Below are 57,671 nucleotides of genomic sequence, written 5' to 3' on the forward strand. Positions count from 1 at the left end.
TGCCGTAGCTGACGCCAAGGCTGGCGGTCACCAACTGGCCGGGCAACACCGCCAGCGGTGAAGCATTCAGCGAGGCGTGAATCGCGCCCGCCACAATCACCGCATCAGATAAGCGATAGTGCGGCAGCAGCACGGTAAACTCTTCGCCACCAATGCGGCCAATGCTGGCTTCTGCCGGGCAGTGCGCCTGAATGCGCGACACCAGCGCGCAAATCACCTTATCGCCCATCGGATGACCGAACTCGTCGTTAATGCGTTTGAAGTGGTCGATATCCAGAATGATCAGCGCCGCTGCGCCGTTACTCAGCGTCTGGCTGATGCGCTGGATAATCGCCCCGCGATTCCACACCGCCGTTAGCGGATCGTGGCTGGCTTTGTACTCCAGCTCCTGCGCCAGCTGATGCAGCTGTTCGTTGACGCGATTGAGCTCACGCTCGGCGCGGTCGCTGCGCGAGATCATGCGATAGGTTTCACGCATCAGACGCTGATAATGGCGATTCACCATCAGCAGCGCATCGCGATAATCCTCAGCGCTGAGCGTGGTTTGAGCCGCCACATCCTGCGAGCGATTAAGCACATCGCTCTCTTCGCGGAACAGCTCGTTGAGGTCCATCACGATGCCATTTCCGCCTGCAGATTCACCTGCAGATCGGTAAAGTCCAGCGCCAGCTCCTGACCAAACTCTTCTGAGACATCATCTTCGGCGTCGAAGAACCAGTTGAGCGCCACGGTTTGCCCGCTCTGCGCACGCTGGTTAAATAGGTCAAACAGGCTGAACAGCATTTTAGTGCTGGAGCTGTTGAAGTAGCGCAGCGCGATATTCACTTCAACGTCGCCGCCCGGCTGCGGCTGCCAGTTCTCTAAGGCGTCCAGCAGCGGACGGTAAAACGCCGCCGCGTTCTCCGGCCAGGATTCACCGCGCAGGGCAAACTGGCCGGCGGCAAAATCAAAACTCACTTCGGGCGTGCTCTCTGTGGCAGCAATAACAAGGTTTTGCATCAATCGATCAATCCTGGTGAATGGTGGCTTTCAGCCAAAACGTGGCGTAACCGTTGGAGGCCAACGGACGCAGTTCATACTCCAGCGGTTCGCTGACGTCGCGCGCCAGCGTTAATAATCCAATGTTGGCCCCTTTGCTGGTGGCGGGGCTCTCGGCACGCAATCCCACGCGATACGCCTGTTTAATCTCTTCGTTGCTCATGGTGCGTAGCAGGTCGAGCCAGTAGCGCAGCTGCTCGCAGGCGACTTCATCCACCTGATTGCTGCTCTCCAGCACGTAGTTGTCGCCTTCAACGTGCAGCGTCACCGTGCCGAAGCGAAAATCCTGCTCGGCGTGGCTGGTGCTGCGGCTGTCTTGTGAATAGCGCAGGATGTTTTGCACGATCTCGACAAAGCTGGAGAACAAGCGACGCCGCACTTTGACCGGCGCCTGCTGATTCTCAAGAAACACTTTGATCACTTCGCCCATCGCAGTGATGTTCTGCGGCGAAAAGAGGCCGGTGTAGTGCAGCGCCACGCTTTCGGGTGGGACGCGGCTGAGGTTCGAAGCTGGTGTCATAACGTGACTCTAATAGCGGAAGCCAAACCAGGTGACGTCATCGCGTCGCGGCTGGTTGCCTTGCCAACGAAGAAATTCCTGCTCGAATGCCGTGGAAAGCGCCGACATCGGCAGCGTTTGATAATGATTCAGCAGCGTCTGAATGCGCTTTTTGCCAAACATAATGTGACGTTCACCGCCGGGCTGATCGGTGACGCCATCGGTCATCACCAGCAGCATGTCGCCGGGATTGAGCGTACGTTGCTGCTGCGGCCAGACGTAATCCTGCGGCGTATCGGTATAGCCAACGCCAACGCGGTCGGCCTTCAGCGATTCCGCCTCGCCGCCAGCGCTATGCAGCAGCGCGTGCATGCGCGCGCTCGACCATGAAAGCTGATGATTTTCGCTATCGAGGCGCAGCGCGATGGCATCGCAGCCGTCGTTCGACAGCGAGGTTTGCTGCGAAGCATTGAGCTGGCCAAGGGTTTGCTTGATATGGCGATTGAGCGATTGCAGCACGTCGGACGGCGCGCGCCGATTCTGCTGCAGCGCATTTTCCAGTGCCGATTGCAGGATCACCGTCATAAACGCGCCGGGAATGCCGTGGCCGGTGCAGTCGGCAATCAGCGCCAGCCAGCCGTGTTGATCCTGATGGAAGGCGTAATAGTCGCCGCCGACGCCATCGCGCGGCTGCCAGTGCAGGCACCAATCGCTGAGCTGCTGCGCCATCTGCTGCTTTGAGCGATCGAGCATTGCGTCCTGAATCACGCGCGCGTAATCGATGCTCTGCAAAATTTGCTGATGCTGTTGATGCTGCAAATCTGACACAGTACGAATCAGATCGATGCCCAGCCCGATGCCGATGTAGCGCCCTTGCTCGGTGAGGATAAAGCCGTCGGTCACCGATTTATCGCCGGTCGCCACCACTTGCTGCGCTACCTGATCGAGCTCGGTATCGGCATCGATCACCAGCGGCTCTTTATCCATAAAGGCGATGCAGCTTTTACGATCGTAGAGTTCGCGGAAAAACGGGCGCGACATTTGCGACAGGAAGATATGGCGGTTGATCATGCCAAACGGCGTACCGTTTTCGATCACTGGCAAACCAATCAGATCTTTGTGCTCGGTAAACAACGCCATCACCGCCGTGTTGTCCATCGCGGGACTGACAAACGGCACGGCAATGCACAGCGAACGCGCACGAGAACGACTCGACAAGGAGGCAAGGCCTGCGCGTAAATCAGGCAGCTGCATAGAGGAATCTGACGTTGATTAGGAATTATCTTAGATTACTGTGCGGCTGTGACACTTTTATGATCCGTAGGGTCGCCATTCATGGCGTAGTGCCGCTCAGTTAAGCACCGAGCGACTTTCGTTCGCCCTACGCTGAGGCAGTTGCAGTAACTTCGTGCGGCGACCGAGCAGAGGGCGTCTGGCCACGCCCTCTGCACTCCCGGGCCTTGCGCCAGCCCAACCCGCCGCTTCGCGGTACCTTCACTCAATCACGATTCCTGACGGACCGGTGTCGATTCGCTCCTGCTCAGCGCCACCTCTCGCCGCATCCTTGCGGCTCGCCCTGGAATCCCTCATTCGCTCAGCGGTTTGGGATGTCGCCTCAACACCGTCGCTGCAGCAGTCGTGCGTATTCTTAACTCAACATCGCTATAAATCCCGTAGGGTCGCCATTCATGGCGACCTGGCTAGAAATCACTCTTCCTTCAGCGCCGCCGTAACGTGCCCAATCGCGCGCACCACTTCGCTGGAACTGCCGCGAATATCCGCCATCATGCCGCCGGCTTCCTTCGCCAGCACCACGCCTTGATCGGCACGTTTCAGGTTGGATGCGATACCTTTCAGCGCCTTCTCCGCCAGCGTATGGTTCTGCTGCACCATGTTCTCAATCTCGGTGGTGGCGCGGTTAATGTTGGCCGCCAGCGTGCGCACTTCATTGGCGACCACGGCAAAACTACGCCCATGCTGACCGGCGCGCGCCGCTTCCACCGCCGCGTTAAGCGCCAGCAGGTTGGTTTGATCGGCAATCCGACGGATGCTCTCGACAATCGCGCCGATGCGGTCTGAAGATTCGCTCAGATCATTGATATCGCCGGAAATGCCATGCAGCTCGCCGGCCAAATCATTCATGGTCTGCACGCTATTCTCAATCACCGTGGCACCAAGACGCGTGCTTTCGCTGGTTTGCAGCGCGGTTTGATACGCCTGCTGCGCCGCTTCGCGTTCTTGCTGATTCTTCTCCACCTGCGCGGTGACATCGGTGGCGAACTTCACCACTTTGTACAGCTCGCCGGTTTCGTTAAACACCGGGTTGTAAGTGGCGCGCAGCCATACCGTTTGGCCGCGTTTATTCACGCGCTGGAACTGGCCAGAGATAAATTCGCCCTGATTCAGCTTGTGCCAGAAACGGCGATACTCGTCGCTATTGCGCATCTCCGGAGGACAAAACTGGCTGTGATGCACGCCGATTACTTCTGACGCGCTGTATCCCATGGTTTTCAGGAAGTTGTCGTTGGTCATCAACACTTCGCCCTTGAGATTGAAGGCAATCACCGCCATTGAACGCTCAATCGCGGTGGTCATGGCGCGCTGCTCTTGGGCGTCCATGATGCGCGCGGTGATATCGCTCGCCAGTTTGACGATTTTGATCACCCGACCGCTGCGATCCTGCACCGGCACGTAATTGGCTTCCAGCCAAATAGGGCGGCTGTTTTTCGCCACGCGCAGGAATTTGTCGCTGAAGCCTTCACCGCGATTCAGGCGTCGCCAGAAGTCGCGGTATTGTGGCGAGTTGAGCAAATCTGCGGTGCAGAACATGCTGTGATGCTGGCCGACGATCTCTTTGAGCGTATAACCCATGCGCTCAAGAAACAGCTCATTAGCGGTGAGGATTTTTCCTTCTGGAGTAAATTCAACCATAGCGATAGCGTCTTGCAGCGAACTGAGCGTTGCCATGCTATTACTGCGCTTTTGCCACGCAAGACGTGACAAGATTCCTGATGCAATTGTGCTGAACATGGAGCGAACCTTATTATTGGTATAGGATGTCAGCTCGGTTATCGGCACAAGCGATTAAAAATTCACCTATAACAGCGATAGGTGAATATTTTTTTACCTGTTGGTCTGGAGGTTGCTTTAAAAGGCATCAGTCAGCTGATTTTTGCCGAAAAGCGTTTGACGGTGCCGCGCGAGTAGGGTTTAATGCGCCCCGTTGCCCGGATAGCTCAGTCGGTAGAGCAGGGGATTGAAAATCCCCGTGTCCGTGGTTCGATTCCGCGTCCGGGCACCATACATCGAAGCACACTGGTTAGAAGTGAGATCTCTAACGGGTGTCTAAACGAAGATGGTGTTCAAAGCAACGATGGCTGCATGTGTAGATGCAACATCCAAGATTGAACATAAAAATCTTCAAGAAAGGGTATCAGTTAGCGCTGATGCCCTTTTCTCGTTGGCGTAAATAATTGCAATCATTATGACATCTGTCAACCAAACCTCAGGTTTTGTCAAACTTCGGTGATTGCTGTTTCGCTTCTGCTCGAATGAGCAATGAATACGTGTTTTTTTGCAATGGCCATTCAACTCCCTCTCCGTTCTCAATTAATTAAGCACCTGCTCACCTGCGTTTCTCTCAAGCCGATAGACATCAATCATGGAAAATATCACCAGGAGTGATACCCCGATAAAAGCCAACTTAACATCCGCTTGCAGTGGTGAGTGATGGTGATTCCACAGCATCGACATTCGCAGCGCCAGTGCTGAGATAGCTATGCCTGCGCTCATTGCGAACTGGAAGAAAATACTAAAAATTACGGATGCATCACTCATCTTTTCCTGAGGTATATCCGCGAAGCCAAGACTGTTATAACAACTGAACTGGAGGGAGCGCGTAAGTCCCCCGACAAATAATATTAAAGCAATAGTGAAATAGCCCATGCTTGGATCCAACATCGCGCAACTCAAAATAGCGAATAGGCTTATAACCCCATTCCCTAACAGTAAGCGTCTAAAGCCCCAACGTTTCATTAGCCAGGTAGTCGCAGGCTTCATGGCAAGATTCCCCGCAAAGACCCATAGCACCATTGAGCCTGCCTCTACCGCGCTCCAGCCAAAACTGATCTGAAACAACAAGGGTAACAAAAACGGAATGGCATTAATGGATGCCCGGAAGAATGAACCGCCTATTACTGCGCTTCTGAATGTGGTAATCGTCATGACATTAAAAGGCAATAGCGGATGTCTATGGTTCAGGCTGTGACGGAAAGTAAGTAGACCAAATAAGATGCCGCCAGCTATCAACATAAAGCCGCTTTCAACTTTGCTGTGACCAAGAAACTCCAATCCAACGATCAGCATCACGCACGCCGCTGCCGTGTAAATAAAGCCCTTCACGTCAAAGTGACGCTTGATAACATCTTTGGTTTGCGGCACGAGGAAAAATGTCGCGACGAGGGCGATAAGACCTAAAGGGATATTCAGCCAGAATATCCATGACCAATGGCTGTAAGTCACGATTAGGCCACCAAACGGCGGTCCCAGCACAGGAGCAATCAATCCAGGCCATGATATAAACGCGATGGTTTTCACCATGTCTTTTTTGGCCGTCATCCTGAGTACCACCATTCGACCAACCGGTACCATTAGCGCGCCACCAACACCTTGCAGCACCCGGCTTAAAGTGAACATCGCTAAATCGTTACTCAGACCACACATTATTGAAGCAAGCGTAAATAGCAGAATCGCACCAGCGAAAACGTATCGGGCACCAATGCGACCAGCCAGCCAACCACTGATGGGGATAAAGATGGCCACGGCGAGAAGATAGGCGCTAATGCCGATATTCAGTTCAACCGGGCTAACGCTAAAATCTTTGGCCATTTGGGGGATCGCGGTTGCAATAACCGTGGCGTCGAGATTCTCCATAAAAAATGTGACAGCCACCAATAACGCCAGCCAGACGCCATTACCAGAAGTTGGGTTGCCGCTATGGCAGCTGTGATTCATTACGGTGAGTTCCTTTCAGTCTCTCAAATTATTACGGATTGGCCTGAGCCTCTTGACGCGCTTTAGTCACCACGCTGGATGACACTGGCGGAGCGGCATTTCCCCAACTGTTGCGGACGAATGTCATTACTGCAGCCGCATCTTTGTCACTTAAACGCCAGGCAAATGCAGGCATTGCTGGGCCTGTAGGTGCCGCATCGGTTGAGACAGCTTTCGCGCCGCGTAAAATAACGCGCGTCAATGTGGCAGGATCATCGGCCAGAACAGAACCGCTGCCCTTTAGTGAAGGGAACATTTTTGCTACACCTTCACCATTTGCCATGTGACACGCTGAGCAGTTGACGGCGTATACCTGCTGGCCAAGCTTCATCGCTTCATCATCTGGACTCACCGGCTTAGGCGGTTTGATATCGGCTTTTTGACTGAGCAAATAGATGGCTATCGCACGTAAATCATCGCTTTGCATATGCTGCGTTGAATTAGTTATTACTTCGGCCATAGGACCTGACGCTGCTGCAAACTGGTTCCTGCCGGTTCTGAGATATTCGACGATGTCTTCAGCCTTCCAGTTGCCGAGGCCCTGATATTTATCGCCTGTGATGGTCGGCGCAACCCATCCCTGAAGGGTGTAACCTCGGAGATGTCCATCACTGGTATCTCCACCCAGGAAGTTCTTGCTGTTATGGCATGTCGAGCAGTGCGCCAGACCTTCAGCTAGGTACGCTCCACGATTCCATTCCGCACTCTGAGTTGGGTCCGGTTTAAACTCTCCTTTCTTGAAGAAAAGCAAGTTCCAGCCCATCAGGCTTTCCCGAATATTGAACGGGAATGGCAGCTGATTTGACTCAACCTTGTTGTGCACCGGTTCTAAAGTATTGAGATACGCTCTGATTGCCAGCAGGTCGGGCTTTGAAACTTTGGTGTAGGCCGTGTAAGGAAACGCACCGTAAAGATATTCACCGTTATGCCCAATCCCTTCCTGCATCGCACGCAGGAACTGGTCATCTGTCCAGGCGCCAATGCCGGTTTCACGATCTGGCGTTAGATTAGGTGCAATGAGATTGCCAAATGGAGTTTCAATCGCCTTTCCCCCTGACATCGGTTTAGCCCCTTCTGGCGTATGACACGCCGTACAATCGCCAACCGTGGCGAGATAGCGCCCCTTTTCAATGTCTGGGAAGAAGGTATTGGCCGCATAGCTGACGTTCATCCCACTCAAAACAGCAAGTAGAGTGGCAGTTATTATCGGTTTAACGGTTTTCATTATGCCTGCACCAATGGACCGGGTTGCTTGAGATACTGTTTGACGATGGCATCTGCGGCCCAATAGGCCAGTGCGCCAACGGTTGCGGTTGGGTTATATCCCGCGTTTTGCGGAAATGCTGACCCACCAATGACAAACAAATTGGGCACATCCCAGGATTGCAGGTATTTATTCACGACGCTGTCTTTGGGCGACTCTCCCATAATCGCTCCGCCCGTATTATGCGTACTTTGGAAAGGAACGATATTGTAAGGCCCTTGTGGCACGTGCATAACGGTCTGGCTGGCACCCATGGCTTTCGCGACATCCAGCGCCTTATTGGTAACGTAAGCAGACATCTTCAAGTCATTTTCTGGGAAGTCGAACGTCAGGCGCATCATGTTACGGCCATGACGGTCTTTATAAGTAGGATCGAGATCGAGGTAGTTTGACCGCGTGGGGTAAGAACTTCCCTGCGTCCTGACCACCGTAGTACTCAGGTAGTGTTGTTTGGTCGCTTTTTTCCATTCACGGCCCCATTTGGGCGTACCTGGCGGCGTCATACGATTGGTAATTGGCCATCCACTGGTGACATTCGACATGATGCAAGCGCCACCAAAAAAGCCCAATCCCTTATGGTCAAAGTTGTCACCGTTGTATTCATCGACACCCTGACCAACACCACCACCAGAAATAAACGGATTGAAGTTTTTATCTTCAAAAAATAGCTGAATACTGGAGTTGGTTTGGTAGGCGTAATTTTTACCAATCAGCCCTTTACCGGTTTTTGGATCGTAAGGTTCGCCAATCCCAGAGGCAAACAGCAAGCGTACATTTGGTATGGTAAACGCGGTCAGAATCACCAGGTCAGCTGGCTGCTCGTAGCGTTGCCCACTGGCATCAATATAAACCACGCCAGTGGCAACTTTTCCGCTTTCATCCATCACAACATGCAGAACTTCAGATTGAACCTGAGCCGTAAAGTTGGAGTAACGCATAAGCGCAGGGATGATATTGGTTTGCGGGGTTGATTTGGAGTAATTGGCACATCCGCAACGCGAGCAGTATCCACAGTAAGTGCAAGGTGCCATCGTTACACCATAGGTATTGGTGTAAACACCCGACGCATTCGCGCTTGGCGTCGGGAAAGGCTTCATACCTATTTTTCTGGCTGACTCAGCAAACAGCTTTGCCGCAAAGGTCATCTTCATTGGCGGTAAAGGAAAATCTTCTGAGCGATTACCTTCAAAAGGATTCCCACCTTCCTGAACCTGTCCGTTTATGACGCCGCCTTTACCACCAATGCCAGCCATGCGCTCAAATTTGGTGTAATAAGGTTCCAATTCGTCATAGGTAATACCCCAATCCTTAATCAAAAGGTCATCTGGAATCGCCTTTTCACCATAACGCCGGGTTAAATGAGATCGTAATTCAAAGTCAGTCGGGTTGTAGCGCCAGGTCAAACCGCTCCAGTGCGCTCCCGAGCCACCTAGACCTGTCCCCAGCAAGAAGGAGCCATATTCTCTTATGGGGAGCGCAGTCTGGTGAGACGCATTGCGGAAGGTATAAGTATCTTCTGCAGCGGTGATCATCAGCTCTTGCTGCACTACATAACGCAGTTCGTCCTGTACGTATCCAACGTTGAAGTCATCAGCGGTATCACGCCAGGGACCACGTTCAAACGCAATGACATCCAGTCCTGTTTTGGCAAGTTCGATTGCCATGATCGAACCCGCCCAGCCAAGACCTACAATGGCAATATCTTTTTTAGGGAGCTTTTTGATTTCAGTATTCATTTAGGACTCGGGCGTGTAACCGTAGATGCTAACGGGAGGATGTGGATAGGTTTCGTTATGGCGTTCAATCCAATCGAGGTAGTCGTATTTCGCGCCGGGATAACCAATCATTTTCCATCCCACCATATTGCGGTTGCCGCCATAGACGGGATCGGCAAAAAAGCCTTCCATGGTGCGTGCCAACAAGGTTTTGAAGAAATCTTTGCTGCTGACTTCGCCCAGCAGCACGATCTTTCCAGCCTCAAGCAAATGAAGAGCAGCCTCACGTGCATCTTCAGTTAGCTCGTTGAATGCTTTTTTATATTCTTTAATGCAAAAGTTATTGAATGCTGTCAGACCGCGGCGAAACTCCTCAGCGGGCGTTAGAGGCGATTGCCTGCCTTGAGATGCAAGAGGTGATGCACCATAAGGTCCATTCATATAAAGACGAGAACCCTGACCAAATCGCCCTGCCATTTGGCGGTCAATAAACAGCGTACATCCCGCCTCTTTACCGCTTGGACTCAGCTCATCGGCTGGGATCAGCGTTTCGACCAACGCATCTACAATTACCCTCTCTTTTGGCGTAAAAAACTCCCACTGTTGCGGGTCTATTTTAGGCGGCGGTGATGCCTCATCCGCTGTCCATGGTGTACCTGTACCACCGCTGATCGTTGCTGCTGTAGCTAGGGGGGAACTGAGTGCAATAAGCGATCCTGCGCCGAGGAAACGTCTTCTGCTCAGTCCTTTTTTTTGATCTGACATTGAATGAATCTCACATCTCAGTGATGAAGTAAAAATAAATGGCGAGGCTGGGATGTTTGCATTTTTGTTTACTCAAATGCAGATTAGTAGTTTTTTTATGTATGTAATTGTAAAAGTGGTTTAACAACGATTTAACGAATTTGAAGGGGTAGTAGGGAGCTTTAGCAGATGAAGGCGTGAAAATGAGAGGAATCATTTAATCATGCAGCTTTTGGCGGGTGGCCTTTAAGCCGCGTAGATTGATAAAATATAAAATGACCGAAAATCATCAATATAAACATGTGGTTAACCGAGCTTAAAACTGCATTTTATAATTGCATTTCATACAATTCAAATGCAATAATATTGTTAAATTTTGTACTTCTTCCTGCATTTTTTAGGGCTTTCTTCATGAAAATAAGCGCTCTTACGGAAAGGCTTTCGCAAAAAATAATCACGATGATCGACAGTGGCGGATTGTCGCCGGGTGCACACCTAAGTGTACCTAAGTTGGCAGAATCATTTGATGTTTCACGTTCCCCCGTGCGTGAGGCCCTGGTTTACCTTGAACACAAAGGCATTCTTCAGCAGCAGCATAACCGTGGTTTCTTTGTTAAGCAGGATTATGCGCCTCTGACTCAGAGCTCACATGAAAGTGAAGTGGATAACGATCTTCCTGAATACTATCAATTAGCGGAAGACTGGCTACAGGACAAAATCGAATCTGAAGTCAACGAACTTTATTTACTTAAGCGGTATAACCTTTCGAAGACTCAGCTCACGACCATTCTGGCGCGCGGTATCAGTGAGGGATGGGTTGAACGTAAACAGGGTTATGGCTGGCGTTTTCTGCCCGTTGCCAAGACCAAAGCCGCGCTTGAGCATATTTTCAGCTTCCGCATGGTTATTGAACCAATGGCAATTTTGGAATCCACCTTCAAAGCCCCACAGAGCAAAATTGATGAGATTAAGCGCGAGCTGGAGATGCTTCTAGAGAGTGGCATTCAGCGTTTATCGCCTACTCAGCTCCAGTTAGCGGGTTACCGCTTTCATGAGACTGTCATCAGTTTTTCAAACAACCCGTTTTTTGAGATATCACTGCGCAACGTCAACCGCATGCGCCGTTTGATGGATTACCGCATTATGGATGACCGCAGCCGCTACTACGCTGAAGTTAAAGATCATATGCACTTGCTGTCATTAATTGAGGCAGGGCAGCTGATCGAAGCATCATACATGATGAAGCAGCACCTCGCTGTCGCGCTAGATAACAAAAAACAACGTAGTATCGGAGTATAAAAAAATGGCCCAAATGGGCCATTTTTTCATCACCGCCTTTAACCGCCAGGCGAGTAGAGGGGATAAAGACCCAATAGCAAACCCGATGCCAGGAAGATCATGCAGAGCAGGAAAGCCCATTTGAATGTGTATTTCTGATGGTCGCTGAATTCAACTCCGGCTAATCCCACCAACAGATAGGTTGATGCCACTAACGGACTCAGTAAGTGGATTGGCTGCCCAACCAATGATGCACGACCAATTTCGACCGGATCAATGCCATACACTTTCGCTGCTTCTGCCAGAACCGGCAGTACACCATAATAGAAGGCATCATTCGACATAAAGAAGGTGCCAGGCAAGCTGATCAGTGCCGTAATCGGTGCCAGATAAGGGCCCCATGAATCGGGTAACACATCCAGCAGAGATGCCGACATTGCGGTGACCATTCCAGTACCCGAAAGGATACCGGCGAAAATACCCGCAGCCAGGAAGATAGATGTCTGGTTCAGCGCAGCAGGCGCATGCGCTGCAATACGCTGACGCTGGGCATCAATGTGCGGATAGTTGATCAGCAACGCCAGAGCAAATGCCACCATGAACAGCACCGACAGTGGCAGCAACTCCATCACCAGCGATCCCATCAGTAACAAGGTCAGACCCGCGTTAAGCCAGAACAGTTTTGGACGACGCAGCTCTTCATTGACTTCATTAATTGCCGGCAGATAGCTTTCTGCATCGTCTTCAGTGACTGATCCATAACCATTGGTATTGATACTTAGCTTGCCTAAACGACGGCGTTCACGAATACCGATATACCAAGACAGCACCAATACTCCGACAAAACCGCAAACCATAGTTGGAATCAGCGGAATAAACAGATCGCTGGATTCTACTTTCAAGGATGCCGCAACGCGAGCCAGTGGACCGCCCCATGGCAGTAAGTTAGTAATACTTCCGGAGAGGAAGACTACGCAAGTCAGCGCCAGTGGGTCCAGACGAATACGTTTAAACAATGGCAGCATTGCCGTTACGCAGATCATATAGGTCGTTGATCCATCACCATCAAGTGACACCATCGCCGCCAGAATCGCGCTGCACATAACTGCTTTAACCGGATCACCATTAATAATCCGTAAGAAGAAGCGAATAATCGGATCAAATAAACCGGTATCAAACATGGTGCTGAAGTAGAGAATGGCAAAAATAACCATGATGGCAGTCGGAGCGACTTTTTTAAGCCCCTCAATCATCATCTCGCCCATCTCTCCGCCGAATCCGGCAATCAGAGCAAATATTATTGGAATAATGATCAGTGCGACGAGTGCAGAAAGTTTTTTGGTCATGATTAGGATCATAAAGACCACAATCATGCCATATCCCAGAAGCGAGAGCATAAGAGCCTCCAACGCATATTATTGCTAATATGCGCGATAATTAATTTGACGGAAATTTTGAGCAGGACGTTCTGTTAATTTATTAGCCCATATGCAGGCCGCCGTTAACAGAGAAATCAGCACCCGTGGCAAATCCTGATTCGTCAGATGCCAGCCAGGAGCATATAGAGGCGATTTCCTGCGGAGAGCCCAGGCGACGCACTGGAATTTCCTGAACAATCTTATCAATAACCTGCACCGGCGTGACTGTTTTCAGTTTTGACGTAGCCAGATAGCCCGGCGATACCGTGTTAACTGTAACTCCGCGTGCCGAAACTTCACGTGCCAAGGCGCGAGTAAAACCCCGCACGGCAGATTTTGCCGTAGAGTAGTTAACCTGACCTGTTTGACCAATTTGCGCGTTGACTGAAGAAATATTGATAATACGTCCCCACCCACGCGACATCATGCCATCCACAACTTGTTTAGTGACGTTGAATAGTGAGTTCATATTGGTGTTAATAACGGCCTGCCACTCCTGTGGCTGCATATCACGAAATAATACATTCCGTGCCGTACCGGCATTATTAACCAGCACGTCTATCTCACCAATTTCAGCTTTTATTTTGGCAAACGCTTTAACCGTTGATTCCCAATCAGCCACGTTTCCTTCTGACGCGATAAAATCAAATCCCATCTTTTTATTGTCATCAAGCCAGGCGGTTTTACGTTGAGAATTGGGGCCGCATCCTGCAATCACTTTAAAACCATCCTTCGCCAGTCGACGGCAAATAGCGGTTCCGAGGCTTCCCATCCCGGATGTAACATACGCAATACGTTGGGTCATAACCCTTCTCCCAGATGCATTTATGTAACAGTTTTCACGACTTGTTAACAGTAAGCTATCTGCGGTTTTTTTTAGCAATCGCGAGCCGTTGAAATTGTGACCACGATCGTCAATTTTCTGCATTTAAACTCACTCAAATGCAATAGCATCAAATTGCAGTGCAGTTTTAAGTAGCCTAAAAACACCGGCGCAAAACGTAAAAACCCCTACGTAGTTAGTTTCAAAGATTGATAACCACAAAAGCGTGATATCAGTCACAAGTCAACATATGCACTTGTGTTTAAATAAATGCATATTGGTATGACGGGGTTGTAAATGAATAAGTTTGCCTATGTGGGTTGCCGTACGTCCGAGTGGCGTGGCGCACGTGGAAAAGGAATTGAAGTATTTCGCATTGATGAGTCAGGGAACTGGCATCACGTACAACGTGTTACCTCTGTTCAGGAAAATCCGTCCTGGCTCACACTGGATGAAAAAAGAAATCGGCTGTACGTGCTGCATGGGGATGGCAATCAGGTAGCTATTTTTGCGCGTGATCCTGTCTCTGGCATGCTGACTTTGTTATCTGAACAAACAACGGGCCCACAGAATCCACATCCCGATCTTGATCCACTGCGGCGCAATAACCCGGTGCATGCTGCTCTCTCACCTGATGGCCGCCATCTGCTGATTGCTAACCATGAAGGCGGCAACGTAGCAGCATTAGCGTTCGCTGATGATGACGCGCTACTGCCTCCTCACCACCTGGCCATGGTGGAAGGCCATGCTGATGAGGATGGCGCTGCGGCCAGCTTGTCACGTCCGCATGAAATTATTTTTGCACCAGATAGCGATTACTACGCTCTGCCCATCCAGGGCAGACAGGCCGGAAAAGGCATTGATATGGTGCGTATTTATCACTGGCGAGATGGACAATCACTACTCAATGATGAAGTGCTGTTGCCGTCTGGGAGCTGGCCGCGTCATGTTGATTTCCATCCACAGGGGAAGTGGCTTTATGGCCTGAGTGAGCTCGGGAATACGATTACCGTTTACGATTTTGAACAAGAGACGGGAAACATTGCGCTCAAGCAAACGCTGAGCAGCCTACCGGAAGGATTTGAAACACGTAACGACGCCAGTGAAATCGAAGTGCATCCGTCTGGGCGCTTCTTATATGCCGCCAATCGTGGTCATAACAGTATTGCGGTTATGCGCATAAATTCTGATGATGGCTGCTTAAAGCCGGTGGGATGGGTGTTTTGCGGTGGTAAGACGCCGCGTTTTACAACGCTCTCTGCAGATGGGCTCTATTTTTACAGCGCTAATGAGGACTCTGATTCTATTCGCATTTTCAGCGTTGATAAGGACTCGGGTATGCTTAAAGACACAGGTAAAGAGGTATTCACTGCCAGCCCTACCTGCATTGTATTTTCCGATTAACTCAGCGCTTGAGGTCAGCATTGATGAGACTGGCCTCAAGCGACGACCCCTCTTCGGCACCCGTTGCAAGTTTCAATGGCGTGACATTTTCGATAAACGCTTTCACCGAGGGTGAAGATAGGGCATATCCCTTCACGCCAACATACAACTCACGTTTCGCCCATGGCTCGACGAGGGGAATACAGCGCACAGCATCATGATTAGCCACCTGAGCGATTTCATTAACTGGCAAGATGGCTATTCCCAACTGTTGCGCAACCAGTTCGGCCATAGAGACGAAACTGCTGACCCGTAAGCCTATATTCAGCGTTGTACCCAGCTTTCTCGCTTCACGCTCCAGAATGTGGCTCACTGCGCTTTCCCGATGTGGCCCAATCATTTTCTCATCGATGCAATCCACTAATTGCAAGGTCGCGCGCTCCGCCAACGGATGCCCTTGCCACACCAAAACGGACAACTGGTCTTGCTGCCATGGCCAGACCTCAATCCCGGAAGCAGGTGTCCAACTGGAAAAGAAACCGACATCCGCGTCCCCCTGCAGCAAGCCCTGCACGACGCCAATGCCGGTGTGTTCTTCAATATCGATATCTGTCTGCGGGTAATGAGCCAGGAACTGACTAATGGCACGCGGCAAATAATGCATCAACGCCGCAGAGATCGTAAAAATGCGAATGTGGCCGCGTACGCCAGCCACGTAATCACTGAGCTCCTCTTCCATTTGGTCGAGATTGCGGAACACCTGGCGCGCGTGAAACAGCAGCGAGTGCCCCGCAGGCGTCAACTCGATGCCGCGCGGCAAGCGTAGCATCAGTGGCGTGCCAATTTGCTGTTCCAGTTCTGTTATGCGCTTACTCACGGCTGAGACGGCCAGATGCTTACGGCGTGCGGCACGCGTAAGATTCTGCTCTTCAGCCACAGCGACAAACAGCGAAAGTGAGACCAGATCGTAGCGCATGAACTTCCCTACTCTTTAAGTGTTTGCTGAATAACAAAGGGCAAAATACCGCCATAGCGCAGATAGCGTAGTTCTTGCTGGGAGTCTATCACTGCCTCAAGATTCAGTGCAGCAATCTGCCTGCCTCCACGGCGGATGTAGAGCATCAGCGGCGTCGCACCCGGCGCGATCATTTCCAGGCCTGTAATATCCAGGACCTCGGTTCCATCCATCTCAGGTAATCTGTCCGCTTCATCGGCAATAAAATGCAGCGGAAGAATGCCCATTCCGATCAAATTCGTGCGGTGGATACGTTCGAAACTATTAGCAATGACGGCTTTAACCCCCATCAGTGCCTGCGCTTTAGCAGCCCAGTCACGACTCGATCCCGCGCCATAGCGCTCGCCCGCCAGCACTACCAGCGGCGTATCTGTTGCATGCCATGTTTGCGCAGCCTCAAAAGCCGGAAGAATTTGCTGATGAGACGCATCCCAGGCATAACCTCCGCCACCGCGCTTATCTGCCGGTAACAAACGGTTGGATAGCGCTTTATTGGTAAAAGCACCGCGTACCATCACTTCATGATTACTGCGTCGCGTAGAGTAGAGATTCAGGTCCTGCGGATTTTCATGATGTTCCAGCAACCATTGACCGGCAAGGCTGCCTGAGGAAATCGCACCTGCAGGCGAAATATGATCGGTGGTGACGTCATCGCCAAACCAGAGGAAAGGTCGGGCGTTATTGAGCGACAGCGGTTCGGCAGGGTCTCGAGGTAAACGTTCCAGATAGCCCGGCCGACGCAGATAGGTTGAGGTCGATTCCCATGGATAATGCACGCTACCCGGAGCTTCAATTTGCTGCCAGTGCGGGGTTCCCTGCCAGATAAGATCGCGACGCTGGATGTAATGTTCACGCTTCATCACTCTTGTTACCCAGCGTTCGACTTCTTCACGCGCTGGCATTAAGTCGCGCATGAAAACCGGCTGTAGATGCTCATCGTAGCCAAGCGGGTCGTTCAACATGTCATGCTGCATATTTCCGGCAATAGCCCAGGCAATCACCAATGCTGGCGAGGTGAGATAACCATGACCGAGGCTGGGATTAACGCGACGGGGAAAGTTACGGTTACCGGAAAGCACACACACGGCCTGAAGGCCATCACTCACCAGACTTTCCATGGCCGGTTGTAATGCGCCCGAACTGCCAATGCAGGTCATACAGCCATAACCTGCCACATCGAACCCCACCTTTTCCAACTCGCTAAGCAGGCCTGATTCTCCAAGATAATCGGTAACCGCCCGAGATCCGGGTGAAAAGGAGGTTTTAACCCAAGGCTTGGGTTGCAGTCCGTACTTTGCCGCATTCCTGGCAAACAATGCCGCCTGAATTACCAGCCAAGGGTTGGCGGTTGTGGTGCAGCTGGTTATGGCCGCGATAGCCACGGCGCCTTGTTGAATCGGTTGTGGGTAATCATCATGCTGCCATTGCAAAGCGCGCTCGCCGGCTTTCAATGTCTCCATAAAACTTTTCGGCGAATCACTGAGCGGAATTTGTTGATGAGGATTATAAGGCCCCGCCACGCTGGGTTCGATGCTACTTAAATCCAGCTCAATGCGTTGTGTGAAGTCAGGCTGACGATCCTCCGGATGACGCCAAAGGTGCTGATGTTGCATATAACTGCGAATAATTTCCTGTTTCTCTTCACTGCGCCCGGTCAGGTTGACGTACTCTGCGCTGCGCTGATCAAACGGGAAGAACACCACGGTGGCACCGTATTCCGGGGCCATATTGGCAATGGTGGCGCGCGATTCGAGCGGCATGCTGTGGAGTGCAGGACCGGTGAACTCAACAAATTTGCCGACCACACCGCTTTCACGCAACAGGCGCGTGATGTGCAGAGCCAGATCGCTGTCGCTAACATCCGGCGGCAGTTCACCGGAAACACAAATTCCCACCACGTCCGGGAAGCGTAACGTGACTGGCTCGCCAACCAAAGCGGCCTGACCTTCCAGACCACCTACGCCCCACCCCAACACACCAAGTGCATTAATCATCGGCGTATGGCTGTCGGTTGCAATCATGCAATCGGCGTGCAGCAACGGTATGGCTTCACGCTCATCCACCGTGACCACTTCAGCAATGGTTTCAAGGTTCATTAAATGAATAATGCCGGTGCCGGGTGGAATGACGCGGAAGTTATCCAGGCTTTTTTCTGCCCAGCGAATGAAGCGATAGCGCTCAGCGTTACGGCGAAAATCAAACTTGAGGTTATCTTCAAGCGCATCGGCATTAGCGTAACTTTCAACGATGACCGAATGATCGATGGTTAGCACAGCAGGAATGTGTGGATTGATAGCGCGCGGATCGCCACCTAACTCAGCAGTAAGATCGCGCATGGCAGCAAAGTCAGCCAAAGCCGGTAAACAGGTGGTGTCATGGAACATGAGGCGGTCGGGATAAAACTCAACCTCACCAGGGGAGGACTTTGCAGACAGATAGTTGAGAAATTCAGGCAGCGTTTGCGGTGAGCATCGCGCAACGTTCTCCAGCAGAATGCGAATGCTGTAAGGCAATGTCTGTAATTGCTCCAGCGGGACGATCTGGGTGAGGTCAATAAAATGATACAGGCGGTTATGAATAACCAGCGGCGAGCGTTCCAGTGTTAAGGGCGATGTCATAAAAACCTTCCGTCACAGCAATCTTGTTATGTTCGTCGCTGGATAACGTCTCATGCCCATTAATGAATGAAAATTGAACATTAACCAATGCAGCGTTCTCCAAATGAGAACGCTGCATTAAGTTTAAGACTCGGCAAGATTTCGATTAATAATCTCGCTGATAGCGCCATTTTCCTGCCATTTATTCAGGTAATGACTAATTTCACCATAAAGCTGGTCCTGCGCATGCGGCAAACAAATAGCCTGGAAAATCTGCCCGAAATTATCGGGCAGAACGCGAAAACCGCGATTGTTACTGACTGCACTTTCTAAAGGTTGACGGATTCCTGCTGCCATATCGCCTTCTCCATCGAGAAACGCATCGATCGCGGCCTGTGATGAAGCGAGTCGATTGAGCGCAGCATGTTTTAATTCGCGGCTCAGAAACAGATCGTAGGCAGCTCCTTTACCGACATTGATGACCACATCAGGTTTATCCATCTCGGTCACGCTTTGCCAGTTGCTGTTCTCTCTCACCATCACGGTACCTTCGATAGTGATATAAGATTGCGTAAATCGCAGCACCTCTTCACGCTTCGGGTCTATCGCCAAAAAGGCGACGTCCCAGCGATCGTGAGTGGCATCATCGACTACCTTGCCTGCTGTGGGATACATAATAAATTGCGCGACTCTTCCCTGTTCAGCCGCAATTTTTTGGGCGATCTCCACAGTAATCCCGCCAGGCTGCCCATCGGGCAGCGTTTTGGCCAATACGGCGTTACCTAAATTGATAGCAAAACGTAGTGGGGTTGCGTTATCGGTGGCTGACATGCGGCTCTCCAGAAAAGTCATCATCGTGATCCTGTTTCGGCGTTTCAAAATTCAGACGTTGAATTTTTCCAGCCACAAACAGATAACAGCACAGATTGAGGAAAGCGCAGACGCCGACAAAAATCAAAGCACCATTGAATGAACCGGTATCTTTTATGATGTAGGCAATAATAATTGGCGTAAAGATTCCCGAAATATTGCCAATCATATTGAACAATCCGCCACTCAGGCCGACCGCCTCTTTCGGTGAGAAGTCTGAGACTACGCACCATCCCATTGCACCAAATCCCTTGCCAAAGAAGGCCAGCGACATAATAGCCACCACAACCCATGCGGAATCGACGTAATTGCAAATAACCATACTCACGGCTAACAGCATGCCGATAACGATAGGTGTTTTACGTGCGGCTGACAGGCTGAAACCACGCGCCAGCATGTAATCGGATAACACGCCGCCCAGCAACGCGCCGGCACATCCACATAGCGCCGGCAGTGACGCGATAAATCCCGCCTTGAGAATGGTCATACCACGGTCGTGCACCAGATAAACCGGGAACCACGTCAGGAAAAAGTAGGAAAGCACCGTAAAGAAGAACTGCCCCATATACACACCCAGCGCCAATCGGCTGGTCAGTAATTTACGGGTATATCCTTTGCCGACGTTATCGCCTTTTTTACTGGCTTTCATGTTGGTCAGACCGCCGCCGGACTGGATATATTCAAGCTCAGCATCGTTGACCAACGGGTGAACTTTAGGCGTATCGGTGAGTACCCGCGTCATCAACAGCGAGACCAGAATACCGACTGCGCCCATAAACCAGAACACCGACTCCCAACCAAACGAATAGGAGAACCAGCCCATCAACGGTAAGAAGACCACTAATGCAAAATACTGTGCTGCAGTAGTGAATCCGGAAGCTTTACCACGCTCTTTCGCCGGGAACCATGCCGCAAGGAATCGAGAGTTAGCGGGTAGCGTTGGTGCTTCAATCAACCCCATCATAAAGATGAAGCCAAACATCAGTACGCGTGTCACCCAAATATTGTCAAAAGAGGTGCTGAAACCCACCAGAAAGACAAACAGTGACCAGGTGAAAACCCCGGTTACCAACACTTTTTTTGAGCCGTAACGATCCAGTAACCAACCACCCGGATATTGCCCCAGAACATAAGCCCAGGTGAAGGTTGAGATCAGATAACCGAGCGCCACAATATCCAGCCCGGCAGATTTCACCATATCCGTACCGGCAATTGAGAAGGTCGCTCTATCACCATGATTTAAAGCAATACTGAGAAATACCATCAGCAAAATCATATAACGATAATGCGTAGGTCTGTTCTTTTTAGCAGTGGAGTTCAGAGTAATCATAATATTCGGCCTTGTCTGGCATACGATTAATTAAATCGGTAAAGTTCAGCCGGGTTTTCCACAAATAATTTGTGTCTAACCTGATCGTTATGCGCCCAGTGGTATATTTTCGATAGTATCAATGCATCATCTGGCATATTTTTATTGGCACTTATTAAATTGGGGTGTGGCCAGTCACTTCCCCATAAAACACGTTCAGTTGCATCGTGAAGAAAGCGGGTAACCAGAGCTGCCATATCAGACACATCATCACTTTGTGACTGATGATAAAGCGCGGAGAGCTTTACCCAACATTGACCCTTTTCAATCAGCTCCCAAGCCAGCTTCCAAACTGGATGGGCCATCGGCTCAGGCTGCGGTAAACGAAAGTAGTGGTCGATGACCAGATTTCCCGGTATCTGAAGTAGCGTTGATCGCAACTGCCACAATTGATCCGCAGTGGCGTGGACCTGCACATGCCAGCCACGTTCCGCCACGCGTTGCGCTACGGGAAGCAGCATTTCAGGTGTCGTTGCATTGCCCGCACCAAGATTGAATCGAACCCCCGTTACGCCAGCTTGCTGCAGCGCATCCAGTTCAGCATCACTGACAGTGTCGTCCACCACGGCTTCACCACGTGCATGGGTGCCAAAAGCGCGTAATGCATCTGTCAGGCAACGATTATCCGTTCCATAAGAAGAGGGCTGCACCAGAATATGACGAGAGTGTCCCAACCATTTTTTAAACTGGTTGTAATCGTTGACGGTCGCGTTTGGTAAATTACGCGTATCATCCGCAGCATAGGGATAACGCCTGTCAAAAATATGATGATGACAGTCACAGCTATGTTCAGGCAATACGATCTCAGGCGAGTGTGAAATATGGCTATATTTCACATCCGCCAATATATCTCGGCTTTCCACGTTGATGCCTTTTTAAAAGAAATCGACTGACTTAATTAATGAGTCATTAATATTTTCAGTTTTGAAACGGCTGCATGCGGACTGCTCAGTACCGGACAGTTCACTGCTGACTGAGCCTGCTCCCAGGCAATGGCCATCGAGAAGTGCGCAAGAAGGATGGCATCAGCCTCAGTATGTTCACGAGCAGCCTGAACAATGAGCTGGTTGTGGCGCTCGGCATCACCTTGCTCGAGGGCATCACGCGCCCCTTCAACCAGAACGCTGGTTAACGTGGCGTCACGATAACCTTTACGTACCAGTTCATGAAATTCCGCTTCCATCCCGGCGACGGCGGGAGCAAACGTTGCCAGCATGACGATATGTTTACCCTTAGCTAAAGCCGCTTCAAACATGGCTTCGTTTGGCTTAAGCACCGGCATGGTATTTTTCGCTGCGCTGGCGTCAATTGCTTCACCAAATGCAGAGCAGGTAAACAACACTGCACCAGCATCAATGTTGGCAGCATAGTTCACCAGTGAATCGATCCGCTTAAACAGACGATCGGTCAACATCGTCACCTTACGACGATCCACACTTAACGCGTCATCCAGCAGGTTACTGATTTCAGCCTCTGGCCACTGATCGGCAAAAGCCTGGTTTATCGGCTCAACCGCCAGTGGAGTCGCGTGAATTAAAACAATACGTTGATTCATCTTCGGCTCCATGAAAGCAGGCTGCCGCTAAAGTGCGGCAACCTCATGACGTTTAATCAGGCGCGAATAGAAGCAGCCACTTTGTCAGCAAAGGCTTTAGTACCACATTTGCCACCCAGGTCCGGCGTACGGGTTTCTGGATTTTCCAGCACTTCATCAACGGCACGGCTGATCTCTTCCGCCGCTTTCAGGAATTTTGGCTGGTTGTGCTTCTCTGCGTACCATTGCAGCATCATGGCAACCGACAGAATCATCGACACCGGGTTCGCCTTGTCCTGATTCTGAATATCCGGAGCTGATCCATGCTGAGCCTGCGCGCAGCAATGCGTATCACTGGCCATAATTGAACCGGCCAGGCCAAGGCTGCCTGACAATTCACTCGCCAGGTCGCTGATGATGTCACCATAGAAGTTAGTGGCAACCAGTACGTCGAAACGCTCTGGGTTACGCACCAGGTGAGCGGTTGACGCATCAACTAACAGATCGTCCAGCTCAACTTCAGGGAACTCTTTTGCCACGTGACGCACGGCTTCAAGGAACAGGCCATCCGTCATATGGAAGCTGTTAGCTTTATGAATTGCGGTCACTTTTTTACGACGCTGCATCGCCAGCTCGAAGGCTTTGCGAGCAATTCGCTCAGAGCAATGACGGGTAATTTTACGGGTAGACAGCGCCATATCCGGGCTTGGCATCACTTCACCCCAGCCGCGAGTCATGTTGCGGTCTGGATAGAACCCTTCCGTCGCTTCACGCATGATCACCAAATCCATGGATTTGCCTTCCTTCATATTAGACGTCAGGAAAGGACGAGTGCGCGCAGGACGGACGTTAGCATAGAGATCCAGACCAATGCGGAAGCCAGCAGAAACGTTACGGCCGCCTTTTTCCGGTGCTGGATAATCCGCGTGGGACTGGGTACCCAGAATAATGCCGTCATACGTTTTGGCACGGTCGAGTGATTCCTGGCGCAGCGTAGTGCCGTGTAATTCCAGGCTTTTAAAACCTACGTCTTCGTAGTCGAACTCAAAGTTCAGGCCATACGCTTTATCCAGTGACTCCAGCACAGTTACCGCAGCAGAAGTGATCTCAGGGCCGATACCGTCACAAGGCAGAACCAAAATACGCATAAATACTCCAGATGGTTGGTCAGTTTTCGATTGCATTTTTATACCAATAAATGCACTGAAGGCAAGGTGATTGAGATCACATTTCTGATACAAAAAAAACACATTGCAACATTCCTCCGTCTTTTCAGTAAGTTATGGCTAAGCCCTGCGAGCTTTAGGATTATTACCCGTTGTAACAGCCGCTTCAAAGATTCCACTCACACCCATTTGTTAACCATAAACCCTTATTTTGTGATCTAAAGCACAAATTAACATCAAGCCTGATTGCACTTGTATTTACATAAAAGCAATATGAGCTCAATTTGTTACCGCTTTAGAGGAACACATATGATTAAGTTGGGCGTCATCGCGGATGACTTTACGGGTGCCACCGACATTGCAAGTTTCATGGTGAATGCGGGCTGGAAAGTGGTGCTATTCAATGGCGTTCCTGCTGAGGCTTTTGATCAGGAAGGCATCGATGCGGTGGTTATCGCCCTTAAAAGCCGTTCGATTTTGACCAAGACGGCGGTGGAACAATCATTGTCTGCTTCAAACTGGCTTAAGTCACAGGGCTGTAAGCGTCAGCTATTCAAATATTGCTCAACCTTTGACTCGACAAAAGAGGGGAACATTGGTCCGGTTACCGATGCCCTGATGAAGAATCTGGATGCGCCAATCACTTTGATTTGCCCGGCAGTACCTGACAATGGACGGACCATTTTGCAAGGCCATCTGTTTGTGAAAGGGCAGTTATTGAATCAAAGCGGGATGGAACATCATCCAGTCACACCGATGAGAGAGTCTTCACTAAAAAAATTGATGGAGGCGCAATCCACCGGCCGCTGCGAAGTCATCGATCTCGACACCATCAAAAATCATGTAGAAGACATTCCTGATGCCCTAGCCAAACTGGCAGAGGAAAAGATCAAATATGTTATCTGTGACGTACTGGATAACAATGATCTGTTAACCGTCGCGCGTGAAACCGCAGATTATGTCCTTATCACCGGTGCAGCAGGTATTGGTTATGCCATTGCGGCACTGGATACGATGCATAAATCCGCTGATAAGCCTGCGTTTGCTATCAGCAAAGAGGGGGCAAGCATTGTCCTGTCAGGCAGCTGCTCTTCCATGACCAACCAGCAGGTGAACTTTTATCAGCAGCGCGCCTCCTCACTGGCACTGGATGTGGAAAAAATCCTTCACGAACCCACGTACCTGCAGACGGTGACGGGCTGGGTAGTGACCCAAAAGAATGATGCGTTGGCTCCGATGGTCTATGCCACGCAACCGCCTCAGATTATCGAGATTATTCAGAAGAACTACGGTGCAGAATTTGTCAGTGAGAAGATTGAAAGCTTCTTCGCCACACTTGCCCACAATTTAAGCAAGGAAGGTTTCAACAAATTTATCGTCGCTGGCGGTGAAACGTCGGGTGCGGTATCACAGGGTCTCAATATTAAAGGCATGGTGATCGGCGATGCTGTCGCGCCTGGTGTACCCTGGACACAGGTATTAGATGAAGAAAAGTGGGTAATCCTCAAGTCAGGCAACTTTGGTAACAGTGATTTCTTCTTAAAAGCGCAGGAGAGTGTGAAATGAGCGAAGTCCAATATCGTCAGGATTTAGTGCGCTACGCACGCTCCCTGTTTGAACGTGGTTACAGCAGCGGTGGCGCTGGAAATATCAGCCTGAAACTGCCTGATGGCCATATCCTCGCCACACCGACGAACTCCAGTTTTGGCGACCTGGATGCTGATGAATTGAGTAAAGTCACGATGACCGGTGAGCTGGTTTCGGGTCACAAGGCGTCTAAAGAAGTGCTGATGCACTTGGCAATGTACCGTCAGCGTCCTGCTTGTGGCGGCATCGTACATTTGCACTCCCCCTGGCTGACCGCATTATCTTGCTTGCCCGATCTCGACAATGAAAATGCACTGCCGGCGATAACTCCTTACTACGTGATGCGTGTGGGTAAACTGCCGGTGGTGCCTTATATTCGGCCGGGCTCGCCAGAAATTGCTGTGCATGTTGAAAAACTGGCTAAGGATCATAATTCAATTCTTCTCGCCAACCATGGCCCCATTATTTCGGGTAAAAATATCCGTGAAGCGGTTTTTAATGCAGAAGAGTTAGAGGAAACGGCAAAACTCTATTTCGTACTCAAACCCTATGGCATGAAAACATTAACTAATGAAAATATTGATGAGCTCAATACGCTTTTCAATATGAAATAAATATTGCCATGGTAAAGCTGTGCAGATTTATCTGCGCAGCGTTTTTTTACATCTTCTACTCTGAAAATTAAAAGGATAAGTCATGTCTTTGATGCTTATCACCGGGATTGTCATGTTTGTTATTCTGACATGGTGCTTATTGAAAAATAAGTTTCCTCCCAGTGTGCTGTTTATTATCTTACCTACGGTAGCGGCTTTAGTCTGTGGATTTGGCTTTAAAGAACTGGGCGAATATGTCGCTTCAGGACTTAAATCGGTAGTTGGCACTGCTACGCTAGTCGCATTTAGCGCCATGTTTTTTACCCTGATGAAAGAAGCCGGTGTGTTTGACGTGATTGTGCGTTTCATCCTGCGTTTCGTCACACAATCGACCTTTTCTGTTCTACTTGCGACATTGGTCATAGCCTCAGTCTGTAGCCTCGATGGTAATGCGTACGCAACCCTGCTGGTAACCGTTCCGGCATTGTTACCGCTGTATGAAAAGATGAACATCAGCCGTAAAACGTTGCTGATGCTGGTTACCGTTGGAGTCGGCGTAACGGGTATTACCCCATGGGGAGGCTCACTCAACCGAGCCATTGCGGTGACCCATCTTGATATTCTTGACGTCTACTACAAACTCATTCCTCTGCAGGTCGTGCTGTTTGTTCTCGGCGTTATTCTCTGTTGGTACATGGCCAGAGTAGAAAATAAAAGTGGTTCTGGCATTAGCAAAGAGGCCTTCCTGGTGATGCGTGAGGAGATGCTAACCAGCAAAGGTGACCATAATCCATGGCTGCTGCGCGCTAACTTTGTGTTGGTGATTGCAACCATTGTGATTCTGGTTTCTGGATTAGTCGCGGGTAACTTCCTGTTTATGATCGCATTCTCGCTGGCAGTCATGATCAATTATCCGGATGCCAAAAAAGCACAACAGAAAATTAAAGATTACGCGTTAACCATCTTCCCGGTAATCGTGATCTTCTTAACGATTGGCGTATTTGTAGGTATATTGCAAAATACTGGCATTATTAAAGTATTAGTAAATGAACTCGCTGCGGTACTTCCTTCCAGTTTAGGACCTTATCTTTATATCATTCTGGCTGCTTTCAGCGTACCGATCGTTATTTTGATTGGATCCGATGCGTTCTATTTTGCACTCCTTCCTCTCGCGGTAGGCCTTGGGCAAAGTTTTGACGTTTCCCCGCTGCACGTCACCATCGCCATGCTCATTACCGAACAAATAGGTTTGCTGCTTAGTCCGGTTATTCCGGCAACGCATCTGGGGTTAGGACTGCTTAATCTCCAGGTCGGTGAGCATATCCGCCACTCCATGGTGAAAATCTGGATCATGAGTGTCTGTGCTCTGTTGGCCGCTGTCGTTCTTGGCATTATTCCTGTCTGATGAGGAGCGATATGATCCCCGCTGAGCGTCATCAACGGATACTCGAGGTGGTATCCATCAAACATTTTGTCAGCCTGCGGGAGCTGGCAGATATGCTGGATGTCACGGTGATGACTATACGGCGGGATATTGAACAGCTCAGCGCGCGTGGCGTCATCATGTCTACGCGCGGTGGTGTGAAATCACGTGAAACCCCGCTACGTATGCCCGTTGAGCGCCCCGGGGCTCATTCTCTGGTTCGTGCTGCGCTACGTTATTTAGGTGATAGCAAAGTGGTTTATCTTGATGGCGGAAAATTGACGTTTGAGTTGGCCACGTATTTTCCTTATAGCGATGAGATGACCATAGTCACTAATGACTTTGCCATTGCGCAGCATGTTATGACTCACTCAAGTGCCGCCCTGTTTTTTATTGGTGGCAAACTCAGCCGTCATGACAATACTTTTCATCAACGCGTTGCGCTTGAAACCTTAAAGAGTCTCAATTTTGAAAAGGCGTTTATCGCACCGGAATCATGGAGTGATAAAGGCATTTTTCATCATGATGAGTACAGAGCGGCTTACTATGGTGCAATCATCAACGCAGCGAGAAAATGTATCATGCTGGCAGATAACAACACTTACGGCAGCAACGCGCTGTACAAGATGTTCTCACTGACCGACATGGACATGGTCATTACTGACCTGCCTTCGTCGGAGGTGATTTTGAGCAGACGAATGGATCCGCTAAAGCTGCATCCTGTTACAAATAAATAGCATTGTCATGCTCAAAACAACGAGTTAGCAGCCGACCTACAGCGGCAACGGCCGATCCTGAATGACGGTTTTCATCACCAGGGTCGACGTTAGCCTTTGTACGCCGGGCATAGCGGAAAGTTTCTCATCATATAACTGCTGAAAAGCGGGCAAATCACGCGTTGTGATATGCAGAAGATAATCTGGATCGCCAAATAAGCGTTGTGCCAGCGTAATTTGCGGAAGTTCTTTCACCGCCTCTTCAAACGCATTGACGGCCTTACGGTCGCCATCACGCAACGTCACGAATACAATCGCCGAGAAGTTATAACCCAGGAATGCAGGGTCAAGCTGAGCACGATAGCCCTGAATGACGCCACTCTGCTCCAGCGCTTTTACCCTGCGATGGCAAGGTGACAGGCTTAATCCTACCCGCTCCGCAAGCTCAGTTACGGATAAACGGCCATCAGCTTGTAGCTCAGCAAGAATATTGCGGTCGATTCGGTCAATGGGCAAGATTATTCCCTTATCAGCGACATTACGCATTAATATTGAAAGCACATTTTAACCAGCTGAGGATATTCTTTCTACCTGCTAATGCTGTGCGACGCCGCCCAGCATCTGAAGATAGATTCTGTTTATTTCGTTAATCAGGTAGAAGATCGTGTGCAATATCATTTTTTTAAGTCATCCCGAAGACGCTGTGCTCAGCATGCCTAATACATCGAGTGGGGTCTAACGATGGCGCTGAGTTTTTTTGCTGCGTTTTGGGCCGTTTCAGTGCTATTTGTCATTACTCCTGGAGCAGACTGGGCTTATGCCATCTCCGCAGGCATTCGCGGGGGCCGGGTTATTCCCGCAGTCTGCGGATTGCTCTCTGGTCACTTGATTGCAACGTTAATTGTTGCCGCAGGTGTAGGAGCCGTGGTCGCGGACCTGCCCTGGCTCATGAAAGGATTAACCGTAGCTGGCGCCTGCTATTTGATCTGGCTGGGAATAGGCATGTTGCGTCATCCTGCCGTTCCCACTGCAGATGAAAGACAGCTCGATGGTAATGCGCTGAGTTGGGCTGTAAAAGGGCTTTGCATAAGTGGACTTAATCCGAAGGTATTTCTGCTGTTTTTGGCGTTGTTGCCACAATTCACCGATTCGCATGGCACATGGCCGCTCTCCTTACAAATGGCCGCATTGGGTATGGTGCATGTCGTAAGCTGTGCTGTGGTTTACCTGATAGTCGGCTTCGGATCGAAAGCCGTGTTACAAACCCGGCCAAGGGCTGCACGCCTCGTCAGCCAAATTTCCGGCGCTCTGATGATCATCATCGCAGCGCTATTACTGACAGAATCATTTAGATGAGACATTGAGATGCCCGAGATCACCCTGACCCATCTGCAGAAGATGAAGAAAAACGGCGAAAAAATTGCCATGTTGACCTGCTACGATGCGACTTTTGCCCATGAGTCCAGCCAGGCTGGCGTCGATATGCTGCTTATCGGCGATACGCTCGGTATGATTTTGCAGGGCCACGACAGTACTCTTCCTGTCACCATTGAGGACATGGTTTATCACACTGCCAGCGTAAAACGCGGTAACACCGGCAGCTTTATTATGGCCGACCTTTCCTTTATGACCTACGCCACCCCAGATCAGGCTTTGCAAAGTTCAGGCCGTCTGATGCAGGCGGGTGCGCAAATGGTGAAACTGGAAGGTGGTGAATGGTTGTGTGAATCGGTGCGTCAGTTAACCCGCAATGGCATTCCCGTCTGCGCACATATTGGTTTAACGCCGCAATCGGTCAATGTCTTTGGCGGGTTTAAAGTTCAGGGTCGTGGACCAGAACAGGCCAAAGGACTTATCGATGCAGCCGTTAAGCTTGAAGCCGCCGGTGCAGCAATGATTTTGGTTGAAGCGGTTCCTTCTTCCGTAGGCAAAGCACTCAGTGAAGCGGTTACCGTCCCGGTAATCGGTATTGGAGCTGGAGTAGATACTGATGGTCAGGTGCTGGTTTTACACGACATGCTAGGACTGAGTATCACAGGGCGCGCGCCTAAATTTGTCCGCAACTTTATGACGGGCCATGACAGCATTCAGCATGCCATTCAGAACTATGTTGCTGCGGTTAAAACTAAAACGTTTCCTGCTGCTGAGCATTGTTACGCTGAATGAGCACGATGGTGCTGAATAAAAATAACCGTTGGGTGCAAGAGTTATAAATCAGTTTTGAAAAAATAGTTTTAGCCGATGAATACACATGCTGTTTGAATTTGCTCGCAGGCGATAAATGCAACTTTATTTTTTTAACTTGAAGGGGTAAATGAAAGCTTGCGTTAGTTCATAGGCCTCATAAGGAAAAATGATAAATTGATTAATTATTTTAGTGAATATTGAATCGAGCAGAGAGTTATTAAACATTAGCCGAATGAAATTCGGCTAATGATATCAATCAATGCTATGTGATAACGCTTTTAAAAGATTTAGTATCTGTGTATAGTCTTAACTCTCTCTCCAGTGTTTTACCAGCAACATCCAGGTTTATATCAATATATTCCATAGTGGTTGCAACACTTCGATGTCCTAAGAGTCCCCTGACCATCTGAAGGTTTCTATCAGGAGATTTCATTAATTCTGTAGCTAAAGTATGCCTAAAACGGTGTGGAGACACTTGAAATCCGCACTCTTTAGATAAACGTCTAAAGAATGATTTTATCGGTTGCAATGTGGGTATCGCTGGTAATTTTTCACGCTCAAGCACGTTGCATAAAAATCTGTTTACATCAAATAGGGCATTATTTGAATCAGCTCCATGCTTTATTGCTTCTTGAATCAATGTTTTCAATTTTATTTTTAAAGGTCCTACCACAGGAACTCGCCATTCTCTGTGCGTCTTGCTACCATCCAAACGTAATTCAATCCAGCTTTCTTCAAGATTAATATCTTTTAACCGTAGATGCATTAACTGGTTAACACGCATACCTGTATAGCGTAGAGTGTCGAGGACTGTGATCCAGTACCACCCTGGATATAGGGCACAACGTTTCATTTCTGTTATTGTAATATCAGCATCCATATCAGCATATTGCTGCATCAACAAGTAGACGCGAGTTAATTGTTGTCTTGATAGCGTCTTTTTTCGCTTATTGTCTGCACGAACTGATACATCGTTAAAAGGATTTTCAACCTGAGTAACGAGGTTCGCTTTTATAGCAAAATTAAGCAGTGCACGCATATGCGCCACTTTGTTGTTCCAGGTGTTAGCCGATGAGCCCTCGACATTTATCACATGCCTTCGCCACTGCTGTATATCTCGACGACTGATGTCTCCTGGTTTTTTATCTTGACCATAATACTTACGGAACACGTTAACGACTTTGCGATAACTCCACTCCGTGTCTGGACGTAGAACTTTCACAAAGAAGTATTCATCGAGCAGAAATTCCCAGCTAGTATCATTTACCTGACTCATAACATTTCCTTTAATCAGCAAAATAACCGCTGCTCCCAAAGCAGCAACTCTCCTCCTTACACCTTCCAGAAAAGCGTCAGGGAACCACTAAAAACTGGCTGTCATCAGGTACGTGATTAGCCTGAAACAGCACGGTGGATTTGACCAGATAGCCTTTCACACGTTTATAAGGGCCGTTACGGTCGGCACTGTTGTAGAGAGTGGCAAAGGTGAAGCGCTTGCCGTTGTTACGCCGATGTCGGTTGAGTCTTTCAAACCCTGCCTGAACGTTCTCACGTTCGTCTGCAGACTGACCGGTATGCTTCAGATAACGATAAAAAATGCCCGGTACCAGCAAGAAAACAAAACCTGCGACCAGTTGCACACGTGAATCTGCTTCATTGCATGCTATCGTTCCATTTTCGAGACCCTCACTCAGCCAGTGCCAAAAGGCCTCGCCGATCTGTTTCTTAGAAATTTGTGAGCTTGTCCCAGGTGCTACAGGGGCCGATTCTTGATCATGTGGATGCACTTGATAAGCATTATTGACGTTTTTATGAACATTTTCGGAAGATCCGTAGGTGGGAAAATCAATGAGCTGCCGATCATCTATTGCACCTAATCCTATTTTTTGGGTTTGATTTTCATCTAAATCAGAACCAACAGGCTTACTCTTATTGCCGGTTTCAAAATGTGGGTTGTAGTCGATGTTGGTCTCATTTTGGGATAGAACATTACCCAAATTGAAGTATTGCTCGTAGACATCGTCGATTTGAGGATGTGGTATGACTTTGTGCGTTTTAACGCACATTTTTGTATCATTTATTTCGAGATCATCAACGAGAGTATTGGCTGTTAAACTTTGTGGTTTCTGAGTAATACGAGCTGAGACTTTATCAATTAAATTGTGGATCTGTTTTTCAGACGATTCGAATCCAGCTAACTCTAAATAAAAGCAGCTCCTCGCATCAGGTTGAATTTCAAGCCATCTGATAGCTTCTTTCGGCAGCGTAGAAACAGTTAATGCAAGACGGGTTACACCTGCAGATTCGGAATCATATTCACTCTGGTTTATCAAAAATCGATATTTTTCACGCGGTGCATTTGATAGCGGATGCCACGGATCGCCATCCTCAAACTCTCCTTCGACGTTCAACAATTCCGGAACATACCAGTAAAGCCCCAACCAAAATAACAGGCAATTCCAATGACTACTTTGCGCTGATTGGTCCTCTGGCAGTGCGTTGGCGGGAAGGATCATGCCTTTAGACAGATGCATCATTACAACGATATTTTGTAGAGTGAGGTCTACTAAACCGCCGCTATGATTCCATCCCGGGAAACTTGCAGCGGGCAGATTTTGATAGCGTTCTGACAGCGCTTGTAGTGGCTCCAGGCAAAATGAATTGAACAGTGATCGTGGCAGCAAAGAACTCTGCCAGATCTTTTTTACCTGCATTTGCCGCGCCGGTGTGCCGAGCAACGTTTGATAGTTTAGCGGTGTGAAGTAGCCTTCGCGTTGAGCCGGAATTGACGGCTTAATAGTGCTGCGTCTTAACTTGTATTGTAATTTTGGGAACATGATTCACCTCCAGATCGGAGGCACTATCGTTCCAAGCGGCAACTAATTACAGCCTAAAATCATTTTCGGAAAATGTGATTAAATTGCTCACTAAAAAAGAAACCATCCCCGAAGAGATGGTTTTGGTTTCAAGCGGCGTCTTCATCAGCCTCTTCACTGAATGGCTTCAAAAGGTATTCTGATGCTTCACGCGCCATACGGCTTGCGCGGAACAATGCCTTTTTATCTGACTTCAATATCGTCAACCAGTGATCGATATAGCTGTCATGCTGCACTTCACCATATACGCCCAAATGTGCGCACAGGAATGCGCTACCCAGTTCAGCGATTAACTCCTCAAACGCGTAAACCGAATCGCCAAATCGACGAGTAGTTGAAGTGATGCCTTCACGATTTAAACGGTTAGCATGCCCGCTGGAATGAACCAGTTCATGCAACAACGTTGACCAGTAATCCGCGCTCGTAAAAAACTGCGACGTTCTCGGTAAGACGATTCGGTCAGCAGCAGAATTGTAGTAAGCGCGATTTTGTTCAACTGAAGTCACTTGCACGCCTGAAACGTTTAGCATTTCAATTATCTGACCATGAGTGTCAGCATCCAACTCGTCATCATCCTGATAATCCAGACTTATGGCAGATGTTGGTGCAATCGATTCGGGCAACTCATCGCACTGCTGCACGTTAAACAGTGGAATACTGCGCAGCATGATGCGTTGTTCCATGACCGGATCGCCTTGCGCATTTCTGCGTGTCTTGCCCGTTTTATCAGTGGACTCAACCTCAAACGGTTTGAAGAAAACAGCAATGGTCGATTTCTCACCCTTACGAACGTGGCCACCCAGCGCTTGCGCCTGTTTCCATGTTAGCCAGTGGTTGGAATGAAAGCCTTGCTCCTCGGCAGCTAACCACAACAACATGATGTTTACGCCGTTGTAGTGGCGGCGGGTCGCTGCGTTGAAGGGTATCGGTGATTCAGTAGATCGCTTGCTGTCTCGCCACGGTTTGCGCCAAGGCAAAACGCCACGCTCGATCGACGCGACGATTTTGTCGGTGACTTGCTGGTAGAGGTCGACATTGTTGGTTGGTGACTTACGGGATTTGGTTTTGGTCGGCATGGGATACTCCTTACATGGCGTATCCCTTCCCGTAATGGCGAAGTGATACGCCATTGGGCAGGTTGAAATTGAGAGTGATTAATCAGGGTTATTAAGGATTGCTTCAGGTATTGGCCATTGGCCACCTAGGTGCTTAGTTAGCCACTCCTGAACATCGAGCCATTCAGCAAGCGTGCCATCTGAAGAAATGTCATAGCAGCCGATGCAGAATCGATGAGCCAGAAGTAGCGTGACCTTAACCATAAAGTCATAAGGCCGGTCTGGTGACCAGTTGAACGATGTCTTGCAGAATTCACTGCCAGATGAATGTTGCCCAAGGAAGAAACTTTCATACTCAAGATCTTCCTTCTCTTCGCCGTTAAAAGAGATAGCGGGTTGTCGAATGCCGCTTTGTACCATCAGATCAGCGGGCTGCAGAAGTGGATAACGGCCATCGCTTGTGCAAAGCACTAACGGTTGCTTATAGCCGGGGACATGGCGGTTTTGTATTATCAAAAAAACGTTTGATAGCTGTACGGTGAAGAGTAACCACTGATCGTCAGGAACTGATTTCAGTTGGGTGTAGCAATGGCAATAGCCCATGGGTAAATCCTCCAGATGTGAAAAAGGGGATTTATCCGCTAACGGGAGTAAATCCCCGTTAGGGTCGGTAAAGCGTGCCGTGTGGCGAGGTGATTAGATAACCTTAACCATCTAAGATGGCACCCGCTCTAAAGGTGTGCGAGTATCGGGACCGCCAGTTGGCGCTTCTTTCAGGTCCGTGAAGCTGACTACTAAAATAATTAATATATCAATGACAACTGATTGTCAATGTTGAGAGTTGGAGTGATTATGGAAAACAATAAAATTTATATAAAGGAAGTTGAGCGATATTTAAAAGAAATGAAAAGAAGAAAAAGGTTTGTCATATATAGCGCACTTGTCAGTCTGATAGTAATTGGTTATGCAATTTTTCTTGTTTGGAGAACTTGGCCTATTGATTCTTGGTCGATTAGTAACGCTGGGGTTTTTGGTGATAGCTTCGGTGTTTTGACTTGTTTTTTTACAGCTTTTGCTTTTATTGGTGTGTTAATAAACATTGACATGCAAAGAGAAGACATGGCGAGGCAGCAAAGAAACATCGATCACCAGAACTTTGAAAATAATTTTTTTCAGATGTTAAATCACCTAAACGAAATAACAAAAGACCTGACTGTCATTTCATATGAAGAGTCTATTGGCCGCAATACAGAAGCAGTCGGACGTGCTGCCTTTCAAAAAATCTTTAAATCATTAAAGGATGATTTTCAATTCAAACTCCTACATATTGGAGATGATGAATGTAATAGCTCCTTTATTGTAGAAAGATATGAAGAATTTTGGGATAAACATGGATTACATCTTGGCCACTATTTTAGATGGCTTTACCACCTCATGGCTTTCGTAGATAAATCAGAGGCGGAGGATAGAGCATTTTATATAAAGCTAACCTGTGCACAACTATCCAGTCATGAGCTTTTGCTTCTTTATTACAACGCATCATTCATCAGAGGGAAAGGGTTTAAGAATTTCTTAATAAAATATAATATTATGAGCAACACAGAATCTGAAGATTTAGCTTCCATTACTCATAAATTATTAATCCCTAATGTGAAATTCTGGGGAGAGTCATAAGTTATAAATTTTAGCCACGTAATTCCCTCGACCATCTCCATGCCCCAAATCCATTGAAACCATTGCCTCAGCTTCTTTCCTGCTGAGGCCGTTTTTCATATGCCACTCTGTAGCCTCTCGCGAATAGGCATATCTCAGGCTGTGCGGTGCTTCTTTGCCTGTGAGCCCAGCATCCTTAGCCACATTTCGGTAGCGATCGATCGCACTCCTCAGCCCGGCTCTATCAACCAACTTGCCGCCATGTTTTGCCGAATACGTCACTGCTGCATTCAAGCTGCGCACAAGATCATCTCGCCTAACGACCGTTGTATCTCTCGGCCTACCGCCTTTGGTACCGAACACTACACGCAATCGCTCATCCCCGCGCGCCAGCGCCTGCTGCCACGTCTTAAGCGATTTCGCCGACTGCACCGCTTCTTCCGTTCGCAGTCCGAGATAACGCGCAATTTCCATCGCCAACGCGACGCCTTCGTCTTTACTCCGTACTAGTGCGAGCGCCTCGTGAAAGCGCTCGTCCGTTATCGCCGTCTTTGATCCAGCTCGACTGGCACCAGACAGGTTTAGAGTATCGTTACTCAACTTCTCATGCTTCGGATCGGCCAGTTTTGTTCTGCCTGCAGTGGTCAGAATCGCGCGTAGCGCTGCCATCTCATTTTGCAGCGTGCGCTTAGAAATATCATCCGCCAGGCGGCTACGAACATAATTCTCGATGTGGTGCGTCTTAATATGGTTCACGTCCCTGATCTGGATGTTGAGTTTCAGCATCTGCTCGGCCAGCCGTGCTGCTATGCGCGAACGATCGGCAACGGTTTTGAAACTGCCGCCAGATTGTCTGGCCAACGTCACCAGCTGTTTGCTGAACTGCTTGTTTCCTCGCGACATACATCCTCCAAAAAACATCTCCAACCCCGACGGCACGGTTTCAGGTTGCGCTTCCTGCGTCTCAGCGGATATCTGTGCATCGGGGCGGCGAAATGTTGAGTTGTTGCGAGGTCTCCACAGCTCTCAGAGCTGATCGCGGCTAATGCCGGTTCCTGATTACTCAGAACGCCTCCGTCCGTCAGGTTCGCTGACGTCGCCTTGATATCGCGTTGATTTCCTCCTTAGATAAGTTGCCAACGTTCACTGAATGTTGGGACAGTTGATGGTTGTAATAACGAACTACGTGTTGGTCAGACGGTAAGCGTCGTCGCAGAAGGCCGTATTACGTGGTGTTGACGTTTACGCGCTGCGCGCGTCACTTGGTTGTTGCTACGCGCCAACGCAAGTGACGCCGCGCAGCTTCTGCCTGTATTTGCGAGGTTCGTTCGTCGCCAAATGTTCCAAATGGCGGAAACGATCACGCAAACTGGCCGTGCGCAGTAGCTTGTATCGATGAGATTAAGTTGATTGAACCGTAGTGATGTAGTGGAAACCTTGGACGTTTATTTTGCCCGCTACTTGCAAAGGTTGAGTAGCTTTGCCGGTTATCCCGGATGCAGCCGCCATATGGCGTTTCTCACAGGCTGCTGAAACTTTCGCTGATGACCGCCGCTAGGGTGCCCCTTTCAGGTCATGAGGGCTTTGGTAGTTGCGTAAACAACTCATGGCAACGATTCAAACTAGCAATTACGAACCTTAAGGTCAAACTGAGAAAGGGATTATGAGTTGAAAAAATAACCAAAAGAGTCGATGCTTACTGCATATATTTCAAACAAAAATGGAGAGCGCATGAAGGAAAATTCTTACCTCATTGGTATGACAGTAGGTAAAGTAGCTAAATCTACGAGTGATTTTTTTCGCCGTGTCCGTTATCAAATGCTGATTAAAGCTGGCCAATCGAAATTAAAACGATATTTGGCAAATATGTTATTCATTGCCATAATTATAACTCTCATGTTTATAGTGTCTTCCCTTTTTTATTACGTTTTCGGGATTATTGGATCAATAATTTTTCTATTTATCGCAATTGCACTCCCTAGAGGTTGCACTTCTTTTGGCTGCAATGAGGATAATACTTATAATTTTAATGATGGTTATCGAGATGGGCCGGATGGATATGGATATTACGTTGGGGGATACAGAGTCGATAAGTAATAAGTATCTATCATAACCGCCTCCTTAACCATGAGTTAATATGGCATTCTTTAGGGAGCATTTAAGTTATGAGCCCCTCGATACCTAGATGACCCGAAGCACTCATTGTAGGGAATCAATATTAAAAATTTTGGTGTGACTTTGTTGGTCTTTGTGTTATAGGTATTTTTTAATTAACATCAAAGCTTCAAGACTATCCGAAAATATCCCCATAGGTAACGAACTCTTTATGGATATTTCACCGTTATTATTACTAGCATCTTTTTCATTAAGCATTAACACCCCTAATTCCGCTAGGCCAATATCTTTAGTGATAATCGCAACATTATAAGATGATCCTGATTTTTCATGATGTCTTATCAAATTGATCAGCCATTCAAGAGCGCCAAGGTCACTAGCAGTATTGTAAGCATCTTCAGCACTGTAATTTTGAGAGTCTTTTAATACTTTTTTGGCTGTGTTTTTCCTGTCGCCATTTTTACCATCAGACATATTTATTCTTAAAAATGCCAAGATTACGACGATATCACTGTTTTTTAATCCATGTTTTTTTGCTAATTCAAATACTTCATGTGTGGCTTTACTTCTTGTCTTTTCTGTAAATTGCTTATTTAGGCTCGGGGCCACTTCCAGTAAGTAGTTTGCCCTCCTGAGTAAATATGTACTTATATAAGCAGAGGCGTTATGGTAATAATTATTTCCATCCGGATATTCAGCTATTTCAACTTCTGGTAATGCACGGGAAATAACTTCCTTAGCATATTTACACTGGTTATTCATCGTAGCGACCGACGGTATTTTTCTTTCATTTGATTCTAATACCCAAAGTGTAATATCTATTGTCAAATCATCCCGACTCAAGAAAACAGCATCGAAATAGTCTAAATCTCCTTGTATTTTCTTTTCATTTATAAAGTACCGGGATTTTATTTCCGATATTATATTTCTATCAGCTAGAAGAAGAGTTTTTTCCTTCATCAAGCTGCAAGGTATCCAGCCCCCTTTAACCAGAAGAAATGCTTCATGATGTGTGTGGTTGGCAATTGTGAGCTCCAGTTGGAATATCTTTCCAATTTCTTTAGTAATTACGTTGTGTAACTTTACATTAATCCTCCCACTTTCCTTCATATTAATCATGTCATTATAGCTGCTAGGTATAATTTCATATGAAATTAAAGTTAGATCTCCATGTTCCGTATTGTTAATTATGACATTACCATCCGCATTCCTGCCGATGATGATTTCATTTCCTTCCATGTCTAACCTCCATTATTCTCATCGATAAAAAAACAAGTTAATGTCATACATAACATTTAACTAGGTCTTATTTTGTTCTATTTATGCCATTTGAAACGGATTCACCAGCTTTCCCCGCTGCACTTTGCACATTCTTAGCCCCATTTGAAAACATCTCGGCCATCCCGCCAACTCTGATCCCAGCCCATCCAAACGCCGCCATCCACAACGCAGGCAACACAATAAACATCGCCCCCATAACAAAGTTCATAATCAAATCATCAGAGCTATTCTGGAACCCTGCAGTATTCCAGCGGCTATGTGTATCAGAACTATAAAGCGCTTCCATTAACCAGCTGTCGAGCCAGCGCGCCAGTTCCCACCAAAACGTCAGGAAATTAAGCGCAAACACCACAAAACTGACGGTAATAACAGTTTTGAACTCATAGCTGCCGAACGCCAATATCAGCGGCAGCATCACATATATCGCCATTAGCAATAACGCCTGCACCATCGGTAATGCCTGGCGCATCGCATCGAATGCCGGAAACGCTGCCAGACTACCCAATGACATTCCCGCAATACCGCCAATGCGGCTGGCGGAGTTATCCAGCGTGAAATCAGCATTGCCGCCATAACCGGCATAGGTGCGGCCATTCTGCGAAACGGTCAAACTCTCAGGACTCACCAGGCGGCGAACAATACTCTCTTTGTATTCGGTGTTGTCTTTACCCATCATTTTTAGCGCAGCTGACATGCGCAACCACATGCTGGGTGAAGCCTGATCGACTACGCGCGCCTCAAGCCCGGTATCGGCGCTGGACCACCATTCGCGGCAGGTTGGATAGCCGCCGCGCCCTGTGTCCGGTCTGCCGCTGTCGCGGCTTTCGTTCCACGGGAATGATGCGCGCGGTGTCTTCGACTGAAGCTGATCGTAATAACCACTACCGTTCAAAAATGTGCTGCTGCCCAGCCACTCAACATCGCGCAGCGCATCTTCCTCTTTCGTTTGCCCTTGATCCTGTTGCTTCCAAAGGTAGAGCGCCAGCGCATAGCAATCGTTGGTGAAATCCTGCAGCTCGGCGGCGAGCGCCGGATTGCTGATGCGGGTGTGCTGCACTTCGAAACGCAACTGACGCAAGTCTGGGCGGCAGGGAATTGTGGCCACAGCTGCCTGAGTGATGCCTTTGGACAGTTTGTGCATAAGCACCCACCAAATTGGCGCTGCTGCCGTTTGACCGTCCATGCTGCTGATTATTGTCGAATAGCCGCTTTCATCCGGCGCTTTTGGCGTCCAGGTGCCGCAGCTTTTAGAGCGGGATTCATCGTATTGAATGCTGTCGAGGCTGACGTTGATGATGGGCAGGCAGCAAACCAGCATCACAAAAAAAGCGCTATAGAGCGCGTTCTCGATGCGCGGCAGCGACAGCTTACCTTTGTTGCCCTCGTCATCGCCTTCTTCGCGCACCTTGAGCCAGATTCCCACCACTTTAAATACCAGCGGCAGCGCGAACAGACCGGTAGCGATCAGCAGATTCCAGATGCCGTTATTGATGATCCATCCCAGCAGGGTGAGGAAAAATTCCAGATAGCTGTTCGTCGTCATTAGTGGCCTCCCGTTGAGGCATAAAGCACCCATTCCATAATGGCGATATAGATCGCGCCAATACCGCCAATCCGCAGAATGGCGCGCCGCCACACGGGATCTGATTTCTTGCGCTGCCAACATTGGAAGGTGAAGTAAGCCGTCACCGCATAGATGATCAGCCGCCACGTCAGCCAGAGCAGCCATGTTTTCTCAAACCAGCGCATCAGCAGTGCCGGTGCATCCGGCGATTCGCTGGCTGACATAACTGTCGCAATCACTACGCAAAAAATCGCAGCGAACGAAATCATGCACGTGAGAACCTTCAGGAATTTACGCATCTCACTCATCCCCGGATGGCGCGGAAAGCTGGTTGAAGCGTGAATCAGTATTCTCATGCGGCTGGCGCTGCGGATTCGTAGTTGCGCGATTGTTTTCACGGTCGATGATGGTCAGCACGGAGTTGCGCGCCAGTTCACGCTTAAGTTCCATTTCGTTCTTGAGCGCATTGATTTCCCGATCGAGCGACTCCACGCGGCGATCGCCTTCCTGCAGCGCTTCAGGCATTGCGGCTGCATTCGGCTCCGATTGGCCGGTCACAATCATACGGCGCATCAGCAGCGCGGTTTCAACCGTGTCAGCCATTGCCAGTTCACCCGCCAGACGACCAACCAGCGCCGCGTTGTCCGGGTCACGCTGCAGCGCTTTGATCACGCCGCTGGTGATCGCCAGGCTGCCGGTGCGTAGTTTCGCCAGGTTATCGGTGTTGGGCTTCTCCGCGCCATTAACCAGCTTCACCAGTTGCTCGCCATTGATGCGCGTAGCTTCTTCCAGCATCGGCGAAAATCCGGTTCCGGCGACGCTGGCACCAGGTTGCTGATCGATGTCGCCATCGGTGCATTGCGCGGCATCTTTGCAGGTGCGAATCGAGCGATCGCCCAGCACTTTTACCACTGCAGCCGCTGCTTCTTCAGAGCTGGAAAACTTACCGCAGCTGCCGCCTGTGCAGCTGTCGCCGCTGACGCTGCCGGTGCTGTTGACCGGCAGGTTATTCATCATGTTGTAGCCAGCTGCAGAAAGGTCATGCGTTGGGCGAATCGCGCGCTGGCCACGACCGCCGCGCTTTTCACCGCCAACCCAGTTGCTGCCGGATTCGCCCGTCACTTTTTCACCGGCATCGTTCACGCGTATCGCATCCGCATCGCCGCTGTTTACCAGCTTTTTGTATTCATCCATCGCAGCCTGCTGCGTCCATTTACTGGAGTCGGAGAAATCCACCATGCGCTTCGCCATGTTCTGGCAATTGAGCTGCGCTTTATCGAATGCCACATTGGCCTGTAGCACGCCGTTGGTCAGCATTTCATACAGGCCGGGATTAGCGCGCTGGATCACCATCGCGGGCAAGCTGGCCACTGCTCCGGTTGCCCCCTGAACCACATCGCCCATCAGGTTTTTAAAGCCGTTAGTCATGCCATTTAGTTGATTGCCGACAGTGGTTTTCAGGTCGAAGTTGCCGCACTGCAGATCTGAGCTCCAGCCGACATCCAGACCCAGCTTACGCATGTTGCTGCGTGTCGCCGGTTGCGAAATCACTGAACCACCGCCGAGGGTATAAAACAGCTTGTCAGAAACCGCGCCGCTGGCGCTCTTGCCATAACCCATGCTGCTGTCCTGAACCTGCGGCAGCGATACGTCAAACGCTTGGGCGCTTGTTGCGATCAGCAACGCAGACGCCATAAACCAGATGCGCGCGATCATGATTCACCTCCAAAATCGGTGCTGTAAAGGAAGGTCTGGCCGCGTCGTTTGCAACAGCTGTAAGGCTGCCAGAGCGCGAAGGCTTGATTGCCATCGACGGCTGCAGTGAAGTCGCCATCCGGGAATACGGCGCAGGTTTCGCTGAGTTGCGGTGAGAGCCGCTGCCATTTGTGATATTTAAAGCCGGTGTTCTCTTCGACCGGACCGGGCGGCCAGTAGCCGGGAGACGGATTACCTTTAAGGCTCTGATAGACGTGTGGCTGGCCGGTACGAGTAATTATGTCGGCGACCCGCTGCGCCACCACGGCGGCGGCTTTGTCGTCGTCGGTCTGAGTGACGAAGCCCGATCGCGGATAGATGTTGCCCCACATGTTGGCCGTTGCCTGGCTGCCGATTTCGCGCATGCCTGGCTCCAGTGCTTCCGGGTAAAGCGATTCCGGTATGCCGCTACGCCATGCCAGCGTATCAAGCGTGCTGAGTAAGTAGGGATTCAGTGGCGTCGCTGCGCTCTTGCAGGAGTAGCCGGAGATGCTGCCGCCAATCAGCGAAGTAGCCGGATGGCCAATTGCGTCGGCGTATTTGAAGTGCAGATTGGTTTTACGTTTACCCGGCGCTTTGAGCTCCTCATTGCCACCACCGGTTGGCACAACGTACATGCCATTTTCCAGGCCGCCTGCAGTCTGGCTGACGAAAGCCATTTCAATCCACGGATTGGCGCCAGGTTGTGCATACGCTGATACCACGGCCTCAGGAATGAAGTGGGTCACTTTCACCGATGTGCGTACCTTACAGCCAAACGGCGTGCAGAACAGCCAGTAGCAGATACCGCTGATGCGCCAGCTGATACAAGAAGGCGAAACTGCGCTGGCGATTATCTGGGCGCTGGTGATCGCCGCTTCAGTTGCAGGCTGTGCCGCTGCAAAAAGTAACGCAACTCCAGCCAGTTTCGCGCGCGTCATTGATGTCCACCTTGCGTGCGAATGTTGCTGGCAAGATCTACATCAGTAGTGCCATACACCACATCAACGTCATCAAACACGACGGCGGGATACTTCTTGATGCCCAGTTTCCACGCTGCAATTACGCCTCGCCAGGCGTCAATTATCTGCTGCTGTTGCTCGGCGCTCATTCGCTGCAGACCGCTCTTAGCCTCTTTTTCAGCACTGGATGGATCACCGCTGAATTGGCCAAACATCACATCCTGTTGTCGATCAGGTGCATCGAAAAAAATGACGTGAGTATTGGTGTCCGCATTAATGGCAGGATGGTTCGCAGTAGTAAAAACGGTAATCGCAGCAAAGGTAGGCGATGCCAAAAGCATCAGTACAAGCGGAAGCAGCGCTTTCATCAGACTTACTCCACAAAATGAGAGAAGCCATTACGTTGCGCTGGAAAACTGGGAAGCACAGTAAACAACTCTGTGCCGAGGTGCGGAATTAAATGAATCCCCAGCCCAAAGGGGTGCAGAACACTTACCCAGGGGGAGATGTAACCTTTGGACTGGGGACCGGCATACTATGCAAATTTCAGTACCAGTAAACAATTAAATGCAGTCTGATTTGCTCATCACTTTGTATGTTTTGCGGCAAGTTTATGCGCCAGATAAAGTTCGAGATAAAGCAGATCCGCTGCATCCACCACCGTCATGTACCAGCGCGGATGATGATAGTCATCTTCCGTTGGCCAACTCAGATGGCTATTCACTGTAATCAGCAGATCAATTGAGCTGCACAGCTTACCTTTGAAGTGCAGCGCGAGGCAGGAATGGCTGCCGACGCGCTGCGGATGGCTGGTGATTTTTACGGGCGGATTCACGCGCGAACGGATTTCATCGCAAAGCCTGTCGAGCAGCGTTAAATCGCTGGCAAGGATCTCCGGCTCGCCCTGCGGCATAAGAGTGAACAGCACGCGCGCCGCCTGACGTGAAATCGTGGTGGTAATGAGAGGAATGGGATATTTGAGTTCCAGCATAAAGCTCCCGGTTTAGGCGGCGGCTGACTTGAGGCCGCGCGCCGTATCAAGCTGGCGCGCAACGATCACTGCAGCTTCCAGCTCACTGCAGTTATGCAGCTTCATCAGTTTGCGGCGTTCGGCTTTTTCCTCTTTCTCGGTCATGCCAAGAGCGAGGTACAGGCTGGGTGGTACGGCCCGGAACAGCGCTTCGGTTTTCTTCGACAACACCACACCTTCGGTGTAACAGCGCGGCAGCTTGCTGGCGGAAAGTAGCACCGATTTTTGCTCATCGCTCAGCTTCTTGAAGCGTGCGATTTGCTCTACTTCGTCAGGCGGCATCGTCAGGCACAGCCACCATTCGGCCATGTTCAGCATCTTCTCGGCGATGTCCGGGTAATCCGCAAGATTCTGCGTCGCCATCCACAGCCAGGCACCGAGCTTACGCCACATTTTGACCACTTTGGTCATGTACGGAGACAGCAGCGGATTGGTGGTGGTGATATGCGCTTCATCGATAGCAAAGACAATTTCGCGATCCAGATACTGATCACGCTCGGCGATGTTGTTGATGGTGTTAACCAGTGAAACCATCGCCAGTGCCATCTGCGCACCGTAGTTCTCGCGCGCCAGCGTACCCAAATCGATTAACGTGACATCGGCTTCCGGCCACGGCGTGCCGGGACGGTTAAACAGCTCGCCTTCGAATCCGCTGGTGAACATCGACATCGCACCAGCCATCTCATCGGCGCGCGCACGGCGGCGCTCGGTCAGCAGCGGCTGGCCGCTGCTATCCACGCTGTTATCGCGCGCGATAGCAAACAGCGCAGTCTGCAGATCTTCAGCAATCATCTGGCGCGATTCGTCGTAACTGGTCTGCGCCGCCATCATAATGGCTTCACGGATCAGGCCACGGTCAGAGCGTGTTAACCGTTCCTCTTCGCGCTTTTCGCCACCGGTGATCATCATGCGCGCGGCGATTTCCATCTCGCCGAGAATGTCGCGCTGTTCATCGCCATCGTCTACATCGGCGTCCGGGATATCAGCTTCATTGAGCTGCAGCTGCTCCGGTTTGAGGTCGAGCAACTGATGCGCGTCTGCGAACAGCGCCAGGCTGACACCGCAGCCGGGACGAATGCTGATTTTATTCACCGTCAGGCCAAGGCTTTCGCAATAGTCTGCATACAGGCCAAACGAGTTACCGGCTTCAGCAATAAACAGACGTGGGCGATGAATGGCCATCAGCTGGGAAAGCGTCGCACAGAGCGTGGCAGACTTGCCCGCACCGGTTGGTCCGAACAGCAGCATATGCGCATTCTGCGTGCGGTCCTGTTTATTCATCGGGTCGAAGGTCAGCGGTTCACCGCCGCGATTGAAGAAGCTGAAGCCGGGATGACCGCTGCCGGTGGCGCGGCCAGTCACCGGCAGCAAACCAGCCAGATGCTGCACCCACGTCAGGCGCGTGTACCAGTGGCGGCGATCTTTCTGAGGATTGAAGCACATCGGCAGCGCGCGCAGCCAGGTGTTCAGCGGCGATACGTTATATTCCGGTCGAACCGGCTGCAAGCCAGCGGTCAGCAGAACCGCCGACATGTTTTGCTGGCGTCGGTTGAGGTCTGCCAGATCGTTGCCGCGCAGCATGAAAGTCAGCGCGCCGCGATAAAGCTTGTGACGGCGGCCAAGATACTCTTTCACTTCGCGCACATCCTCGCGCACGCGCCCGGATTCGGTGTTTTCACCCACGGCGTTTTTGGCCAGCTTGATGAAGTCGTTTTCCAGCACGTCCTGCGGCTGGGAAACGATGGTCAGTGAAACCACCGTACCTTCGGGCAGCAGATCCATCAGCGCGTTGATATGCTCGCCGCGCGCCATTTCACCGGTCAGCATACCGGGTTCAGGCGGGCGGCGCAGACGCTCAATGGCAATGGCGCGATGTGGCTTATCATCGAACCACCACACGCTGTTTTCTACGTCCGAACGCGGCGGCGTGTACCACAGCGTTTCGGCAAAATCGTTGGTCATCGGCAGTTCACCCGCTTGCACATCATGATGCTTCGCTGCGGCATAAAACGCTTCTTTACTCAGGCCATGCTGCGGATCGGGATTGAACAGGCGCAGCAGCCATTCATGAATCTGCGCGCCAGTCTGGCGCTGGCAGGCAACGCCTGATGCGCCAAGTGATGCCGCCAGCCGGTCGCAAACCTGATTCAGCATGGTGACGGGCGGCAGCGCGTGATCGTCTTTCACACCCTTGGCGGCACCTGGCACCCAGCGATAAATCACCATGCGCGTACGGCGCTGCTGCCCGCGCCACGGCTGGCCAGTGACCAGCGTGTCGCGGAACAAACCCGTTGGAATGGCGATGTCCCGCAAATGACGCTCGGTTTCACCCAGCCAGGCGTTGGTAAATTCCGTGCCGCGCGCCCAGGGTTTTACGTACTCTTTGACTGTGTTCAGATAGGGCGATGGATCGTCTTCATCCTGGCAAAAGAACTGCACCACCCACGGCGAGATGTCGTCTTCTTCCAGGCTGTCCTGCAGCGCATCTTCCACCTGATCGCGGATTTCCTCCAGACGCGCGGCGGTGCGCCCCTCGGATGAAATCGGCGTGATGGTATAAACCGCGCCGACCGAAATGCCATCATCAAGCAGCAGGCATTTATCTTCCGGCAGATATTCAGCCCACGGCAGGTAATCAATGATAGAAGGTTTGGCGTTATACAGCGCCGCTTCATCCTGGACCGTCATTTTGCCAGGGCGCGGCAGTGGCTGCGGCTGACTAATTTCAGGGATATTGCTGGCTTCTGAGGCGGGCTTTTTAAACAGGGAAAACACCATTACAGATCCTCCGTGCGCTCACCCGGCAAGGCGTATTGCACCTGGCTGTAAAACGGAAACACCGTGCTGTAGCCGGGAACCGGCGAGTTGCCACCGGCAAGATGTGGAAACACGTACATCACCATGTCGGGATTCGGCAGGCGCGGGAACTGCTGCGTGATCTCGCTTTCCTGCGTGCGGCTGTATGAATGGTCGAGTTTGTCGGCACGCTGATCTTCCGTTTCACTCAGCGGGCGGCGCAGTGCTTCACGTCCCTGCGCACCGCGCTGAGCCGAACCGCTTGCGCTTTTTCCTTGCCACAGCTCCAGCATGTTGCTGTCGCCTGCTGGCAGCATTTCATCTTTCGACGTGCTGCAGCCTGATATGACTGAAACCAGCGCGGCGAACGCGACCGGCATAAATGCTCTGTTCATTCGCAATCCCCTTAGTCCAGTCCGATGCGCGCGGCATTACCCGGCACGCTGAAGTTGTAACGCACCTTGCGGCCTTTATCTTCGTAATCGATCGCCAGCTGCTGCGTGATGTGAACGGCCAGATTGGCGCCGGGCGGCACATACACTGCATCGAAGGTTTGGCCATAACGCTGTTTTACCCATTCGGAAACATCACCGACGCCACCGGCAATCGCTTTGCCCATTACTGCTTGTCCGGCATCGCCGGTGAGCGTGGAAGTTACGCCGCCGTAAGCGTTGGTTTGCCCGGTACGCTGGTTTTCGTTGAGCCCTTCACCGGCAGCGGCAGCACCGGAGAGTGCGAAGAGGGTTGGCAGGTAAGTTGATGCGTTGGATTTGCGCGTACCGCTAATGCAGGGAATCCCGGCTTCATCCGAGATCCAGCCGATGCCGACATCCTGCTTCTTACCGTCATTCTGACCGTTGCTCTTGCCGTTGCTATCCGGGCGCGGCAGCGTGCGCACCCGGCCATCGCTGAAGACGAAGGTGATGGAGTTCACCTGGCCGCGTACGCAAGAAAGCGTCCAGTCGCCGGACGCGGTGCCGGAAACAATCGCGCCTTCCACGTCAGGCAGCTCGATGCCGTTGGCCGTCAGGTTGTCGCGGCCAATCAGCACTTTGAACGGATAAGGATCGGTGACGGTGCCATTAATCGGCACGCGGCCCAGAAGCGCGGTCATGCCTTTGCTGCCAATCAGCGTGGAGTTTTCTGGCAGCGTATAAACCGGCTCGGAGCTGTCCTCTTCTTTCTGGCTATTGGAGTAGCCTTTCACCTTCTGTTCGTAGGTGCTTTTGCTCTTACTCAGCGCGTTATTGCCGAGGAACGATGTCGGAAATCCACCGATTGCCGCTTTGCCGTCGGCGGGAGTTGAACCCGCGTCCACGCCGCTGCTGCGCTGATCGCTGGGTGAAACCCACATCACGCCATCATTAGTGTTGCCACTGGCAACATCATCCAGACCGAGCCCCAGTGGAATATCGCTATTGTTCTGATCCTGCTTATCTGACGCCATGCGCTTGGCCAGCTGGTTGCTCAGCTCCTGCACTTTGCTGGTCAGGGATTGCTGCTCTTGCTGCAGCTGCTGGCGGCGGTCTTCGGCAAGTTTCTGGTAATTCGCTACTGCTTCATTGACCTGACCGGCAACGTTCTGGTTGCGTGTACGCAGGCGGTCGTTCTCTTTCACCAGATTGAGGTTCTGCCGGTCGAGCATTTCCTGCTTACCGCGAATGGTTTTCAGCGTGCCAACCAGCGTTCGCAGCGTGTCTTCCGGCGTATCGCCCTCGACGCCCAGCGCCTTGAGCTCGGCAGGCGTCAGATCGGCCAGCGCTTTGGGCTTTTCTGGCGTGGCGCTGGTTTTCTCTGTTTCATTCTTGATGCTGCAACTTTTCATGCCCACCGCGACGCCCGCTAGCAGGAAGACCGGCACCAGCACTTTGACCAGCGTATTCGATTTAATCTGCATGGTGTTTACCTCGCGCTTTGCGGCTCACCTTCGCTTCAGGAATCAATGCGTTTTCGGGGCGCGAATCCATCACCAAGTAAAGCATGGTGGTGTCTTCAGGCGTGCCGACTAAACCGAGGAAACGGTGCTGGAAAGTGGCGGAGACAAACTTGCCCTGCAGCGAGCGGGGATCGAGAACGATTTTACGACTGGTCATGTTGCGCACGCGGAACGCCACCACGTTCTGACTTTGCATTGCCCATGCGGCGATAGGCTGGATCTCTAACGGTTCGGCGGGATAAAGCGTGGTAACGCTGCTGGGTAGATGCAGCGGCAGTGAACGCACTCCGGGAACCGGCTCAACCGTGCGCAGCGGCGCATACAATCGCTGCGACGCGTAACGTGTAAGCAGCACCGGCAGCGGCGTAGAATAGCTGACTTTCTTCTCTTCTTTGGCGGCTTCAGCTTGCTCAGGATTGGCTTCAGCCTCGCTGTCGCCACCTTCATAAACCAGTTTTACCGGCTCAGCTGAACCTTTCGCGCCAGCGGTGACATCGAGCATGATGATCTCGCCGTTCTCCACATCCTGCAGCTGGACGCGGGTCTGGGAAAACGCCTCGTTCGCTTTCAGGTACACCGCGCCGCCGGTGCTTTGCACGCGCAGCTTACCCTTCAGCGCTGGCGCGATACCGACGCGCACGTTTTTATCGACGAATACTACGCGCTCCTGGCCGACCTTCAGCGTGACCTGCAGCGGGATGCGCTCCCACTTCATCAATTCAACTGCCTGAACCGGATTCGGCGTAAGTGTTGCCACTGGCAACACCGCGCACATCAGCCTGCAGGCAACATGCAATCTGGTGAGCGTATTCATCAAAACATCCCCTTATGCTCAGGCTTAGGTTCAGGTGGTGCGGCCTCCAGACGCTGCGGCACGCCGTCATAGCAATCCAGCGCCAGGCCAAACTGATTGGTTTCGGGATCGCCATTCCAGCGCGTGACCTTCATCGGGTAGCGCACCATCGCGCGCTTAACCGGTTCGGTATGGAAATACTCGTCGGCTACCAAATCCAGCCGCGCGACCCAGTTGTCACGATCGCGAACTTTGACACTCTTGGTGCTGTAGCCGCGCTCGGGGATTTCGTACACCACACGCACGCGGTCAATCAGCTCGTTGCGGTTGGTGCGCTCGGTGGCATCTCTTTCCAGAAAGTCTTTGCAGCCCGGCGTCAGGTAAGGCGACAGCGCCCGAATTTTGGCGGGATAGTCAATTTCACCGTTTTTCGGCCAGGCGTTGAGCTGTTGGAAGATATAGAAGGCAAAGGCGTAAACCGATGACGGCGGTACTTCCCACCAGGGACGCGTGCTACCGGTGCGTAAATCTGGCGGGTTATGAATAGTCATGCTGCGCGGCGCGAGCATCCAACCGGATGACGTGATCAACACCAACAGAATGAGGAAAGCGCAGGCGATACGCAGCGATTTGATGTGCTGATCGCTGCGTTGTATGGCATTGCGGAACTGACTCATTTTCCGGCTCCCTTCGGTGTACGGCGCAGAGACCAGCTATGTGAGCTGATGATGAGAGAGCGATCGCCATAGCCCATCCGGCGTTTCTTCTCCTCCAGCCGCTGCCAGATGTAGTTTTCTGGCTTGCCGCGCTTAAGGCGGGCCATCCAGCGCCCGCCAAACGCAATGAGTAGCAGCGGCATGAGCAGCATCCCGGTCGGGATGATGACCCAGCCAACCAGTGGAAAAAACGGCAGACACACCACACCTCCAACCGCTAATCCAATCAATGCCGCCAGCCCTAATTCCGGCGTGGTGAAGCCGCGAAACACGACAGGTTCGGCATTCAGTCGATCAGGCAGGAAACGGATGGTCTGCATGCTTATCCCCTTACAGAATGATTTCGGCAGACTGACCGAGCAGCCAGATAGTCGCGACCAGCAACACGACGCCGGTGGCAACGATAGAACCAAATTTGGTCCAGGTGGCGCGCTCGTTGCGGACTTCAACGAACGTGTGTACCGCGCTGGTTGCGACGTTGATAAATGCCACGGCACAGACCAGCAGACCGGCGAACACGATGAAGTCCTGCGCGTAGCCTTTGATTTGGCCCATCAATCCGGTGCCGCCGCTGGATTCCGGTGCTTCAACGGATGGCAGATCGGCCAGCGCTGGTTTGCAGGACAACCAGGCCAGAATCAACCCGGACCCTAGGCGCATGACCTGACGGTCTTTAAAGCGAGACAAGCGAACAAACTTTGATTTCATGGAACATTCCTCTTTGACGGGTAAAGGCACTTCGAAAATGTCTGCGTTAGCTGGCGAACATCCAGATGCAGACGATCAGTAAAGCCACAGAGCGGATAACAAATCGGGCAAGTGCGGCATCCCGGACTTTGGTATTTGCCCAGCCATGCCAGACATCTACCGCCGCCCATGCTGCCCAGAGAAACAGCACGCACAGTAGTAGCCCAACGGACACCAGATACAGAACGCTAATATCGATGTTGCCGGATGCCGTTTTAAACGCGTTGATCTGTGCGGCGGTCATCGCCATAGCGGACGGCCTCGCGTGTAGTCGCCGCTAACCTTGCCGTAATCCAGCGGCTGCGCACGTGAAGGCTGCGTGTAGCGGTCGATGCCAGCACGCATGGTGTTGAGGTCTTCATTGGCTTTCTTGTAGTCGAACAGGTAACGGCGGCGGTTATTAGGATCGGATTGCGCGGCGACGGTGCGGGCACGGTCGAGGGAGAGCTGGACTTGGTCGAGCAGGCGTTGGGTGGTGGCGAGCTCGTCGAGTTCACTTGCAACACATATATTCGAAAATAAAAAAACACCTAATATATATATTTTCATTTGTTCATCGTCTCATTAGCTACAAGAAGCTGAAACTTACAAGAGATGACGTGTAAATAGATAAATTAATGTTTTTTAGAATTGAATGTTTTAATTTTTAAGTGTTTAGTCATTAACCATCACATAGGATGGTTAATGACTAGATTCAGAGCCTAAACTAATTTAGTCTACTTTTGATTGATAACATAAAGCCTGCCAATGCTCTTTGGTCGCAGGGTTTAATACTAAGAGTTTTATTCACCAACTCTATACAGTGCTCTTTCCTTAATTGCAACTTACCTGTAGACAAAGCTGCAGCAAACTCTAATGCGGCAAAGCCAAACGGATGATCATGTCTTGAGAAAACCTTAAATAAGAATTCACTCATAAGTAGGCTTAAATCTGCGTTAGAACGATAGTCTAATTCAGAAGGCAGGCTTGCTCTTAATATGCATGCTTGGAGAATGTCATCATTAAATCGCAAAAAGTTTTCAGGAGACAACACAACCGATTGGTAATTACTGGGGCTAAGACACAGATCTTGTTCTGTGTACTCTCTGGCTGCCTGAAGGACAGAGGAAATAGTCATGAGTATTACTGATTGATTTATCTTATCAAGCTCATCATCAAATTTATCATTAAAAAAAACAAAGCCAGGCGTCAATTGAAGATCTTCATCATTTGTTTTGGGTAAGAGTCTGTTGAACGATGAGGTGATAGCAATATCCATATCATCAAGTAAATTATCGATGTCTGTTTCAGATAAACCTTCATGAGTCGGCCTATCCTCAACTTGCACTTTTGATAAATAATCTGGAAGTGCTGCCCATGAGTTTGAAATGATATCTGGTCCTAAGGGCAAAACATTCCATACAGAAAATTCGTAGTCTCTTTTAGTCGCATTTTTAATCAGAAATAAACGTAACTTTTTCCATGCACTATTACTTTGCGGAATGCCTACCCCAATTAAAAAGTGTCGGGGTATAACTCTATCTTCGAATTCCCTGAGATCTCTACTTATTTGTCTCAAATCACCACCGTCGCCACAAAATGCAGAAATGATCAAGACACCTTTGCAGTTTTTTAACGCATCATCATCTAATTCACTTGCTTCAAGTATTGAAATTTTCTCATTGCTGTCTCTAATATCTTTAATTATGTCCCGAACTCTCTCCACAAGCTGATAAGAAGCCCCATCATCTTTGTATAAAATCAAATTTACTGAAGATGATAGGGACCATCTCAATTCATCTTCTAACCATTTGTTGAACCGAGAACATTTCAATAAATTTTCAGGGCGAAGACTTATTAACGGTGTCTTATTAATTGTTTCTAATCGCTCATTGATACCATTAACTCCATCAATAGCGAAAGTATTTAAAATTTCTTTTAATGCGTCGGGCTCATGCTTAAAACTGATGGTAATTTGTTTGGGGGGTTTCGCCTTGTATGTAAACTGCTCGCCTACTAATTCTATTTCCGTCTCATAATTATATAATGAATTATCCTTTTTAAGAATATCATTACCACTGCCTAATGTAACCAACGATAAAGATGACTTTTCTTTAGAATCCGTATCAATCAAAGTTATAATCCGGCTTAAGTCAAAACCTTTATCAATTAATATTGATGCCATACTACCTGATGTCGATGCCGATATAATTGCCACATCCAACTCAGTAGGGGGGATTAATTTATCGATACCCTCATAAGAGTGAAAATTTTCAATAACTGCTTGAGAATTTGAAAAGGTTAGTGCTTCCTTAACTAAGGAGTAAATCCCCATAGAGTCAATATACACTGACTCTAATTCTGACCAAGAGATTTGAGGGTGTATTAAACACAATCCTCTTGCAATAAATTGAAGCTCAGCTTCATTGCATGCAATTTCTTTAGCTTGGATAAATAAATTGAGTATTCGCCCAGATGGATGTTTAAATTTATGGCCAGAAGGGGCACTGTGAACTATATCATTTTTTTCAGCTAGACTAGCAATCCCCTTCTTATAAAAATCCCGGAAATCACTATCTGAAGGTTCGAATACGCCATTAGTCGAAGAAAGTTCATCATTGATAGCGAACCCTTGATTAGTAACATTAACAAAATAAAAAAACTTAGTATATAACTTTCTATTATTAGTTAGACGGCTGAACAAAATTTCCTTTTGAACATCATCATTCCATGCATCAATAATTTCTTCTTTAAGATTTTTTGAGTAGTAAATAACAATTCCGTCAGGTATAGTGTCACACTTAGTAAGTGCAAAAGCTATTGCCGAAATGAACTCCGCTTTATCCATTAAAAATGAGTCAGGAAGATATACGCAGAGTAAATCAATCGCGTGCGGAACAGTTTTCTTTTGAACATTAAAATAAACTAGATTGTCCACTTTCTTTCCTCAAAGGTACTAAAATAGACACAACTGTTCCAGCTGCCAGTGCTAGACCTTCTTCTGACCAACTCTCAAAGTTTAAAAGTTCAGCATCTTTTTCATCTATATTAGATGCGAGTTCATTTCCTGAAAAACAGTTAAAAATACAGTGCCTTCCTGTTCTTATTCTAATCAGCCCTCCAACCTTCCTAAGTTGGTTTAATATGGTTGGATAACCATTTCCTGCTCCACTTTGATTTTTAGATGTAAAGTTTTTCTGTAGGCATGAAATAAGATCTTCTTTTTCATCGCTAAGACTACCTTCGTAAGATTTTTTACCAAAAGCACGCCCGGTAATTCCTGGTCCTGTATCAAAAAAACTTATTTGAATACAATGTAACTTTTCCCCATTAGACTTCAGTTCAATTTTTGATTCGTAATATTCTTTAAGCCTAGGGTTGGAAATAAAATCAGACTTATACAATTCCGCATTTGAGTTTACATATGAAGATATGATCCCTTCAACGTGACTTGGATAAGGCATTCCATTCTCATCTTTACGGGCATGTTCTTGGGTGTTTTTAAAAAGCTCGCAAGTAAATACGCCAAATCCTTTAAGTAATTCTCCCTCCAGATTATAGAAGTCTTCTCTACCAATTTCTTTGAATATTTCAATGAGAGACTTGCTCATTTCGGAGCTATCTTTAACTGAATTCGGATCCCGTGAACTAAATAAAGGAGCTAGATATTGTCTTTTTGCACCACTTATACAACATAGATCAATCACTCTGCCTTTTATAACCTCAGAGTATTTTTTCAAATCGGTATTGATCATTTTATCTGTCGCATACTCAAGCGCTCGATATCTGCTTATTTTTTGTTGGCCAATCATAATGAATTTATTAAGCCTTACTGCCGTCAATGCTGGTGCATATACACATAGCTCGTTTAAAACAAAGTCAACATTATGACTACCATGAATATTTAATGTATTATTATGAGAACTTCTTGCAATTGTTGCTAGTGCTTGAAGGCGAGATGCATCTCTTATTGCACCATGCCTTTTATTAATTTCTTCTATCGAAATGGATTGTAGCGTTCCATTATTTGCTTCTCTTATAGCATCTTCCGTATCTTGAAGAGTCACTAGTGTTATATTTCGAATCCTGTTCATTAGACAGTTCCAAACAAGTGATAGTTAATGAAATTGCATACATGCACTCGATTAAATTTGATAAAGCAATCCACAATTAAGGATTGATTTAGTTAAGATAAGGTGTCTCAGGTTATCAATCAACCTAATGATGAATCAGAATCACAGTGGCATAGCTAAATATCAACGCTGCCGCGCCGCCTAAGCGGCTTGCCTGCTGACGACAGCGCACAAAGTCGAGCTTTGCACGCTGTCGTCCAGCTTAAAGGTACTTCTTAAACGAAGCCGTCAGCACCGCCAGTGCCATTCCCAGCATCAGCGCAGCAGGCAGCAACAGCAGGTTTGGGTACACCGCCGATGGCCAAGACAGATACACCATACAGGGCACATAGAACGCGGGTTTAACTAAGCGTTTCGCATGATGATAAACAAAGCTGGATTCATACGCAGCCCCATAACGCCGCAGATCTCGCCGCCCCAAACCATCAACCACTGCAACCAGCACCACCATCAGAAACAGCGGTATTGAAAGCACCAAAATCGTCACGCGAATCAGCGTCACCACAGCGACATACACCGTCGCCAGCAAGTATTCCTGCAGCGCCGATGCTAGCCAGCGGCTACCAGCGCTTAATCCGGCAGCGACTGCATTCCCTCCACTTTCCATTGCCTGATTTTGCTGCGCGATCCATCCCTGCAAGCCGCTATCAACAACCAGCCACTGATAAACTTGTGTTACCCAGGCAGTGACCGTCACCGTTGGCTGTGACAGCAGCAGGCTGCGCGTAAACTCAGTGGAGAGATAGCCGCTCTCGATCTGCATCACCTGCTGGCTATGCGTCGCACCTTGATCTGGCCAGAAGAATGCAATGCCGATGTACTCCATTACCAGGCTGAAAAACAGCGACGCCAGCAGCATGCCAATTAGCTTCCACGGCCATTCCCATAACAGACTAAACAGAAAGCTATGCTCTTTAGGCTGCTGAACGCGCGCTGGCGTTGTCGTGGTGTTTGGTGGTGGCATCACTCACCTCCCGGCGGTTCTGCGCCAGCAGCGCCAGACCACCACGCTTCACTGGTGCGGTAATTGCGTCGCATCTCAGCAGCGATCTTCTGCAGGCTTTCCGGCATCAAATCGGTTTTATCAGCTGCGGGCAGCGGCATACGAATCTTCCACAGCTGGCCGCCTTCAAGCAGCGCAAACGCCTGGCCTTTTGGCAGGTTGATGATGTCAGCCGGGGTGAGCATCGGCGTTTTCACCATGCTCACACGATCCTGCGTATTGGAGGTGAAATCAGTGCCTTGCTCCTGGTTGGTGATATCGGTGTAACCCGAAACCAGCGTTTTGGAATACACATCCACTTCAGGCAGTTGGCTGGTGAGCAGCTCGGCGGTGCGATTCTCTCGCACACGCAGCATGATCAGCGTGTTGAAATTCCCCGTGACCTGCGCAGCTTTGGCGCTGCTGCCAATGCGCGCCTCGATGTCAGAAATCGTTTGGGTGTACGCCGTCACCTCAATACCCGCACCGCCGCCTTTGTTGATCAGCGGAATGAACTCATCGCCCATCAGTTCATTAAACTCATCACAGTGCAGGCTGATCGGCAGCTTGCCGCCGCCATTTTCCGGCAGGCCATCATTGATGCCGTGCTTATAGATATGTCCTGCGATACTCACCAAATCAGCGAACATGCTGTTGCCAACGGCAGCACCGACTTCACTGTCAGAAAGCGCATCAAGTCCGACATAGACGATGCCGCGCTGACGAATTACCTGTTGCCAGTCAAAAATTGGGCGTGGATCATCGAGGTCTTCATAGTCAGGTGAGAGCAGCGCCGCCGTTTTGCCGGTGGTGAGTTTTTCCAGTAGCGGCAGTAATGAGGCGACGATTTTATCGAAATAGGTACGGTCATAACGCACTGCTGAGCGCAGCCCTTCAAGGATGGGATCATAAAGCTTTTTACCGGCTTCAGAACTCAGCGCCAGCTCCATTGCCCAGATGCGCGTGGCGTTTGATTGCCCCTGCATATTGCGCGGCAGATCCTTCTCCTTCAGCACATTGCTGCCATTTTCAATTTTGCTGCGCAGCT

General features: G+C 49.8%; 54 protein-coding genes and 1 tRNA gene (2 of these 55 cut by a window edge). 11 read left to right on the forward strand and 44 right to left on the reverse strand.

All coding sequences use genetic code 11. The features are described from left to right. The 5 genes from BM323_RS07830 to BM323_RS24695 all read right to left on the reverse strand — a co-directional run. On the reverse strand, positions 1-616 hold the 5' portion of the coding sequence (locus BM323_RS07830; protein ID WP_085982347.1) for a GGDEF domain-containing protein. 95 nt of this gene lie to the left of the window's left edge; the window shows 616 of its 711 coding nt (coding positions 1-616); its start codon is at positions 614-616; its stop codon lies beyond the left edge, outside the window. Then, on the reverse strand, positions 613-999 hold the full coding sequence (locus BM323_RS07835; protein WP_008103278.1) for a DUF1987 domain-containing protein: 387 nt from the start codon (positions 997-999) through the stop codon (positions 613-615). Before BM323_RS07835 ends, BM323_RS07830 begins: the two co-directional genes overlap by 4 nt. A 7-nt stretch (positions 1,000-1,006) precedes the next feature. Next, entirely contained in the window at positions 1,007-1,558 is a 552-nt protein-coding gene (locus tag BM323_RS07840) for a SiaB family protein kinase (RefSeq protein ID WP_008103276.1), read from the reverse strand. A 9-nt stretch (positions 1,559-1,567) separates the two neighbouring features. Further along, on the reverse strand, positions 1,568-2,791 hold the full coding sequence (locus BM323_RS07845) for a SpoIIE family protein phosphatase (protein WP_008103274.1): 1,224 nt from the start codon (positions 2,789-2,791) through the stop codon (positions 1,568-1,570). 453 nt (positions 2,792-3,244) lie between these two features. Then, the gene (locus BM323_RS24695) at positions 3,245-4,567 is read right to left on the reverse strand and encodes a methyl-accepting chemotaxis protein (protein WP_008103272.1); all 1,323 of its coding nucleotides are present in this window, start codon (positions 4,565-4,567) and stop codon (positions 3,245-3,247) included. A gap of 195 nt (positions 4,568-4,762) precedes the next feature. Between BM323_RS24695 and BM323_RS07855 the strand changes: the two genes are divergently transcribed. After that, a tRNA-Phe gene (locus tag BM323_RS07855) sits at positions 4,763-4,838 on the forward strand. Between the two features lie 308 nt (positions 4,839-5,146). Here BM323_RS07855 and BM323_RS07860 read toward each other — a convergent pair. Genes BM323_RS07860 through BM323_RS07875 form a run of 4 tightly spaced genes read right to left on the reverse strand, consistent with a single transcriptional unit; the run spans position 5,147 to position 10,333 of the window. After that, positions 5,147-6,550: an MFS transporter gene (locus tag BM323_RS07860; protein WP_091003505.1), complete on the reverse strand. Its 1,404-nt coding sequence runs from the start codon at positions 6,548-6,550 to the stop codon at positions 5,147-5,149. Positions 6,551-6,581: 31 nt separating this feature from the next. Further along, complete coding sequence (locus BM323_RS07865; RefSeq protein ID WP_091003508.1) at positions 6,582-7,814, reverse strand: c-type cytochrome; 1,233 nt, start codon at positions 7,812-7,814, stop codon at positions 6,582-6,584. Beyond that, on the reverse strand, positions 7,814-9,589 hold the full coding sequence (locus tag BM323_RS07870; protein ID WP_091003511.1) for a GMC family oxidoreductase: 1,776 nt from the start codon (positions 9,587-9,589) through the stop codon (positions 7,814-7,816). The genes BM323_RS07865 and BM323_RS07870 overlap by 1 nt, the downstream gene beginning before the upstream one ends. Continuing rightward, positions 9,590-10,333 (reverse strand): gluconate 2-dehydrogenase subunit 3 family protein, encoded by a 744-nt coding sequence (locus BM323_RS07875; protein WP_091003515.1) that lies wholly within the window; start codon positions 10,331-10,333, stop codon positions 9,590-9,592. Positions 10,334-10,723: 390 nt separating this feature from the next. Here BM323_RS07875 and BM323_RS07880 point away from each other — a divergent pair, with 390 nt between their 5' ends. Then, positions 10,724-11,611 (forward strand): GntR family transcriptional regulator, encoded by an 888-nt coding sequence (locus BM323_RS07880; protein WP_091003674.1) that lies wholly within the window; start codon positions 10,724-10,726, stop codon positions 11,609-11,611. Between the two features lie 38 nt (positions 11,612-11,649). On the opposite strand, the gene BM323_RS07885 is transcribed toward BM323_RS07880, so the two are convergent. Next, complete coding sequence (locus BM323_RS07885; protein ID WP_007886567.1) at positions 11,650-12,987, reverse strand: CitMHS family transporter; 1,338 nt, start codon at positions 12,985-12,987, stop codon at positions 11,650-11,652. An 82-nt stretch (positions 12,988-13,069) separates the two neighbouring features. Next, on the reverse strand, positions 13,070-13,813 hold the full coding sequence (gene phbB, locus BM323_RS07890; RefSeq protein ID WP_007886565.1) for an acetoacetyl-CoA reductase: 744 nt from the start codon (positions 13,811-13,813) through the stop codon (positions 13,070-13,072). Positions 13,814-14,128: 315 nt separating this feature from the next. On the opposite strand from phbB, the gene BM323_RS07895 reads away from it, so the two are divergent. After that, complete coding sequence (locus BM323_RS07895) at positions 14,129-15,235, forward strand: lactonase family protein (protein WP_091003518.1); 1,107 nt, start codon at positions 14,129-14,131, stop codon at positions 15,233-15,235. 1 nt (position 15,236) lies between these two features. Here the strand turns inward: BM323_RS07895 and BM323_RS07900 are convergent, their stop codons facing one another. The 7 genes from BM323_RS07900 to BM323_RS07930 form a co-directional block, all read right to left on the reverse strand. Beyond that, positions 15,237-16,190, reverse strand: coding sequence for a LysR family transcriptional regulator (locus BM323_RS07900; RefSeq protein ID WP_091003521.1), 954 nt, complete (start codon positions 16,188-16,190; stop codon positions 15,237-15,239). Between the two features lie 8 nt (positions 16,191-16,198). After that, the gene (locus BM323_RS07905) at positions 16,199-18,847 is read right to left on the reverse strand and encodes an aconitate hydratase (protein ID WP_091003524.1); all 2,649 of its coding nucleotides are present in this window, start codon (positions 18,845-18,847) and stop codon (positions 16,199-16,201) included. Positions 18,848-18,970: 123 nt separating this feature from the next. Continuing rightward, positions 18,971-19,681 carry a transporter substrate-binding domain-containing protein gene (locus tag BM323_RS07910; protein ID WP_091003527.1) on the reverse strand — a complete coding sequence of 237 codons (711 nt, stop codon included), beginning with the start codon at positions 19,679-19,681 and terminating at the stop codon, positions 18,971-18,973. Continuing rightward, complete coding sequence (locus BM323_RS07915) at positions 19,641-21,026, reverse strand: MFS transporter (RefSeq protein ID WP_007886558.1); 1,386 nt, start codon at positions 21,024-21,026, stop codon at positions 19,641-19,643. The genes BM323_RS07910 and BM323_RS07915 overlap by 41 nt, the downstream gene beginning before the upstream one ends. Before the next feature lie 26 nt (positions 21,027-21,052). Beyond that, complete coding sequence (locus BM323_RS07920; RefSeq protein ID WP_091003530.1) at positions 21,053-21,928, reverse strand: amidohydrolase family protein; 876 nt, start codon at positions 21,926-21,928, stop codon at positions 21,053-21,055. Between the two features lie 35 nt (positions 21,929-21,963). Further along, a complete protein-coding gene (locus BM323_RS07925) occupies positions 21,964-22,620 on the reverse strand; it encodes an aspartate/glutamate racemase family protein (RefSeq protein WP_091003532.1) in 657 nt (218 codons plus the stop codon). A gap of 56 nt (positions 22,621-22,676) precedes the next feature. Further along, positions 22,677-23,747, reverse strand: coding sequence for an isocitrate/isopropylmalate dehydrogenase family protein (locus BM323_RS07930; protein ID WP_007886555.1), 1,071 nt, complete (start codon positions 23,745-23,747; stop codon positions 22,677-22,679). Between the two features lie 327 nt (positions 23,748-24,074). On the opposite strand from BM323_RS07930, the gene otnK reads away from it, so the two are divergent. The 4 genes from otnK (at position 24,075) to BM323_RS07950 (ending at position 28,105) form a co-directional block, all read left to right on the forward strand. Beyond that, positions 24,075-25,331: a 3-oxo-tetronate kinase gene (gene otnK, locus BM323_RS07935; RefSeq protein WP_091003534.1), complete on the forward strand. Its 1,257-nt coding sequence runs from the start codon at positions 24,075-24,077 to the stop codon at positions 25,329-25,331. Continuing rightward, positions 25,328-25,966, forward strand: a complete 639-nt coding sequence (locus tag BM323_RS07940; RefSeq protein ID WP_091003537.1) for a 3-oxo-tetronate 4-phosphate decarboxylase — start codon at positions 25,328-25,330, stop codon at positions 25,964-25,966. The genes otnK and BM323_RS07940 overlap by 4 nt, the downstream gene beginning before the upstream one ends. A gap of 82 nt (positions 25,967-26,048) precedes the next feature. Then, a complete protein-coding gene (locus BM323_RS07945) occupies positions 26,049-27,350 on the forward strand; it encodes an SLC13 family permease (RefSeq protein ID WP_007886552.1) in 1,302 nt (433 codons plus the stop codon). Between the two features lie 11 nt (positions 27,351-27,361). Further along, positions 27,362-28,105, forward strand: coding sequence for a DeoR/GlpR family DNA-binding transcription regulator (locus BM323_RS07950; RefSeq protein ID WP_091003540.1), 744 nt, complete (start codon positions 27,362-27,364; stop codon positions 28,103-28,105). Between the two features lie 36 nt (positions 28,106-28,141). On the opposite strand, the gene BM323_RS07955 is transcribed toward BM323_RS07950, so the two are convergent. After that, the gene (locus BM323_RS07955; protein ID WP_008104463.1) at positions 28,142-28,594 is read right to left on the reverse strand and encodes an Lrp/AsnC family transcriptional regulator; all 453 of its coding nucleotides are present in this window, start codon (positions 28,592-28,594) and stop codon (positions 28,142-28,144) included. 231 nt (positions 28,595-28,825) lie between these two features. Here BM323_RS07955 and BM323_RS07960 point away from each other — a divergent pair, with 231 nt between their 5' ends. Together BM323_RS07960 and panB are read left to right on the forward strand one after the other, a co-directional pair. Then, positions 28,826-29,440, forward strand: a complete 615-nt coding sequence (locus BM323_RS07960; RefSeq protein WP_091003546.1) for a LysE family translocator — start codon at positions 28,826-28,828, stop codon at positions 29,438-29,440. A 9-nt stretch (positions 29,441-29,449) separates the two neighbouring features. After that, a complete protein-coding gene (gene panB / locus BM323_RS07965) occupies positions 29,450-30,250 on the forward strand; it encodes a 3-methyl-2-oxobutanoate hydroxymethyltransferase (protein WP_091003549.1) in 801 nt (266 codons plus the stop codon). A 283-nt stretch (positions 30,251-30,533) separates the two neighbouring features. On the opposite strand, the gene BM323_RS07970 is transcribed toward panB, so the two are convergent. The 4 genes from BM323_RS07970 to BM323_RS07985 all read right to left on the reverse strand — a co-directional run bounded on the left by BM323_RS07970 (position 30,534) and on the right by BM323_RS07985 (position 34,805). Further along, on the reverse strand, positions 30,534-31,547 hold the full coding sequence (locus BM323_RS07970) for a tyrosine-type recombinase/integrase (RefSeq protein ID WP_091003555.1): 1,014 nt from the start codon (positions 31,545-31,547) through the stop codon (positions 30,534-30,536). A 76-nt stretch (positions 31,548-31,623) separates the two neighbouring features. Continuing rightward, positions 31,624-33,108, reverse strand: coding sequence for a conjugal transfer nickase/helicase domain-containing protein (locus BM323_RS07975; protein WP_091003558.1), 1,485 nt, complete (start codon positions 33,106-33,108; stop codon positions 31,624-31,626). Positions 33,109-33,236: 128 nt separating this feature from the next. Next, positions 33,237-34,223 carry an ArdC family protein gene (locus tag BM323_RS07980; RefSeq protein WP_091003561.1) on the reverse strand — a complete coding sequence of 329 codons (987 nt, stop codon included), beginning with the start codon at positions 34,221-34,223 and terminating at the stop codon, positions 33,237-33,239. A gap of 78 nt (positions 34,224-34,301) precedes the next feature. Beyond that, entirely contained in the window at positions 34,302-34,805 is a 504-nt protein-coding gene (locus BM323_RS07985; protein WP_091003563.1) for a hypothetical protein, read from the reverse strand. Positions 34,806-35,054: 249 nt separating this feature from the next. On the opposite strand from BM323_RS07985, the gene BM323_RS07990 reads away from it, so the two are divergent. Continuing rightward, positions 35,055-35,876, forward strand: coding sequence for a putative phage abortive infection protein (locus BM323_RS07990; protein ID WP_175501690.1), 822 nt, complete (start codon positions 35,055-35,057; stop codon positions 35,874-35,876). Here the strand turns inward: BM323_RS07990 and BM323_RS07995 are convergent. Continuing rightward, a complete protein-coding gene (locus BM323_RS07995) occupies positions 35,871-36,758 on the reverse strand; it encodes an integrase domain-containing protein (RefSeq protein ID WP_091003677.1) in 888 nt (295 codons plus the stop codon). The genes BM323_RS07990 and BM323_RS07995 overlap by 6 nt on opposite strands. Positions 36,759-37,586: 828 nt before the next feature. On the opposite strand from BM323_RS07995, the gene BM323_RS08000 reads away from it, so the two are divergent. After that, the gene (locus BM323_RS08000; RefSeq protein ID WP_091003568.1) at positions 37,587-37,952 is read left to right on the forward strand and encodes a hypothetical protein; all 366 of its coding nucleotides are present in this window, start codon (positions 37,587-37,589) and stop codon (positions 37,950-37,952) included. Positions 37,953-38,108: 156 nt separating this feature from the next. Here the strand turns inward: BM323_RS08000 and BM323_RS08005 are convergent, their stop codons facing one another. From BM323_RS08005 to traD, 20 genes are all read right to left on the reverse strand, one after another. Next, entirely contained in the window at positions 38,109-39,209 is a 1,101-nt protein-coding gene (locus tag BM323_RS08005; protein ID WP_091003571.1) for a hypothetical protein, read from the reverse strand. Between the two features lie 67 nt (positions 39,210-39,276). Beyond that, a complete protein-coding gene (locus tag BM323_RS08010) occupies positions 39,277-40,794 on the reverse strand; it encodes a conjugal transfer protein TraG N-terminal domain-containing protein (RefSeq protein ID WP_091003574.1) in 1,518 nt (505 codons plus the stop codon). Next, positions 40,794-41,114, reverse strand: coding sequence for a hypothetical protein (locus BM323_RS08015; protein ID WP_091003577.1), 321 nt, complete (start codon positions 41,112-41,114; stop codon positions 40,794-40,796). Before BM323_RS08015 ends, BM323_RS08010 begins: the two co-directional genes overlap by 1 nt. A gap of 1 nt (position 41,115) precedes the next feature. Next, positions 41,116-42,531, reverse strand: coding sequence for an integrating conjugative element protein (locus BM323_RS08020; protein WP_091003580.1), 1,416 nt, complete (start codon positions 42,529-42,531; stop codon positions 41,116-41,118). Next, a complete protein-coding gene (locus BM323_RS08025) occupies positions 42,528-43,490 on the reverse strand; it encodes a TIGR03756 family integrating conjugative element protein (RefSeq protein WP_091003582.1) in 963 nt (320 codons plus the stop codon). Before BM323_RS08025 ends, BM323_RS08020 begins: the two co-directional genes overlap by 4 nt. Continuing rightward, the gene (locus BM323_RS08030; RefSeq protein ID WP_091003585.1) at positions 43,487-43,879 is read right to left on the reverse strand and encodes a TIGR03757 family integrating conjugative element protein; all 393 of its coding nucleotides are present in this window, start codon (positions 43,877-43,879) and stop codon (positions 43,487-43,489) included. The genes BM323_RS08025 and BM323_RS08030 overlap by 4 nt, the downstream gene beginning before the upstream one ends. Before the next feature lie 218 nt (positions 43,880-44,097). Beyond that, on the reverse strand, positions 44,098-44,502 hold the full coding sequence (locus BM323_RS08035) for a hypothetical protein (protein WP_091003588.1): 405 nt from the start codon (positions 44,500-44,502) through the stop codon (positions 44,098-44,100). Between the two features lie 12 nt (positions 44,503-44,514). Continuing rightward, a complete protein-coding gene (locus tag BM323_RS08040; protein WP_091003591.1) occupies positions 44,515-47,319 on the reverse strand; it encodes a conjugative transfer ATPase in 2,805 nt (934 codons plus the stop codon). After that, the gene (locus BM323_RS08045; protein ID WP_091003593.1) at positions 47,319-47,732 is read right to left on the reverse strand and encodes a TIGR03751 family conjugal transfer lipoprotein; all 414 of its coding nucleotides are present in this window, start codon (positions 47,730-47,732) and stop codon (positions 47,319-47,321) included. Before BM323_RS08045 ends, BM323_RS08040 begins: the two co-directional genes overlap by 1 nt. Before the next feature lie 11 nt (positions 47,733-47,743). Beyond that, positions 47,744-49,234: a TIGR03752 family integrating conjugative element protein gene (locus BM323_RS08050; RefSeq protein ID WP_091003596.1), complete on the reverse strand. Its 1,491-nt coding sequence runs from the start codon at positions 49,232-49,234 to the stop codon at positions 47,744-47,746. Continuing rightward, entirely contained in the window at positions 49,224-50,087 is an 864-nt protein-coding gene (locus tag BM323_RS08055) for a TIGR03749 family integrating conjugative element protein (protein ID WP_091003598.1), read from the reverse strand. The genes BM323_RS08050 and BM323_RS08055 overlap by 11 nt, the downstream gene beginning before the upstream one ends. Further along, a complete protein-coding gene (locus BM323_RS08060) occupies positions 50,087-50,743 on the reverse strand; it encodes a PFL_4703 family integrating conjugative element protein (RefSeq protein WP_091003601.1) in 657 nt (218 codons plus the stop codon). Before BM323_RS08060 ends, BM323_RS08055 begins: the two co-directional genes overlap by 1 nt. Next, positions 50,740-51,102: a TIGR03750 family conjugal transfer protein gene (locus BM323_RS08065; protein WP_034892368.1), complete on the reverse strand. Its 363-nt coding sequence runs from the start codon at positions 51,100-51,102 to the stop codon at positions 50,740-50,742. The genes BM323_RS08060 and BM323_RS08065 overlap by 4 nt, the downstream gene beginning before the upstream one ends. 10 nt (positions 51,103-51,112) lie before the next feature. Further along, positions 51,113-51,490 (reverse strand): TIGR03745 family integrating conjugative element membrane protein, encoded by a 378-nt coding sequence (locus BM323_RS08070; RefSeq protein ID WP_175501691.1) that lies wholly within the window; start codon positions 51,488-51,490, stop codon positions 51,113-51,115. A 46-nt stretch (positions 51,491-51,536) separates the two neighbouring features. Beyond that, positions 51,537-51,779 (reverse strand): TIGR03758 family integrating conjugative element protein, encoded by a 243-nt coding sequence (locus BM323_RS08075; RefSeq protein ID WP_008107119.1) that lies wholly within the window; start codon positions 51,777-51,779, stop codon positions 51,537-51,539. After that, the gene (locus tag BM323_RS08080; protein WP_091003604.1) at positions 51,770-52,078 is read right to left on the reverse strand and encodes an integrative conjugative element protein, RAQPRD family; all 309 of its coding nucleotides are present in this window, start codon (positions 52,076-52,078) and stop codon (positions 51,770-51,772) included. Before BM323_RS08080 ends, BM323_RS08075 begins: the two co-directional genes overlap by 10 nt. Before the next feature lie 157 nt (positions 52,079-52,235). Further along, the gene (locus BM323_RS08085; RefSeq protein ID WP_091003607.1) at positions 52,236-54,446 is read right to left on the reverse strand and encodes a hypothetical protein; all 2,211 of its coding nucleotides are present in this window, start codon (positions 54,444-54,446) and stop codon (positions 52,236-52,238) included. After that, a complete protein-coding gene (locus BM323_RS24265) occupies positions 54,424-55,602 on the reverse strand; it encodes a hypothetical protein (protein ID WP_139221407.1) in 1,179 nt (392 codons plus the stop codon). The genes BM323_RS08085 and BM323_RS24265 overlap by 23 nt, the downstream gene beginning before the upstream one ends. A 241-nt stretch (positions 55,603-55,843) precedes the next feature. Further along, positions 55,844-56,605, reverse strand: a complete 762-nt coding sequence (locus BM323_RS08090; RefSeq protein WP_091003610.1) for a TIGR03747 family integrating conjugative element membrane protein — start codon at positions 56,603-56,605, stop codon at positions 55,844-55,846. Further along, on the reverse strand, positions 56,605-57,671 hold the 3' portion of the coding sequence (gene traD, locus BM323_RS08095; protein ID WP_091003612.1) for a type IV conjugative transfer system coupling protein TraD. The gene runs 1,018 nt beyond the window's last position; 1,067 of the gene's 2,085 nt are visible here — the last part of the coding sequence; the start codon falls outside the window, past its right edge — the gene reads right to left on this strand; its stop codon occupies positions 56,605-56,607. Before traD ends, BM323_RS08090 begins: the two co-directional genes overlap by 1 nt.

Origin of the sequence: Pantoea sp. YR525, assembly GCF_900116775.1 — a bacterium.
Classification (GTDB): Bacteria; Pseudomonadota; Gammaproteobacteria; order Enterobacterales; family Enterobacteriaceae; genus Pantoea; species Pantoea symbiotica.

Bases quoted from the DNA above. Each gene is read 5' to 3' on its own strand.
- BM323_RS07925 (WP_091003532.1), bottom strand. From the start codon at position 22,620: ATGAATCAACGTATTGTTTTAATTCACGCGACTCCACTGGCGGTTGAG.
- BM323_RS07940 (WP_091003537.1), top strand. From the start codon at position 25,328: ATGAGCGAAGTCCAATATCGTCAGGATTTAGTGCGCTACGCACGCTCC.
- BM323_RS07980 (WP_091003561.1), bottom strand. From the start codon at position 34,223: ATGCCGACCAAAACCAAATCCCGTAAGTCACCAACCAACAATGTCGAC.
- BM323_RS07875 (WP_091003515.1), bottom strand. From the start codon at position 10,333: ATGTCAGATCAAAAAAAAGGACTGAGCAGAAGACGTTTCCTCGGCGCA.
- BM323_RS07985 (WP_091003563.1), bottom strand. From the start codon at position 34,805: ATGGGCTATTGCCATTGCTACACCCAACTGAAATCAGTTCCTGACGAT.
- BM323_RS07885 (WP_007886567.1), bottom strand. From the start codon at position 12,987: ATGCTCTCGCTTCTGGGATATGGCATGATTGTGGTCTTTATGATCCTA.
- BM323_RS08045 (WP_091003593.1), bottom strand. From the start codon at position 47,732: ATGAACAGAGCATTTATGCCGGTCGCGTTCGCCGCGCTGGTTTCAGTC.
- BM323_RS07840 (WP_008103276.1), bottom strand. From the start codon at position 1,558: ATGACACCAGCTTCGAACCTCAGCCGCGTCCCACCCGAAAGCGTGGCG.
- otnK (WP_091003534.1), top strand. From the start codon at position 24,075: ATGATTAAGTTGGGCGTCATCGCGGATGACTTTACGGGTGCCACCGAC.
- BM323_RS24695 (WP_008103272.1), bottom strand. From the start codon at position 4,567: ATGTTCAGCACAATTGCATCAGGAATCTTGTCACGTCTTGCGTGGCAA.
- BM323_RS08065 (WP_034892368.1), bottom strand. From the start codon at position 51,102: ATGCAGACCATCCGTTTCCTGCCTGATCGACTGAATGCCGAACCTGTC.
- BM323_RS08090 (WP_091003610.1), bottom strand. From the start codon at position 56,605: ATGCCACCACCAAACACCACGACAACGCCAGCGCGCGTTCAGCAGCCT.
- BM323_RS08050 (WP_091003596.1), bottom strand. From the start codon at position 49,234: ATGCAGATTAAATCGAATACGCTGGTCAAAGTGCTGGTGCCGGTCTTC.
- BM323_RS08070 (WP_175501691.1), bottom strand. From the start codon at position 51,490: ATGAAATCAAAGTTTGTTCGCTTGTCTCGCTTTAAAGACCGTCAGGTC.
- BM323_RS07990 (WP_175501690.1), top strand. From the start codon at position 35,055: ATGGAAAACAATAAAATTTATATAAAGGAAGTTGAGCGATATTTAAAA.
- BM323_RS07970 (WP_091003555.1), bottom strand. From the start codon at position 31,547: ATGAGTCAGGTAAATGATACTAGCTGGGAATTTCTGCTCGATGAATAC.
- BM323_RS07860 (WP_091003505.1), bottom strand. From the start codon at position 6,550: ATGAATCACAGCTGCCATAGCGGCAACCCAACTTCTGGTAATGGCGTC.
- BM323_RS07895 (WP_091003518.1), top strand. From the start codon at position 14,129: ATGAATAAGTTTGCCTATGTGGGTTGCCGTACGTCCGAGTGGCGTGGC.
- BM323_RS08015 (WP_091003577.1), bottom strand. From the start codon at position 41,114: ATGCGTAAATTCCTGAAGGTTCTCACGTGCATGATTTCGTTCGCTGCG.
- BM323_RS07910 (WP_091003527.1), bottom strand. From the start codon at position 19,681: ATGATGACTTTTCTGGAGAGCCGCATGTCAGCCACCGATAACGCAACC.
- BM323_RS08055 (WP_091003598.1), bottom strand. From the start codon at position 50,087: ATGAATACGCTCACCAGATTGCATGTTGCCTGCAGGCTGATGTGCGCG.
- BM323_RS08080 (WP_091003604.1), bottom strand. From the start codon at position 52,078: ATGAAAATATATATATTAGGTGTTTTTTTATTTTCGAATATATGTGTT.
- BM323_RS07845 (WP_008103274.1), bottom strand. From the start codon at position 2,791: ATGCAGCTGCCTGATTTACGCGCAGGCCTTGCCTCCTTGTCGAGTCGT.
- BM323_RS07995 (WP_091003677.1), bottom strand. From the start codon at position 36,758: ATGTCGCGAGGAAACAAGCAGTTCAGCAAACAGCTGGTGACGTTGGCC.
- BM323_RS07900 (WP_091003521.1), bottom strand. From the start codon at position 16,190: ATGCGCTACGATCTGGTCTCACTTTCGCTGTTTGTCGCTGTGGCTGAA.
- BM323_RS08010 (WP_091003574.1), bottom strand. From the start codon at position 40,794: ATGACGACGAACAGCTATCTGGAATTTTTCCTCACCCTGCTGGGATGG.
- BM323_RS08005 (WP_091003571.1), bottom strand. From the start codon at position 39,209: ATGGAAGGAAATGAAATCATCATCGGCAGGAATGCGGATGGTAATGTC.
- BM323_RS07870 (WP_091003511.1), bottom strand. From the start codon at position 9,589: ATGAATACTGAAATCAAAAAGCTCCCTAAAAAAGATATTGCCATTGTA.
- BM323_RS07945 (WP_007886552.1), top strand. From the start codon at position 26,049: ATGTCTTTGATGCTTATCACCGGGATTGTCATGTTTGTTATTCTGACA.
- BM323_RS07905 (WP_091003524.1), bottom strand. From the start codon at position 18,847: ATGACATCGCCCTTAACACTGGAACGCTCGCCGCTGGTTATTCATAAC.
- panB (WP_091003549.1), top strand. From the start codon at position 29,450: ATGCCCGAGATCACCCTGACCCATCTGCAGAAGATGAAGAAAAACGGC.
- BM323_RS24265 (WP_139221407.1), bottom strand. From the start codon at position 55,602: ATGAACAGGATTCGAAATATAACACTAGTGACTCTTCAAGATACGGAA.
- BM323_RS08075 (WP_008107119.1), bottom strand. From the start codon at position 51,779: ATGGCGATGACCGCCGCACAGATCAACGCGTTTAAAACGGCATCCGGC.
- BM323_RS07975 (WP_091003558.1), bottom strand. From the start codon at position 33,108: ATGTTCCCAAAATTACAATACAAGTTAAGACGCAGCACTATTAAGCCG.
- BM323_RS08030 (WP_091003585.1), bottom strand. From the start codon at position 43,879: ATGAAAGCGCTGCTTCCGCTTGTACTGATGCTTTTGGCATCGCCTACC.
- BM323_RS07950 (WP_091003540.1), top strand. From the start codon at position 27,362: ATGATCCCCGCTGAGCGTCATCAACGGATACTCGAGGTGGTATCCATC.
- BM323_RS07865 (WP_091003508.1), bottom strand. From the start codon at position 7,814: ATGAAAACCGTTAAACCGATAATAACTGCCACTCTACTTGCTGTTTTG.
- BM323_RS08040 (WP_091003591.1), bottom strand. From the start codon at position 47,319: ATGGTGTTTTCCCTGTTTAAAAAGCCCGCCTCAGAAGCCAGCAATATC.
- BM323_RS07880 (WP_091003674.1), top strand. From the start codon at position 10,724: ATGAAAATAAGCGCTCTTACGGAAAGGCTTTCGCAAAAAATAATCACG.
- BM323_RS08025 (WP_091003582.1), bottom strand. From the start codon at position 43,490: ATGACGCGCGCGAAACTGGCTGGAGTTGCGTTACTTTTTGCAGCGGCA.
- BM323_RS07930 (WP_007886555.1), bottom strand. From the start codon at position 23,747: ATGCGTATTTTGGTTCTGCCTTGTGACGGTATCGGCCCTGAGATCACT.
- BM323_RS08020 (WP_091003580.1), bottom strand. From the start codon at position 42,531: ATGATCGCGCGCATCTGGTTTATGGCGTCTGCGTTGCTGATCGCAACA.
- BM323_RS07960 (WP_091003546.1), top strand. From the start codon at position 28,826: ATGGCGCTGAGTTTTTTTGCTGCGTTTTGGGCCGTTTCAGTGCTATTT.
- BM323_RS07835 (WP_008103278.1), bottom strand. From the start codon at position 999: ATGCAAAACCTTGTTATTGCTGCCACAGAGAGCACGCCCGAAGTGAGT.
- phbB (WP_007886565.1), bottom strand. From the start codon at position 13,813: ATGACCCAACGTATTGCGTATGTTACATCCGGGATGGGAAGCCTCGGA.
- BM323_RS08060 (WP_091003601.1), bottom strand. From the start codon at position 50,743: ATGAGTCAGTTCCGCAATGCCATACAACGCAGCGATCAGCACATCAAA.
- BM323_RS08000 (WP_091003568.1), top strand. From the start codon at position 37,587: ATGAAGGAAAATTCTTACCTCATTGGTATGACAGTAGGTAAAGTAGCT.
- BM323_RS08035 (WP_091003588.1), bottom strand. From the start codon at position 44,502: ATGCTGGAACTCAAATATCCCATTCCTCTCATTACCACCACGATTTCA.
- BM323_RS07915 (WP_007886558.1), bottom strand. From the start codon at position 21,026: ATGATTACTCTGAACTCCACTGCTAAAAAGAACAGACCTACGCATTAT.